Genomic DNA, 57671 nt, shown 5'->3' on the forward strand with positions numbered 1-57671 from the left:
AAGTATTTGCCTGATATGACTGATTAAAGCTGGAATCGTAATTATTTTTTTTAACAGGATCACTAAGTACACCATAAGCTTCGTTAATTTCCTGAAATACAGCTTTAGCCTGAGGAGTTGAGTTTTTGTCAGGATGAAATTGCAAGGCAAGTTTTCTGTATGCTTTTTTAATTTCATCCGCAGAAGCTTTGGATGAAAGATGTAAAACTTTGTAATAGTCCTTCAATTTCAACAAATTTACCTGTTTTTAATATTTTTCCTTTTGTGTAAATATTCTTCCATCTTCGGAAAAATTTTGGTCAAATAAAATATTAATTTAGGAAAATTAGAGAAGATTTTAATTAATGAATTACAAAAAAATAATTGCGTTTATTACATTGTGCTTTTGGCCAATGCTGCTTTTTGCCGAAGGAAAAAAAACTTTTTTTGTAGGACGTTCGCTGTATTTCTGGGTTTTATTAGGTGGGGGAGTCTATATATTTTACCTGTATCATATTAATAAAAATGAAAAGAAGGAATTTTTCAAAATCCCTTTTATCAGATCACTTTCAATGTCTCTGACATTGCTGCTGTTTTCTTTTTTGGCTATCAATTTTTTCATCAAAGAACCTGATATTATTAAAAGTCCGACTGAGACGTTTGATGAAGAGTATTTACCCGTAAAGGATTTAATTCAAAAAGAGGAGTTATATATTGGAAAACTAGAACAATCTTTTTTGGATCCAGATCTTAATTTTGAATGCATTCAAAATCATTTCAGAATACCTCATTCCTGGGAAGAAAATAACAGGTATTTAGAAAGAGACGATTATACTTTACTGAATTTTTTTTCTGACAGATTAAATTTTAGCGATTCTGCTTATGTAGATCAGGCAAGATTGTCTATAGGACTGTTCAAATATTTTTCAGACAGCCTCCCTTCCGCCTTATCTTATTTCAAAAGCGTAGTCAATAGAAGGCTGTCCTATCTGAATTATTATTCAGCTGTTACTTATTTGAAAATTGGTGATACTCTCCAGGCAAAGCAGCTTTTTAATAATGCTATCCATATCAATGATGTCTTTAACAGTGCAGCATTTGAAGAATATACTTTACTTCTGGAAAAGTATAACGATGAAGCAGGGTTAAAAGAATTGTTACATTCTTCCAAGACAGAACAGTTTGTACCATTTCAAATGGCTACAAAATTCTATTTTCTTAATGGAGATTATATAAAATATTATTTAAAAGTTCTTTCTCACTCATTTAAAGACTTTAAGTGGACAGGCTTTTTAGCTGCCTTAGGAATAATGCTGGTCTGGTTGTTTTATATTATCCGGATTGATATTTATGAAAAGGAAGACTGGTTTCCTTTGTTATTAACACTCTTGTATGGAATGACGTTTACATTCCTTGCATTCTTCTTTTATGATTTTTTCAGATACTATTTGCATTTTGACAGAAGTGGAAATTTCTGGAATGATTTATTGTATTGTATTTTTGGGATAGGTGCTATTGAAGAATTTGTCAAGATTATTCCTTTATTCTTACTTGTTGCTTTTTTTTCTGAGCACTTAAATGAGGCCTATGATTATATTCTATATGCATGTCTCAGCGCGTTGGGGTTTGCATTTGTTGAGAATATCCTGTATTTCGATGGTGACCTTGCCGGAATTGTGCAGGGCAGGGGCATGACATCAGTTCCATCTCACATGATTGCCTCATCAATAGTTGCCTATGGTTTTGTATTGAGTAAATACAGATTTAAAAAATTCCCTCTATGGCTCTCATTTCCGATGTTTTTCCTGCTTGGCAGCATGACACATGGGTTGTATGACTTCTGGATCTTTAAACAGGTTTTTCCGGTATTTCTTTTACACTTTGTGATTTCTGTTTCAGTGTGGATCATTATTATCAATAACTGCATGAACAATTCTCCATATTTCAATTATAAAATGAAATATCGTTCTGAAAACATGCAGACTTATATGGCTGTATCTTTAACTGCAATTTTTGTGCTTCAGTATGCCTTGGTGGCTTGGGAAAAGGGCCCCTCAATTGCTGGCCATTCTTTGACTACTGCCTTTATTATAGGAGGAATTTTTACTGTTTATTATACTGATAAATTAACCAATATGGACCTTGTAAAAGGTTATTGGAATACGATTTCAATTCATTCTGTAACAGATAAAAGGAGAAACAATGCATTTAACCTTCGCTTGTTTTTTGTAAGGCTGATTTCCGGAGATATTATTCCTCATCATTTTGTGGGTGACAAAGTCAGTCTTTCATGTGAAAAAAATAACCTCAAATTGCTTGCTCATTTTCCTCATCCAATCAATGGTGAAATAATTGACAGGCTTGTAGTTACATGTAAGGTTCCGGGAACTGGACGCTTGTTTAAAGATCCTTACTGGTTTAAATTAATAACTGAAGAAGCAATAAGCCCGGGCGCTGATCCTGAAACAATATTTTTATTCAGATTTTCTGATGACCAGCCTTCGTTTAGTGAAAATAAACCATTGTTAATTCATTTGTATTGTTTTAGAAATCATCATGTCAAAGATGATTTATTGCAAAAGGAAGATTTAAGGTCATTGGGAAAAGCAATGTTGAGGTTAAGGTCAGTTGAATGATTTTCTTTTTATTATAGTAAAACTAAGCATTATGGTGCATTTATCAGAGTTTTTTTCAAAACTGTTGAGTGGTTAACATATAAAGTATGAAGGTTCAAATACCAATTTTTCTTTTCATTTAACATGAAAATCCATTTTGTTTGGTTGGTTCTCCGGATGGATTTATTCATATACTCAATGCACTTCCTAGGTACAATAATGTCGGAAGAAGTATGAGTAAGTCTGTAATCAGCAACTAACATTGATTTTCTCTATTATATATATTAAAAATCAGGCTGTTATGTAATATCGAATTTAGGATTGAAGATAAAAATGGGTTAATAAAAAAAAGGAACCCTAAAGTGGTTCCTTTTTTATTTATTATAAGAATTTTACTTTAATAAGGTTACTTTACCTTCTTTTTTGTACGGCCCTCTGCTTTCAGGATCTTCCCCTTCATAGGTGATGATGTATGGATATGTTCCTATTGGCATTAACTGTCCTTTGTAATACCCATCCCAGGCTTGGTCTTTATCTCCGGTTTCAAATATAATCTCACCCCATCTGTTGAAAATCATCATCCTATAGTTGACTACATATTTTCCATATGCTCTGAATGTTTGATTTTCAGGTGTGTCTGATTTTCCAGGTGTGAAAACGTTTGGAACATCAAGACGAGGGTTGCAAAGGTCTCTGACCAATATGGTATCAGTTATTGAACAGTTTTCTTTATTGGTTATAAGTACAAAATATGTTCCAGGTAATGGTACCTCAATTTTACTTGTGTCTTTATTGGATACAGGATTTACTGATGTCCATTTGTAAATGTAGTTTGCATCGTAACCTGCATCCAGTGTGACTTTCGCGCCATATTCAGGACAAAGTTTGGTGAATTCAGGCAAGTGTGAAACAGGTAGAGCATTGAATAACACCTGAGCAGAATCATTGGTTGTACATTGACCTAAAGTTATTGAAACTACATACAGCGCTGACTCTTTTACATGAAGCGTATCTTTACTTACATGCATGTCAGTATTATTTTTAAACCATGCATAATCAGGAACAAACGGTGCAAATTTATCCATATTGGAAGGAGTTGCAACTAAAGTTACTGTCTGACCTGCGCATGAAACTGCATCAGAGATATTGATTACCGGTCTTTCAATCCCGATGACCATAACACTGTCAGTACTATTGCAACCAAGGATATCTGTAACAATTGCCCTGAAATAATTAGTGTCAGCAGCAACCGGTACATTAATAGAATTAAGATCTTTACCTTGTTCTCCTGTTATCCATGAATAGTCAACATTGTTTACATCAGAAACTATGGTGATTGGTAGAGTAGTTCCAATACATCCAAGAACCGGCTGCCTTGTCAGAGCAGGAGGGTTGGTTACATTGGTAGTCTTTTCTGTTGAACAGTTGCCATATTCGTAAACAACTTTAAATAAGCCATTACTTTGTGGAGCTATAGCAGATCTGTTTTCTCTATTCAGAATAATACCATCTCGGTACCACTGATATTGACCTGGAACAGCTGGCAATCCGGTTGCCAAGGAGTGAATGATCAAAGTGTCACTGTAGCAATAATGATCGAGCATGTCAAATTTCGAATTGTTGAAATCAAATACACCGACATTGATGCTATCTGACGCAGGACATCCTTTATAATCTTTAACAGTAAGAGTTATAGCTGAATCACTGGCAGCAGTTATACTAAAGACTGGATCAGTGCTGATAATGGTACCTGCATTGTTTTTCCATTCATAAGTAATGCCTGGGCTTGTTTTAGCCTCAAGAATTATAGTTGTTCCTCTACACACAAACTGGTCTCTACCAGCATCGGCAATTGGCAGAGGATCAATTTTCAATACTGTACTGTCTGATACAGCTGGACAAGCGCCATTGATAAATGAGGTAAGTTTCAGAACCACCTGTCCTTTATTATAGTCATTCAGAGTAGGGTAGTACTTAGCATTCAGATCTGCAGCATTGATGGCAAATACTCCTGTTCCTGAAGTAGACCATTTACCGCCGTTAGCATTTTTTATATCTCCGGCAAGCTGTGCTCCATCTTCTATGGCACAAACCATCGCAGTTCCTGCATTTACAATAGGAGATTTGTCCACGTAAAGTGTCATGGTATCCTGGCTGAATTTACATATTCCGTTACCTGTTGTGATAAATACAAGATCTACAGAACCAGATGATTTATCAGCATCTGAAGGATAATAAATTGCATTAGGTTTGTTAAAGTCATCAAATAAACCAGTACCAGATGTAAACCATGCGCCGCTGGTAGAGTTCTTATGTATTCCTTTCAGACTATAAGAATCCAGAATATTACAAGTTGTCTGATCAGGTCCTGCATTAGCCTCTGGTGCAGGAAGTATAGTAATTACCGAAGTATTTGAAGTTGAAGGGCAGCTTCCTTTTCCTGCAGCAGATAATGTTACTACTACCTTTCCGATCGCTTTATCAGCATCTGAAGGAGAATAGATTGACGTTACTTTATTGTTAGGATTAAATGTCCCTGTACCAGTACCTGTCCAGGTAACTCCATTATCAAACTGAGAAGTTCCTCTTAATACAAGTGTTACTATATCTGAACAATAGCTCTTATCCGTTCCTGCGTCCACAACAGGTGGTTGTATGATTTTTACCTGAGTTGTCTGCATCACAGGTGAACATGTTCCATTACCCGTTGAAGTTAACGTTAACCCTACAACACCGTTCTGTATATCAAGTTTTGATGGGAAATAGGTTGCATTGAGTGTTGCTGCATCGACTGCAAAAACACCAGAACCACTTGATTTCCATATGCCACCAGTTGCAATTGTAACATTACCATTTAAAGAAATAGCAGCTTGAGGCAGTCCGCATATGTCTGGGTATGATCCTGCAGTGACAACAGGGATAGGTGTCAAAGTTACACTCATGTCATCTGAAACAGAGCTACACTGGCCATTATTAGCAGTAGTTAATGTAAGTACTATATTCCCCGCTGCTTTATCAGCTAATGATGGAGTATAAGAAGCATTTAAGGTATTTATGTCAGGAGTAAATGTTCCAGTACCAGAAGTAGACCAAATTCCACCTCCGGCATTTGATACATAGCCTGATAATTTTACTGATCTTAGGTCTTTACATGTAATTATATCAGCTCCGGCATTTACGATAGCAGAAGGAGAAGGAATCACATTAATTACAATAAAGTCACTAACTGCATTACATAATCCGTTACCTGTTGAATTCAGGGTAAGTATTACACCTCCCGCCTCATTATCAGCTTGTGACGGAATATATGTAGTAGTTAAGGATGTTCCGTTTGTAAATGTACCGGTTCCTGTTGTTGACCATACTCCTCCTGTTGCATGGAGGACTGATCCCGAAAGGGTCGCATTTGCCTGACCTGCGCATATCGTCTGATCAGCTCCAGCATTTACAATAGGTTTCGGTGCAATATCTATAATAAGGTTATCAGTAACAGCATTACAAGTTCCATTGTCTGTAGAGACTATAGAAAGTGTTACAGAAGTTTGTCCTCTATCTGTTTCACCTAGATAATAAACTGTACCTAAAGAATTAGCACTTGGGGCAAAATATCCATCTCCATTACTGTTCCATCTTCCACCTGCTGCTATAGTTACAGATCCGGCAATATGAATGGTATCCTTATCAGCACAGATTGAGTGATCTAGTCCGGCATTAATAGTAGGTGCCGGAGTAAAGCTTAATACCAACTGGTCACTTACTACATTACAAAGAGGGTTACCTGCTGAAGCAAATGTTAATGTTACATTGCCGTTCGTTTTATCAGTAGAAGAAGGTGTATACACAGCATTTAGTGCATTTGCATCATCAAATGATCCGGATCCGGATGTCGTCCAGATGCCTGATGGAGCATTTATAACTTTCCCGGCTAATTGATAAGAATTAACATCGACACAGGCAGATTGATCCAGACCTGCATTAACTACAGGAATTGGAGTAATTAGTATGGAAAGGGTACTTGAGACTTCCTGACACAATCCATTATTGGTAGTTGTTAATATTAGATTTATAGCTCCAGCTGCTTTTTCTTCTGCAGTAGGAGTATAGGTTGTGCTCAGGTTGTTAGGATCTGCAAAAGATCCGCCTCCTGTGCTGCTCCATACTGAACCTAGGGCAACAGTTCTGGTTCCTGACAAAGTAATTGTAGTGTTATCAGCGCAAATTGTTTGGCTTGGACCTGCATTTACTGTAGGTGCAGGAGTAATTGTAACTATTTTACTTTCTGACACTGGAGTACATGTACCATTTCCAGTTGTAGTAAGTGTAAGGGTTACTCCCATATTATTAATATCATCAGCAGAAGGTATGTATGTAGCATTCAGGGTATTGTCATTAGGACTAAATTTACCGGTACCTGAAGTTGTCCAGTGTCCTCCAGAAGCAATCTGAACTGATCCGCTTAATACTACTCTACTTGCATCAGCACAGATGGTTTCATCATTTCCTGCATCTACAGTTGGAGCTGTGCCTATATTAATAACAAGGTCGTCAAACACTGTACTGCAATTGTCTGCTGGATTAGATGTTAAGCGTAGTGTAACACTTCCATTGATTATATCGACCGAAGAAGGAGTGTAACTGGTTGATACCAGGGCAGCATTTGCAAAAGAACCGTTTCCGGATACTGTACTCCATGAACCTCCCGTGGCACCGGTAACTATTCCACTTATATTAATGGCGCCAGAATTTGCACAAGAAGTGATATCACTACCTGCATCTACTGTCGGAGCTGGAGTAAAGGTAAGTGTCAAGGTATCAGCTTCAGGTCTACAAATATTGGTATTGATTGTTGTTGCATACAATCTTATAACACCAGTTGTAATATCCTGTGGTGATGCAGTATAAGTTGTAGATGCAGAGGATGAAGCAGAGAATGTTCCGTTACCTTCTGTTTTCCATATGATACCGTCTGCATCTGCATAAATTGCAGTAATATTTGCTACGGGATTGTTTTCACAAATGGACTGATCTGCTCCTACGTCTATTGAAGGGCCGCGTAATAAGTCGATTACTACCGTATCCTTACCTGCTATACAAGAACCCAGAGCTGCTCCGGTTAGTATCAACTCTACTTTTGTGCCTATTTCAGCTAAGGTTGGGGTATAAGTCGCACTCAATGAAGTTGAATCTGAGAATGTACCTAATCCACCAGACCAAGTTCCGTTACCTGAACCATTAAGCTGTACTGGTAATGCATTTGAACAGAATTGCTGATCCGGTCCTGCATCTACAGGTGTAATTTTAAAGCTTATGGTCATCTCATCTGTAACCGGTGTACAGAAACCATTTCCTGTTGAGGTAAGTGTCAGTTGAATTGTACTTCCATTTATATTTTCAGCAACAGATGGAACGTATGTCGCATTCAATGCTGTAGGATCCGGAACAAAAGATCCTGTTCCTGAGGTTGTCCATATTCCTCCTGTTGCTTTTTTAACTGATCCTGAAAGAGCTATACCAGGAGCTCCGGCACAAACCTGTACATCTGGTCCGGCATTCACTACTGCAAGAGGTGAAATATTAATTACAAGGTTGGCTGATACTGCTTTACAATTTCCAAATCCAGTGGTTGTAAGTGTCAGGTTTGCCCTACCATTAGCAATTTGATTTGCAGAAGGCATAAATGTCGCATTCAAATCTGTGTTTGAAGGACTAAATGTACCGTCACCTGATCCTGTAGACCAGATTCCACCAGTAGCACCGGTTGTTATGATTCCATTTAAAGGTACTCCTGTTGTAGTTGCACAAATATTGATTGTTGGGCCTACGTTAACAGTTGGAGCAGGAGTTATAGTAACAATCATTTCATCAGATACAACTGAACAATTGGCATTTCCAGTTGAGGTAAATGTTAGTGTTACGTTTCCATTAGAAATATCCTGAGTAGATGGTTTATAAACAGCATTCTTATCATTCACAGATGGAGAGAATGTACCTGTTCCTGATGAAGTCCATGTTCCACCAGTGGCGACTGTATAATCCCCGCTAAGATGTATATTCGAATTATTAGCACAAACCGTTTGATCAGGTCCTGCTGTTATTGTCGGAGCAGGAGTTATAGTTACATTTAACTGATCTGAAGTAGGATTACAAGCTCCGTTACCGGTTGTTGTTAGCGTTATTGCAAGTGCGCCACCGGCAATATCATCCGCAGATGGGATATAGGTTGCTAGCAGAGATGTGTTATCTGGTGAAAATGTTCCATCTCCTGAACTTGTCCACATAATACCTGTTGCAATTGTTTTAACCCCACTTAGAACTACATTTGAGTTATTTGCACAGAGCGACTGATCAGCTCCTGCATTTACTGTTGGTACAGGATTGATAGTATAAATCTTCTGATCTGAAACAGGTGAACATGCTCCGTTACCTGTAGAAGTTAAAGTAAGTACCAGGGATGTTCCTGAGAGATCAGCAACTGAAGGATTATAGATTGCATTAAGTGTATTATTGTCAGGAGTAAAGGTTCCGCTTCCGCTTGTGGTCCATCTAGCGCCAGTAGAATTTGCTACTTGACCTGATTGCTGCAGGAATTCTTTGTCTGCACAAATAGTTTCGTCAGGACCTGCATTTATTAATGGAGCCTTCTGTATAGTTACTCTCAGACTGTCTGAAACAGGGGTACAATTTCCATTTCCTGTTGTAGTAAGTGTCAATGTTACTTTTCCATTGATAGTGTCATTGGCTGAAGGTACATAGGTTGCAATAGCGCTGAATGCATTAGGACTAAATGTACCTGATCCGGAAGATTTCCATGAACCGCCAGTAGCAACAGATATTGTTCCGTTTAAAGGAGCTCCTGTGCCACTTGCGCAGATTGTCTGATCGGTTCCTGCTTCAATAGTAGGAGCAGGGGTAATAGTTATGTTTATAGAATCTGAAACAGCATTACAATCTCCATTGCCTGTAGAAGTAAGAATTAGTATAACAGAACCTGCTGTATTATCAGCTACAGAAGGTGTGTATGTCGCATTCAGACTGTTCGGGTTAGGTGAGAATGAACCACTTCCGCTTGTAGTCCATGTTGCTCCACTAGCTACAGTAACTACACCATTAAGTGAAATCTTAGAATTATTAGCGCATACGGTTCTGTCTGCTCCGGCACTAATTGTAGGTGCTGGGGTAATAGTAACTGTCAGCTGATCACTAACTGGTTTACATAACCCATTTCCTGATGAAATTAAAGTGAGTGTAACAGTTCCGCCTGAAATATCCAATGGAGATGGTATGTAGGATGCATTTAATGATACTGTATCAGGAGCAAAAGTTCCTGTTCCGCTTGATCTCCAATATCCTCCAGTGGCAATGGATACATTTCCCTGCAAGCTGATTTCTGCATTGTTTCCGCAAACAATCTTATCTGCACCTGCATTAACAGTTGGCGCAGGCGTTATTGTAATATTCATTGTATCTACAACAGCATTACAATTTCCATTTCCTGTTGTTGTTAATAATAATCTGACCATTCCGGAAGATCTGTCCGCTACAGAAGGAACATAAGTGGCATTTGGAGTAACCTGATTAGGGAAGAAAGCGCCACTTCCTGAACTTGTCCATTCAATGCCTGCCATACTTGTACCCGTAAATGTACCTGCAAGATTAACACCCATTAGGTCTTCACAAATGGTCTGATCCGGGCCTGCATTTACTGTTGGAGATGCTCCAACATTAATGGTCATTTGACTTGTCTTCGCTTTACACAGGCCGTTTCCGGTAGTAGTTAAAGTTAAGGTTACACTACCACTGCTTATTTCCGAAGCAGAAAGATTATAAGTAGCATTTAAAGCTGAATTGTTCGGCAGGAATATTCCAGTCCCCCCTGACCAGATTCCTCCTGATGCAATAGTTACAGATCCGGAAAGAGTAAGTGTTGCGTTATTAGCACACACATTTCTGTTGGTCCCTGCGTTGACTGTCGGTGCGGGTTTGATCACAACAGCAACGATATCTGAAACTGGAGAACAAGCACCTGCCGCATTGGTAGTAAGTGTGAATGCTACTATTCCTTTGCTTATATCTGCAGCAGAAGGGGTATAGGTTGTAGCTGGTGAACTTGAATTTGCAAACGAACCTGTTCCATCTGACGTCCAGGTGCTGCCAGTTGCAACTGTTATTATACCATTTAAATTGATTGCTGAAGTATCAGCACAGACTGTCTGATCCGGACCTGCATTTACAGTAGGGGTTGGATTCAGATTTATTATAAGCTGATCAGATGTACCATTACATATACCACTTCCTGTGCTGCTAAGTGTTAATGTCACTGCTGTACCTTTGTCTGCTTCAGATGGTATATATGATGCATTCAAAGTTGTAAAGGATGGAGAGAATGTACCGGTACCTGAAGTACTCCATCTTGCACCGGAAGTATTTGCTTTATAACCAGCTAACTGAACAGAGGCAACATCTGCGCACAAAGTTTGATCAGGCCCTGCTATTATTACAGGGGCAGGTGTAAATTGGATCGTTACATTATCTGTTACTGAAGCACAGGTAGGTGTGCTTGAAGAGGTCAGGGTTAAAGTGACAGACTTAGCTGCAGTGTCCGCTGATGACGGAATATACGATGCTAGTAATGTTGTAGCATTTGGGGTAAATGTGCCTGTTCCTGAAGTTGTCCAGGTAATTCCTGTGGCATTATTGGCAGTACCATTTAATTGAATTCCTGTTAGACTTGCACAAAGAGTTTGATCAGGACCTGCATTTATAGTTACTCTTGGTGATATTGTCAACTGCATTGTATCTCTGGTAGTTGAACAAATTCCAGTTCCGGTAGTGGATAATATTAGATATACAGATCCTGCGGTTCTGTCTGCTGTAGATGGTGTATAGGTCGCGTTTAATGTAGATGAGTTTGGAGTAAAGGTCCCTGTGCCGGTTGTCGTCCAGAAACCACCTGTAGCAGCGCTGTTGATAGTTCCGTTAAGAGTGTAACTGGATAAATTCCCACACATTACAAAGTCTGGGCCAGCATTGGCAATAGGAGCTGGAGGAATTGTAATTCTAACCTGATCAGAAACTACAGGACATGCCCCGCTTGCTATTGTTGTAAGAGTAAGGTTAACTGTACCGGAAGAAATTTCCGATGCTGATGGCATATAGGTTGCATTTGCAGAATTGGAATTAGGTGTAAATGTTCCGCTTCCTCCGGACCAGTTTGCTGCTGATCCCGAGCCTGCTAATCTAACAGGAAGGTCATTAGCACATATAACCTGATCAGGACCTGCATTTACAGTGGGAACAGTTGTAAAGGAAAGTACAACCTGATCCTTAATTTCTTTGCAAAGGCCATTACCTGTTGTTGTTAAAGTCAAAGTTACATTTCCAGCTGTTTTATCAGCTGCTGATGGAACATAACTTGCATTAAGAGTATTTGTATTTGGAGAGAATGTTCCAGTGCCGGAAGTAGTCCATGTGCCACCTGTTGATCCTGTAACATTGCCAGACAAAGCAACTGATGAAACCGCCCCGCATAGTACCTGATCAGCCCCAGCATTTACCGTAGGAGCTGGTGCTATTGAAATTATTATCTGATCTGAAACCGGATTACAAATACCATTTCCCGAAGTTGTTAGAGTAAGTGTAACGGAACCAGAATTTATTTCAGATACAGTTGGTTGATAAGTAGCATTTAATGAAGAATTGTTTGGTATAAATGTGCCCATCCCGCCAGACCATGTACCTCCTGTGGCCACTGTTACAGAACCTGATAAAGAAATTGCCGGGCTATCTGCACACACAGATTTGTCTGCTCCTGCATTTGCAGTAGGGGCAGGGGTGATATTTACAGAAACTTGATCAGAAACTGGAATACAATTTCCATTTCCCCTAGTAGTAAATGTAAGTGTTGCTGTTCCTGCAGTAATTTCGGCAGCAGAAGGAATATATCTGATATTTAATGAATCTATATTGGGAGTTATAATTCCGCTTCCGCCAGACCAAGTTCCTCCTGTGGCTATAGTTACTTTTCCACTCAGATTTACTGCAGGGTTATTAGCACAAACTGTCTGATTTGTACCAGCATCAATAGTTGGAGTTTTCGTTATTGTAACTACAACCTGATCCTGAACCTGATTACAATTTCCATTTCCGGTTGTTGATAATGTAAGCGTTACTGTTCCTGCTGCTATTTCACCCGCAGTAGGTGTATATTTTGTATTTAAAGTAGAAGCACTAGGAGAGAAGGTTCCAGCACCTCCTGACCAAATCGCTCCTCCGGCATTACTCACAGTACCGTTCAGATTTACAACTGAATTATTGGCACATACAGACTGGTCAGGTCCCGCATTTACAATAGGTGCAGGAGTGAAGTTTATGGTTACCTGATCTGAGTGTGAATTACATGTAGCCCTATTTGCAGTTAAAGTTAGTACTAAGGATCCTGAAGCAATTTCATTTGAAGTTGGAATATATGTGATATTTAAATCAGTAGCACTTGGTTGATATAAACCAGCACCTCCAGACCAAGTTGATGATGTGGCATCAGTGATAGTACCTGACAGGGCAATATTAGGATTGTTTTCGCAGACTGATTTATCAGACCCTGCATTTGCTACCGGAGATGGCTCCACTAATATAAGTGTAGAATTCGAAACCGCATTACAAATACCATTGCCAGTAGTTGTAAGTGTAAGGGAAATTAAACCACTTGAAACTTCACTCGCACATGGAATATAAGTAGCATTTAATGTAGCATCATTTGGAATATATGTTCCGCAACCTCCTGTCCATCTGCCACCTGTTGCTCCGGTTACAGATCCATTAAGAGTAATGTTTGGATTATTCGCACAAACAGTACTTCCTGGACCCGGAGTTGCAACTGGTGATGGGGTGAATGATACCTGCACCTGATCGGAAACAGAAGGACAGCCTGGGCGTGAAGCAGTAAGTGTTAATGTTACAGGACCTGCATTGGTCTCAGCTGTTGTGGCTGTATAGGTAGTTGTTAATGCATTGGCATTTGAAAATGTTCCAGCTCCTCCTGACCATGTATAGGTTAATGCATTTGTAGAAGTACCTGAAAGATTAGCGGTTGGATTGTTTTTACATACAGAAATATCGGCACCTGCATTTACAGTAAGTGCAGGTTGTATAATGACATTTACCTGATCGGTTACCGTTGCACAACCCACTTTAGTTGCTGTAAGTGTAAGTGTTACTGAACCCGATTTTTCTGAATTATGAGGTATATAAGTAGCATTTAAGGTTGAATTGTTCGGTGAAAACGTTCCTTTTCCACCGGACCAAGTTATACTTGTATAATTTGTAGCACTGGCTGCTAAGGTGGCAGATCCGCCTGAACAAATTGTCTGATCAGGACCTGCATTTACAGTAGGTGCCTGTTCTATAGTTACTATTTTAGTAACACTCTGTGTTGCAGGACAAACACCGTTACCGGTAGATGTTAGTGTTAAAGAAACATTCCCAGAGGTAATATCTGCTGTCGAAGGAATGTAAGTAGCGACAAGATTAGTTGCTGCCGGTGTGAATGTGCCTGTTCCTGAGCTAGTCCAAATTACCCCTGTTGCATTCTGTACTGACCCATTCAAAGCAACCTGAGGATTGTTAGAACATACTGTGACAGCTGGGCCTGCAATGACAGAAGGAATTGCCTGAAATCTTAGTGTTAATGTATCCCTTATGGCTGGACAGGCGCCATTACCCATAGAAACAAGAATGATCTTTACAGAACCTGCTGCCTTATCTGCTGCAGAAGGGGTATAAGTTCCATTCATATTGTTTACATCAGAAAATGTACCTGTACCAGTAGTGGTCCACATACCTCCTCCGGCATTTTGTACAAGTCCACTAAGAGTATAAGAACCAACAGATCCGCAGATTGTCGAGTCATTGGCATTTGAATCTGAAATTCTGGTGTCAGCATCTACAAAAATGCCCGGTGGCACCATATTGTCGGTTACATCTGAGGTTGAATCCGCATACCACCAAGTGTTGACTGTATTTCTGTTACCATAGTCTCTTGCAGTATTATCTGATCCATACCACGTCCATTGATGGCAAGGATTATTACATCCTGTAAGGTTCGTACTTCCATTAGCTGCTGGAATATTTCTGTCATCCCAATATAGTTTTATTGGAATTCCTGTTACAGGGCGGACCAGATTTACAATATACCCATTGGGGTTTCCCTCCACATCATATAAAGGAATGTGCGTAAGACCATTATAAAAGTCCGTTCGGGTTCTTATTGTTACAGCAGTTGTTACTCTGTTACCTAAACCATCTCTTCCATCCCATGGTATACAGGTTTGAGGCGGATTTACTACTGCAGAAATTGCCCGGTCTCTCGTTCCAGGCTGATGACCTGGAATTCCATTCAGATCGAGGAATATTTGGGCAAAACCTGGTTTGTCCACAAACACATTTAAACAAAAGTTTGTGGGAGGGCAACCTGAAACAGTAGTTGGGGCAGTAATTTTACCAAACTGACCAGTAGGAAAACAAGCTGGGTCAGGATCGTTAAGAAATACTTTGTATTTTGGATAAGTAGATGAACCTACTTTTGACTGTCTGTCTAAATCAGGATTACCGGTATTTCCGGTACCGGTCATGTTGGCGTTCAGTACGAACACATAAGGCTGCATACCATTAAAATTCAATGATGTAACAATCCCATCATCGGCATATATATACATCAGACCTTTGAATGCGTTAGTAAAGCTTTTGGTAGATAGCATCCAGGACTGAGACCAGATTCTCCCCTTTATGGGAACATTTGCAGCAGAGGCTACTGTAATATCAAACAGGTCAAATTCCCTTCTCGGATTTCCGTTAGGAAGTAAAAATTCAATATAATAATCTCCGGTTTGGGTGGCTGTAAAAGACATTGCATCATATCCGGCTGCACCTACAATGGCAGAAGGCCCAGCAACTGCACGGTTATATGTAGAAATAAATCCTGCCCCAGCACTTGGTACAGTAGTCTGAGGAACAACAATTACTCCACTGGAGTCTTTAATTCTGAATCTGACATCTCTGTTCGGCTGGTTAAAACCGAAATACACTTTTTCACCAACATTACAGATTCTTATATTTAATCTGCTGGTAGTCGGGCAACCATAAGTTGCAAAAGGTGACCATCCTGGATCAAGAACAACAAATCCATTATCCGTAGATGCAGGTCTTATCTCTTTGGTACCCTCCGAAAACCCCTGAGAAAAGAAGATAAACGAAAACAAGATCAATAGTGAGAATTTCATTCTCTTTCTGATCAATTTGTTCGATTTAGAATCTCCCGGAAACATTTTAGTAGTATTTTGTTTGACAATTTATAGATCCTTCAATATCCTCTTAAGTCATTTTAAATAATGTGTAATGAATAATTTACGACACAATTATTACTGCCTTTTACGAAAGTCAGAATCTATAGTTGTTTTGTCTAATAAAATAATTAATTAATCTAATTTATTTCAGGAAGGGAAAAGGTTAAAAAAATGTAAAAGAAAATTGTGTCCTAGTTACTTATATTTAGGACACAACTTTATATTTTTTTCTATTTCTTCGAATTTTTCAAGATTATAAAAATTTAAAACGTCAGTACATACATTGTAGTTTTGACTTGTGATTGAAAAGTTGTAGTTTTTTCCTTCAGGAAGGATCACGATATATTTACCAGTAGAACTGTTAGAATTGAAAATTCCAATTACTTCATTGTTTTTACTATCCAATACTTTTATAGTTGCATCCAAAGGCATTGATGTTAATGAGTCTGAAATGATTCCTTTTAAAACAACCAATTTAGCTGCCTCCTTATGAACCTCAGAGTAATAAATATCACGGTCTCCAAAGCCTTCTGGGCGTGTCGTGGAGAAGTAAATTTTTTTACCATCTGCAGTCCAGGAAAAATGCATATCATCGTGAGCCGTACTTATAGGGTAACCAATATTTTCCGGTTCACTCCAATTAAAGGTTGATAAATCAAATTTTGACATAAAGATGTCAAAACCTCCCATACTTTTATGTCCATTAGAGCTGAAATATAATGTTTTGCCATCATGATGAATAAAGGGGGCATCTTCATCATATGGCGAATTGATCACTCCTCCAAGGTTCATTGGAAGGGCCCACTGTCCATTAGGAAGTTTTTTAACAATATATAAATCAAGACCTCCAAAGCCACCAGGACGATTGCTTGAGAAAATCATAAACTTTTCATCAGCTGAAATACTTGCACTTGGTTCCCAGTTTTTAGTACAAATTTGAGAAGGCAGTTTTACTGGTTTAGTCCAGTGCATACCTTTTAGTTCACTTACATACAGGTTTCCCTGAGTGCTTAAACCAAAATATTCTTTTTCAGATTTATATAGTAAAAGTTTTTGTCCGTCTGCTGACAAAGAAATACTGGCATCATGAGCATGTGTATTGATACTGTCACCAATGCTTAAGGGTGTGCTCCAGCCAGTATCGGTTTTGTGTGAAATGTAAATATCTTCGAAATACTGACCATCTACTTTATCGATATTTCCACCAGTTGTAGTTGGCCTCCCGGAAGTGAAAATCAAGACACTTTCGTCAGCAGATAGAATAGGACCATGTTCGGGAAAAGGTGAGTTAATTGAACTTCCAAGGTTATTAATTGTAATGTCCAAAGGTTTAGCTATGAGTTCTTTACCATTATGGCACATCTCAATATCTCTATAAACCTCTTTTAAAAGAGCTTTATTACTTTTTTTCTTTGCTTTAACAAGAAGTGTCTTATAGATTTCATAATTGGCAAGAGCTTTATCAAATTCCAATTGTAAATGATATGCCTTCCCTGTATAATAATAAAGTCTGTCAGGATATTTAGATGGTTCTTTCAGACATTTCTCAAAATAGCTAAGCGCTTTTGCTTCTTCAACTTTATTAAGATAACAAACTCCTAAAGGATAGATGTATTTAGGGTTATTGGGAAGAAGACTATCAAGATAGTGATAAATAGGAAGAGCAAGATAAAACTGTTCATTCAACATTAGCTCTTTGGCATGCGCTTCTACTTCTTTATATTCTTCTCCAACATGATTAAATTGTCCGTTGGTAATAAAGGGGATCCATAAAAATAAATAAATGCTTAATCCCTGAATGTATTTTCGGCACTTCATTGCTTAAATTCCGATTGTTTTTTCTTTTAATACCTTAAATTTAACATAATTAACTTAATACTTTTCAAGTATTATATTTTTTTCGAGTTCTGTTGAGTAATTTGATCCTGAAAGATCAATATTTTCTGTAATTATGTGAAAATTAGCAGATTCGAATGTAATTCTATACTTTTTCCCTGTTTGTAGTACTGCAAGATACTTGCCTGTAGTGCTGTTAGTGGTTACGTTTGTAACTGTTTCGTTAGTTTCCGGGTCACTTATTCTGATTATTGCTTCTAACGGTTTCTGATCCTTGGCGTCTAAAATTTTTCCCTTTAAAATCAGAACACTATTGTTATTTTTCTTAATGGAAGCATAATAAATATCCTTGTCGCCATAACCTCCTGGCCTGACACTCGAGAAATATATTCTGGATCCATCGGCGGACCAGCTAAAATAAAGATCATCCTGAGCTGTGCTGATTGGGTAGCCTACATTTTCAGGAGATGACCACTGTTTTTTGGTCTCATCAAATCTTGCTATAAAAATATCGTAACCGCCCATTGATCGATGCCCTGTTGAACTAAAGTATAAAGTTTTCCCGTCAGGAGAAATAAATGGTGAATCTTCATCATAAGGTGTATTAATTACTGGACCAAGATTCCATGGCTCAGCCCATTCTCCGTTTGGAAGTTTTTTAATGCTGTAAATATCAGTACCTCCAAAGCCACCTTGTCTATTGCTTACAAAATACATGATCCTGTCATCGTCTGGTAAACTAGCAGAAGGCTCCCATCCAGGAGAATTGATTTTATCTGCCATCCGTTCTGCTTTCTGCCAATTGCCATTTTTTTGTTCAGATAAATATAAATCTCCAGAAGCAGAAGATAAAAGTTTATCTTTCCCATAACGATAAATAATCATCTTTTCTCCGTTGGGGTTAATACCTTTGCTGGCATCATGGCCTGTGGTATTCAGTTCTGGCATCTGTACTGCCGTCGTCCATCCATTAGCGGTCTTTTTAGATATGTAAATATCCTCAAAAAAAATCCCATCTTCAGTTTTTTGTCCGCCAGTTGTATTCGGTCTGTTAGAAGTGAAAATAACCTGCTCTTCGTCAGCCGTTACTACAGGGCCATAATCAGGATACGGAGAATTAATTTCCGGACCTAGATTAAAAACTTCAAGGGGGAGAGGATTTTTTATGAGTTCTTTCCCATTTCGACACATCTCAATTTGTCTATTGAGGTTAGCAATGATTGTAATTTTGTTTTTGTCACCTTCTTTATTCACAAATCCTTTATAGCGCTCATAATATTTGATAGCTTCATCAAACCTATGATTGAGATGATAAGCCCTTGCAGTATAATAGAGCAGAGCTTTTGGGTATAGTGCAGCCTTTTTTAATCCTGCTTCAAATATAGGAAGAGCTTTATCTTCCTTATTATTATAAATATAACAGACTCCAAGTTTATAGCCATAGTCCGGAGTATTTGGCTTAACAGAATCCAATTTATAGTATAAAGGCTCCGCCAGACTGTATTTTTCCAGCGAAAAATAACTGCTGGCTTGTTGTTCTAGTGTTTGTAGGTCTTTTCCAGATAAAGCTGGCTCATTTTTTTGAGCCATACCACTTGAAAGATAGCAGACAAAATAACTAAGAAGTAAAAACTCTTTAAAATAGAAATTCATTTGATAATATATAAATAAGCCCAAGAATTAAAAGCTTGGGCATGGCATACGACGCATCGGTTTTTTCTTCTTTAATTTTTTGGTGAATACATAAGTAAGATTAAATTCATGCGATCCTCCTGTTCTTGCTATGGCCAGTTTAGAAACTGTAAAGTCATAACTATAGCCAAACTTTAATCCGATACCTGTTTTAAATCCAAGGAATATTACAACTGACTCATTATTCTGGAATCTGTGTTCATATCTTTTAAAGGGTATACCTCTATACCATCCACCAGCTAGAAATTGATTGTAAACTCCATAAAGTCCTAAATCAAACTGATCAGATTTTCCCTGAGATTTATAATTGAAAGTTGGAGTAAGACTTATTTCATTGTCGTCATCTGAATAATATTTTTTCTTGTCATTGCTAAAGAGGAACTTATAACCTCCAAGAATCGCAAATTTAGCCGGTAGTCTGCTTATATCACCATAAAAGCTTTGGTTAGGAGTGTTTATGTGATGGGTTGAAAAGCCTAACCACAAGTTTTTTGAATAAAATACACCTCCTGCAGAGATGTCTGCAAATGATTTTCTTGGAACTCCTGCATAGTTGTTATTAGGGTCAAAGAAGCCCTGTTCATCATTAAACTGAATAGGAAATCTTAGGTCTGCATAGTCTATATACCGAGAAATCATTGCAAGTTGCAAACCCGGCCTGAAAACAAGCTGACTATTAATATGCAACTCATAGCTATATTGAAATCCAATTTCAGTAGAACTTATCGTATTGGACCCCTGCCAGTCTTTTAATGCATATACACCAAAACCACTATTGTATTTTGGTGAATAGGTATCGAATGAAGCAAATGATGTAATATATTTACCATCGAGCTTTGGCCACTGCAATCGCTGATGCACTGTAGCTCTTGGTTGATGCACACTTCCTGCAAATGCGGGGCTTATAAACAGGGGTACATTATAAAATTGACTAAACTGAATGTCCTGAGCCAACGCCCCTGTATATGTAAAAAATAAGAGGCTCAGCATAATGATGCTGAATGTTACCTTATTTCTCATATTGTATAATTTATTCATTCAATTTAATCTATTAATAAAAACTGAACTTCCCACTGTTCACTTTAGAGTCCTTGTATTTGTTGGTTTTATTTAAAGTATTCAGGTATTGGGCCTGAGAGTTCTTTCTCTTAGCTTCATATTTTTTGTATTTCCTGGATTCCTTTAAATCTTTATGCGCGCGAAGTGTGGGGTCTTCAACCTTTTCATAAGTTGATGCACTTGGATGGAATTTGTTAGAGCGATAATTGGCCCTTACTTTTTTGTCCGATTTTTTACTCTCAGAGGCTACCGCACCCGAGGAAGATGCTTTTTTATGGCTCATTTTATTTTTACCTCCTGTAATACAGGACGAAAGAGCCACGGTGATTACAATTAAAAGAGTATAAATTTTCCTCATAATTCCGGAATTTGTGTTCATCGAATTTATACGTTGCTTTATTGTGAAAGGATGAAAAAATAGAAATATTTTTGTACACAGGGTAGATTTTGCCTTCCTTTATATACTTTACTAGCTTTGATATATTTAAAAAAAATATAAAAAGTCCGATTATTTTGATTTTGTAGTATTTGCTTTTTCACAGTCTTATTTATTTAGTATATAGTTTTGTGCAAAAAACTGCAAGAGCCTATTAATGGATGTTAACCCTGAAAAATACTTATGAAGCTGCAATCTCCCGATGGACAATTAATTATAAATATTGAGGAATCGGAAACCGGGATAATTCTTTTATATGAATATCAAAGAAAGAGTTTTCTTAAATGTAGTCTTGGTGGATTTGATACTACTGAAGGTAAGATAGGTGAGCATTTAAAACTAAGAAGTATTGAACGTGTTTCATCAAGGGAGAATTATAATCTTTATTCTGGAAAATCCAGTAAAGCGATAGCCTCATACAATCAAATAATCCTGCATTGCCAGGATAGAATGGGTAGCAGATGCCTTATGGATATAGTTCTAAGGGCGTATAATGAAGGATTGGCTTTTTGCTATAGTTTTCCTCAAAGTGAAAACCATGAGCTTCACATTATAAATGAGAACAATTACTATACTCCGATTCCTTCTGATTTGACTTTGTGGCCGATGTATCTTGACTCCTTTACGACTAATTATGAGGAGATATATCAAAAGCAGAGCATTTCCGAATTGTTACCTGAGCGATTAATAGCTATGCCTTTATTAATTCAGAATGAAGAACTTGGCTTCGCTATTACTGAAGCCTCTCTCATTGATTATGCCGGAAGTTATCTGAAATGGGATGCAGAAGCAAAATCGATTTATAGTACATTGTCACATAGCTCTGATGATCTTATAGCTGTGAGAAAAACCGGGTCATTTCAAACTCCCTGGAGAGTTGTGGTGACCGGAAATCATGCCGGTAAATTAATAGAGTCAAACCTGTTATATCATTTGAGCACACCTTCAAAAGTTGCTAATGCTCAAGATTGGATAAAGCCCGGGAAATATGCATGGGACTGGTGGTCGAATGCCGTTGTAAAACAAGAAGGAATTTCAGGTGGGATGAATACAGATACAATCAAATATTATATTGATTTTGCTAGCTCCTTTAATCTTGAATACATGCTTATTGATGCCGGTTGGTATGGAAAGCATGATGATATAAAAGCAAATATTATCATGGCTATTCCGGAACTCAATCTTCCTGAAGTGATAGAATATGCAAAAGAAAAAAATATAGGCATCCTTTTGTGGCTAAACTGGAGGTGTGTAAAAAGACAAATGCATGAGGCCTTTCCCATATACAAGCAGTGGGGGATAAAGGGAATAAAAATGGACTATATGGATAGGGATGATCAGGAGATGGTTCGCTTTTATGTTAAAGTAACGGAGCTTGCCGCGGATAATTGTTTGCTGGTTAATATGCATGGAGCTCATAAGCCAAGCGGGGTGTCAAGAACTTACCCTAATTTACTTACATATGAAGGTGTAAGAGGAAATGAATATAATAAATGGTCTTACACAAAACCTTCTCATCATGTAACAATTCCTTATACAAGGATGCTTGCTGGGCCTATGGATTTTACTCCTGGTGCATTTCGTAATGTGTCTGCTGAACGTCATAAGTCGGTATGGGAGAAACCAATGGCCATTGGAACGAGATGTAGCCAACTCGCTATGTATGTTGTGTACGAAAGTGCTTTGCAAAGTTTATGCGACCATCCTGATGCTTATAACGGTCAAGAAGGTTCAGATTTTTTAAAAATTGTACCAACTTCATGGGATGAAACAATATTTCTGAAAGGTGAGGTAGGGCAATACATAGTATTGGCAAGAAAAAAAGGAAAGCAATGGTTTATAGGAGGGATGACCAATGAAGAGGAGCGATTTGTTGAAATAGACTTGTCTGTATTGGGAGGAAAATTATTCAATTATATTTTATATAAAGATATTCCGGAATCTAAAGTGAACCAGGAAAGACTTCATGTTGAAAAAGGGACGAATTTGAGTGGACCCTCCTTTATGATATGGATGGCACCTGGTGGAGGAATGGCGGGTGTTCTGAACGACATGGAAAGTCATTAATTCAATATTCATTTGAACTATATGTAAGTAACCTTTTTTGGGTTTTGATAAAATTAAAATACATTTGAAACAAATTTGAAAATCATGAAAAGGAATTCACTTTTAATAATTATAATTTTTGCGGTGTTGGGTGTTTTTGCTTATGCTGTAACTGAGCATCTGAAAGCAGAAGAATGCATGAAAGAAAAAGAAAGCACCCGTAGGACTTCTTTTGGTGTGATAAAGAGTTTAACAGAAGAAAATCAGTTATTAAGAGCTCAAAATGATTCACTTTGGATTGAGTTAAAAAATCTCACACAACATAAATAGCATTTATAAAAAGTTAAGCCCTCTTTGAAAAGGTTAGATCTAATCTGTTTGCCAGTTTCAGAATATAACTCCTCTTTGATAAAGTTCTAATCCATGGATCTGGAATGGATTTAAAACCATAATACAAACCAGCTAAACCACCTGTTATGGCTCCGGTAGAGCTTGTATTACCTCCGAGGTTTATTGATTTTTGTATAGCCCCCTTGTATGAATCAGTCTTTAATAAACACCAAAGAGAGGATTCCAATGAATCCATTACATATTCTCCAGATCTTAAATATTCAAAAGAATAATTTCGGATATCTGATTGAATGACCCTTTCGAAGTATCTAATTTCATTTAAGTCAAAATCTATACCATCCCATAGCTCTTTTATTTCATGCCTTGTTTGTTGATAAGCATCTGATTTTTCATGTCCATGTAGAATATGTTCTGCAACTTTCAAATAAATCATACAGCACATAGCAGCTCTGATATGGTTATGTGTTAGGGCTGAATTATCCCAAATAATATTAAACTGAACTCTGATAGGTTTATCTCTTATTACATATAGTAAGGGAAGAATTCTCATTAAAGAACCATTACTGTTATCAAAATCTGAAGTAGAAGAGAATATGCTTGTATCTGTATAAAGACTTTGATTCATTACCTTTTCAAGCCTGCATATTGCTTTAACAGTTGTATTGTTATGGTCAAAGACATATCCGTCAGAGCGTTTCAGAGATTTATTTTTCCATCCAATAAAATTAATTGCTGTAGTTTCAAGATCATAGCCATCAATAATCGATTCAGCCATGCAGAATGTTAGAGCGGTGCTGTGAGACCACATGCCCTGATGTTGACTATATACATTACATCCAGAAATATTTGAATCTGAATATTTCAGCATGTCATTTCTTTCAGATGATTCAAAGGGTAATCCAATTGCTTCTCCTATAGCAACTCCAAATAGTATGTCCTTAGCAGGTCCTTTCATATTCAGAAATAAACAAATTAGCCATTCTTCAGTCGCTAGTTTGAATAAGAATTTGATTTTATGTAATTTATATTGAAACTATGTTTTTTGCTTTTGGTTAATGTGCACTGGCCATTGTAATTATTTTTAGATACAATTGAATTAGTGCTGAATCGAACGGATTAGTGAATTTATTTGTAAAGCAATGTGTAAGTATATCTATATCTTAAAGTTTTGAAAGTCTTTACGTTAAATATTATGAGAATAGTGAAAAAATAATCACCTTGCATACTAATGGTGATACTATCCGCAAGATCACCGATAAATATTTACATTTATAAGTTCCAGGAAATCAGACAGATGTTAAACTAGGAACCTTCTTTAATATACGGAAGGCAACTTAGTAAATGTAAGCGGCGTATCAAGCTCTCTACAAAGTGTTTACGATAAAGGTACTTGCTACTTTTGAATATATTCCTCTGATAATTAAGTTGAATTAGTTTTTTTTCTAAATCTATTATTGCATGATTAAAACACTACGATGGATATTTGTGATCTTTTCTATCACATCTTATGCCCAGAAACCCACATTTACCGCCAATGATGTAGTAGAACCATATTCAGGTATTTTTGCATATGGAACAAACCCGGGTTATTACAGCGGATTTAATAATAATGCACCTACTGACAAATTGTTGTCGGATTTAATGGAAAAGGCTGGTTTATATTCTATGCGTCCCAAACTTAACGATAAGTTTGTTGAAGACTATGGAATAAATGTGAGACTAAATGAATTCAAGTATTATGTTGAAAACAAAAAGATGCACGATATTACCCTTTTTCTTGATGGTGATATTTTAGCAGCTCATCAGTCTACAGAAACTATAACCTGCTCTTCAAAAACCTTGCCTAGTAAGGTATTTAAGAATATGTACCTGCCAATATGGGATACAAGTGATCCTAATAAAACTCCTATCAATGAGAATAATTATTATGCATATTTTGTATACAAAGTTATTCAGACCTATGGTGACTATATCAAATTTGTTGAAGTATGGAATGAACCGGATTTTACTTACAGCGGACTTGGAGATAAGAACAAGGGGGAGGCAGGTAACTGGTTTGATAATGAGCCAAATCCTTGTGATCTGCCGAATCTGAATGCTTCAATCCCTCAGTATGTTCGCTTGTTAAGAATTACCTATGAAGTAGTAAAAGCCTTAAAGCCTTCTCTATATGTAACAACAGGTGGTATCGGATATGCCAGCTTTCTGGATGCTATGCTGAGGGTAACTGATAATCCTGATGGTGGTAAAGTTTCAGCAGAATATCCGTTAAAAGGAGGCGCTTATTTCGATGTATTAAGTTACCATTCATATCCACAATACAATCAGAGAATATGGAATACTTCAAAGGGTGATTTTGATTATTTCAGGCATTCTGATAAAGCTGTTCAGGCTATGTTGGATCAGAGAGCTAAACTTGATAATGTTCTTAATAAATTCGGATATAACGGAATTACTTATCCTGAGAAAATCTGGATTATTACTGAGACTAATATTCCAAGAAAGACCTACACAGATGCAACATGGATAGGTTCTCCGGAGGCGCAGCGTAATTTTGTTGTTAAAGCCTTTGTAAAAGCACAAATGAATCGGATTGTGCAACTTTATACTTATAAACTTGGTGATGATACTGACGAATCTGCAAGTACTTCACCAAAACAAGGCATGGATTTAATGGGAATGTATTATAATCTGAATAAAGCTACTCCGGCAACAGCTAAAATTACCCCTGCCGGGATTGCTACAAAGTCACTTACGTCACTAATACATGGTAGCGTTTATGATCCTGATAAAACAGCCGCACTTAATTTACCTGAAAAGGCAGACGGTGCAGCTTTTACAAAAGGAAATGATACTTATTATGTGTTATGGGCTAAGACATCAATTGACAGAAGCGAATCCGCAACCGTTCAATATACACTTCCAGGTACTCCCGCATCTGGAGCCATGTTATATAGCTGGGATTATTCTACAACTAACAAGGGACAAGCAGTTACCGGTACTTCAATAACATTAACAGGATCTCCAATTGTGTTAAAGGCAGACTTCACTTCAGTTGCATCCGGATTGAATTTAGCTGCATTAAAGGCTTCTGTCAAATTCTATCCTAATCCTGCTGATGATTCCTTAACAATTGAAAGTTCTAATGAGGTAGGATATCTTTCCGTAGACCTTTTAAAGGCAAACGGATCTTTGGTTCGTAAAATTGATATCGGACTTCAATTGCAAAAGACTTTAGATTTGTCTGATCTTCTTTCAGGTATATACTATCTGAAGTTTTCTAATGGTAAAACTACCTGGACAGAGAAGGTCATCGTAGAATAGTAGATTATAATTTAAAAAAAGCTCCACTATCAGTTTATAGTGGAGTTTTTTTTATGATTAATATAAAACAGGCTTTTAGAAGAAAAAATAGATCTTATCTGTTGCTGGCTGACCGAGGGATTTTATTCAATAGGAAAATTTGTTTTATCCTTTCTAGTCCAATGTCTCAGATCTTTACTTGTAATTCTGTTAATTAATTTACCTATTTTGCGATATTGTTTTATTTATATCCCATTATTAGTTAAGTGATTTTACTGGCGACCTTATGAATTTAATGAAAGCAATAATTTACTCAAAGTATGGGAATCCTGAAGTTCTTCAAATGAAAGATGTGGAGAAGCCTGTATTAGGTGATAATGAAGTGTTGGTAAAGATTTATGTTGCATCTGTAAATTCATGGGATTGGGATTTATTAAGAGGGAAGCCATATTTATACAGGTTAATATTCGGAGTGTTTAAGCCTAAACATAAGATCATCGGATGTGATATAGCCGGAAGGGTCGAATTGGTTGGAAAGAATGTTAAACATCTGAAAGCTGGAGATGCTGTGATGGGCGACATATCAGAATGTTGGGGTGGTTTTGCGGAATATGTTTGCGTTCCGGAAAGATTGCTTACATTAAAACCTTCTGAATTGTCATTTGAACATGCCGCCGCAATACCTCAGGCGGGAGTACTTGCCCTACAATCTCTTCAGAAAAGTATAACTGTTAAATCTGGTGATAAAGTATTAATTAATGGAGCTGGAGGAGGTGTAGGAACTTTTGCACTTCAGATTGCAAAATCACTGGGAGCAGAGGTTACCTGTGTAGATAGTTATCAAAAACTGGAAATGTTGTACAATCTAGGAGCAGATCACGTTATCGATTATAAACAGGAGGATTTTGCAGAAAAAGGTTCTCGTTATAATTTGATTATTGATGTTATAGCCAATCATTCAGTTTTTGCTTATAAGGAAGCTTTATTACCTAATGGACGCCTTGTTGTAATAGGAGGAACGATACCTTGTTTGTTACAAGTGGGCTTATTGGGCTCTTTACTTTCCTTTAATGATAATAGAAAACTGGGTATATTGATTCATGAGCCAAATGAAGGTTTAGATCTTTTGTTGGACATGATTAAAAAGGGAGATGTCAAACCAGTTATCGATTCCATCTATACTTTAAAGGATGTTCCTATAGCTTTGCAACGGTTAGGTGATGGTAAGGCAGTTGGTAAAATAGTAATAAAAGTAAGTGAATATAATGATGTCTGATTAATTATTATGCCTATTTTAGTTTTCTTAGATGATGGAAAGTTTACTAAAAATATTTTGCTGAAAAATTAAACCTTAAAATTTAATTATGAATAAAGAAACTCAGGAATACAATGATTCTTTGTTTGCAGACGACAAAGAGATCTGCGACCTTCTGGCCATGGAAATTAATCACAATTTAGCGGATGCTGAAAATAAAATATGGCACAGGCATCCTGTATGGTTTTTAAACGGTAATCCTATTGTAGGTTATAGTAAATTGAAAAATTGCGTTCGTTTATTGTTCTGGAGTGGACAATCTTTTGATGAAGAGGGACTGCAGGTGGAAGGAAGTTTTAAGGCAGCAGAAATCAGATACACATCTGTGGAGCAAGTCAATAAAAAAGACTTGAAACGCTGGCTTGAAAAATCAAAAGTTATACAATGGGATTATAAAAATCTTGTAAAACGAAAAGGCGTTCTGGAGCGGCTTATGTAATGATAAAAGCTAATGAAAGAAATTTATTCATGATTAATGATTTCTTTTTATTTTCTCAAATTCTGATAGAAAAAATGCTTCAAGTTCTTTCACAGCATATATATCCTCGAATATAAGAGTAGCATTAGTTCTTTATTTATGAGTAATCATCTCTCTTTTCTCTTTGCGATTCTCTAATTATATAACTTTATATATATTCATCAATTATGAAGGAATTCTGTCTTCTATCGTCCATCAAATACTTAAGGATCTGCTTATTATTCGTTTATTGACCAAAAGGAATTTGTTTCTGTTACAAGAGCTCTGCGATGTTCTTCCCTTAAAGTATTTAGGATAGACGGTCTTCGTAGGTTATCTAAAAACTGAACATCATAAATTTCTTCCACACTGTTTTCATAATGAATAAATCCAATTTGTTTTCCTGTAGGTAAATGAATAGCTGCAATACCGCAAGAGAGAGCTTCACGATTTATTGGTAAATCGCGGAAAGTACTAGAGTTTTGTCGTAATTTTGATAAGCCAAGAAATAGTATGTCGTCTTTTTTACACATGCCTCTTAAAAAACCGTTAAGTTTAGTTATGACTTCATATTTTCCTGCTGTGGTATCTACACATATTAATTCACTGGTAGCAGAGCATAAGGCATACAATTTTCCGTCATATATTCTTGGAGAATGAGGCATTGGCAAACCGCTTACTATAATTTCTTTAGACTCTACATCTATCACAACACCTCCGTTTTGAACCTTGGATCTCCAGCCTTTAGTTACATTGGTTGAACCTAAGGCAGTTACATACTTTGGTTTCCCTCTTTCCATTGCCATACCATTTAAATGACAGCGGTCGTCCGGTGTGAGATCTGTAATGAATGAAGGAATCCATTTGCTTTTAAAACTATACTCTTCATTGATTAAACTTAAACAGGAAAATCTTGTGTTCACTGCCCATAATCCTTCATTACCCCAGGCCATATCATGCAAGTCAATCTCTCCGGTATAGAATGTCGCTCTAGGAAGATAAAGCCCATCATAAGATCCTGGTTTGGCTCCATAATTTTTTGCCAGATCATTGGAGTTCGCTAACACCTGTACTTCATACTGTGTAGCAACAGCAAGTTTATTCTGATGTACAGCCAATCCCATAGCTTTATCATATTGTCGTGGGAGCTGAATTATTTCTTTATTATTTACAGAACTGATAAATATAAGTTTACCGGCCTGGTAGGTGGTTATTGCTAATGTGCCTCCCAGACTCCATAAAAGTTCCGGCATATTTGAAGAAATAGAGCAGGAGAAGGGTGGTAAAGAGTGTGTCTGCATTTGATTGTGATTTAACAGAAAAAGGATATAGGTAATCCTACATCCTTTTCTAAAATATTTAAATATTGGATAAACTATTCAATTACGAGCTTTTTCATTCCGGTTTTATCATCCTGAGTAAATTCAAGTATGTAAGTTCCTGTGGCCAGCCCTTCAATATTAATGATCTGATTATTTGTCTGATCTTGTTTTAAAACATGACCTGTTAAATCCATTATACGAACATTAACGTTTCCTTCCAGATTCATCATTACGTTTTCTTTTGCAGGGTTAGGATATAATTGAATAGAAGAGGAGAAGCCATTCTTGTCGGTAATTCCTGTTTCGGCTACATCTTCTATTGTAATGTTAAAAGATTTTTCAATGAATAATCCACCCTGGTCTGTTGAACGTACACGGATGCTATAGCTATCTTTTGTTTCAAAATCAGGACTTTCTTTGATTTGAAGTTCATCCCCGTTAATTACAAAAGACTCATTGTCCGTATCTCCAATTCCTGCTTCCAGGGTATAAGTGAAAGTGTTGTTGATGTTAACATCTTCAGTTGTAAATGTGCCAATGGTTGTATTTGCTGGAACATTTTCATTTACCGTGTTGCTACTAATTGTAATACCTGAAGGTGCTTTATTTGCCTCAAATCGCTGAGCATATATACCACTTCCGCTACCATCCTGACCTGCACTAGTCCATACAATGATAAAGTCATTGTCATTGTCAATTGCTACTGAGGGCGTGTTTTGTGAACCGGTCGTATAAGTATTAACTCTAAATTCATCTCCTTGGGCTATGCCGTCCGCATTGTAGCGCTGAGCATAAACTCCATTATCACTCCCATCTTGCGCATTGCTAGTCCAGGAAATGATAAATTCATTATTGTTCATAGCAACGGATGGAGTGGCTTGAGCGCCGGTAGTATAGGTATTAACCATGAATTCATCCCCCTGAGTGACTCCGTTTGCATTATATTTTTGAGCAAAAATACCATCACTATTTCCGTCCTGGCCACTGCTTTGCCATGCAATTACAAAATCTCCGTCCTGATCCATTGCTGCTGCAACAGATTTTTGCTGATTAGTGGTGTATGTATTTACTTGGAATTCTGATCCTTGTGGAACTCCATTTGCATTAAACCTTTGCCCATAAATTCCATAAGAGCTGCCATCCTGATCACTTTGCCATGCAATTACAAAATCTCCATCATTGTCCATTGCAATACTTGAAAAGCGCTGAACTCCGGCTGTCGTAGTATTTACGTGAATTTCACCAGTTTTAGCCGCTCCAGCTGCATCGAAGCATCGCGCATAGATTCCATAGGAAGGGTCTGTACCAGGGCTACTCCAGGTAACAACAAAATCTCCGTCGCTGTCCATGGCTACAGAGGGCATATATTGGTTACCTGTTGTATAAGTGTTTATCTGAAACTCAGATCCGAGAGCCTGACCAGCTGAGTTGAACCTTTGTCCAAATACTCCTCCCATATCTCCATCCTGACCACTGCTTGTCCAGACAATTACAAAATTTCCATTATCGTCCATGGCTATTACCGGATAGTTTTGTCTGTTATCAGTGTATGTGTTTACTCTGAACTCTGCTCCCTGTGCCACTCCCATAGCGTTATATCTTTGGGCATATATACCATATTCCGTAGGGGTATCCTGACCTCTGCTTGCCCATGTCACAACAAAGTCCCCATCGCTATCCATTGCTGTTCTCGGGGACATTTGCACACCGGTGGTGTATGTATTTACTCTAAATTCAGAACCCGCAGGAAGGGTCTGGGATAATGATTCTGTAGTTGCCAAGCCAACACCGGCAGTAGCTGCAAATGCCAGAGCTCCATATTTTAAATTATTTTCGATTCTTGATAACTGCAATTTTAACTTTTTCAGTCTTATTAGTAGTTTGAATTGCTTTTGCTTGCTAAGTTCTTTGAATCTTCCTGAAGAAAAATTTTTCCTTAGTCGTTGTAGCAGCTTATTGTACAAAGCCATTACTCGATTGTAGTGATAAATAAGTAAAGGTTTTTTCATGTAATGCTAAAAAGTAAATTGAACTTTGCAAGATAATAAAGAAGCATTACTTTTTTGAACATTGATTATGGTTTTCAAAAAAGTAAGGCTGAAGACCTGAAACGAAATTGGCTTATAATTAATGGATTGTGGTTTTGGTGGTTATGATAATCGCAGTAAAAATGATCTTAATTCTTTAAGAAATATTGATTAAATAATTTTATAAAAATTATAGGGGTATTACCAGTCTGTTACCAGTAAATTTCTTGCTGCTTTTTCACTACATTTCTGATATTTAGAATATGCCAACGCTGCCCTTGTCCTTATATTTTCATTCGATTCATTATTGATATATCCGGTTATAGCATCGTGTATGGTATAAGCTTCAGGACACATGAATCCTGTTGTCCATACCAATGGGTTTACCTTTGCTGATTTTAAATGGTTGGAATAATAATTTTTGCTAATGCAAGCTAAGATGATGACATCTCTCGTTTTGTCGTCAGTATTTTTAAAAGCTTCGGATAATTGAAAATCCATAAGTCCATTATGTCCTATATAAGCCGTTAATTCTGCATTTCCTGAGATTCCGATTATCTTATTATTGATCTTTACGGTATCTTTCAACTGACCAGAACTGCTTCGGAGAAAGTCAATGGTACATTGTTTTATATTTCTGCCATCGTAGGCATCTGCTATCAGATAGTACTTTTTGGTAGTATGCTTAAAAATTAGTCTTTCCATTATTATGGAATTTACTTTTTGGCTTTTTAATAATTTCCATTCATTACTTTTTTTGAAGTAGGTGCTAGTCCCATAAGCACAACCCCAGTATAAATTATTATTAAGATCCTGTCCATTGCCGGTTTTAGCGGGTACTGGAACTATTCCCTGATATTTATTATCACAAAGAGCTACGAAGATATGAATAGCCTTAAAAGTCGTATCAATTTGAGGGTTTGGGTTTTGTTTATGAGCATCCTGGGAATAACAGAATAAACCTTTATAAAATATGATGATGGTCAAAATTAATGATTTCATGGGAGGCTATTTATATTGGGCTATATAGGTTGTTGAACATTGAAATATGCCGCATGGTTTTCTTCAAACATAATAGCTAAAGCAAAGCCGATGATAACAAATCCTGAGGTTGTTAGAAGAATTTTGTAATTGAATTTTATTACTTCCCACATTTAACTGATGTTAAATAGAAAATTATCTTCAGTCTTTCAATGAAATGAAGCCTAAGTGAAATTCGTCCATAAGTTAATTTGGGTGAATTTCATTTAGATAAATTTATTTAATTTTTAGAAATTAAATAAAAGATATTGAAATAACATCACTAACCGGGATTAGTATTTCGGGATATTAAAACCTCTTCTGAATAGAAATTTCAGCAAAGAAGGGCAGGGTGGGATTGTCTTTAAAGTTTTCTCCGAAATGTTTACCTATTGTTAGAAAAGCGCTCCAGGATTTAAAAGTATATTGACCCCGTAAACCAAATTTGAAGGTTCCTCCGGATGTTCCGTACCAGCCGTCTCTTATTTCAGGGTAATATTCTTTAAGCTTTTCATTTTTGATATATGTGGAGATGTTCTTATCATAGCAAGTGATTGCAAGCAATCCCCAATTGGGTTTCAGGTAACCAAAATTGACGGATAAATCAGCTGCTGTATTATACAACAGTGCTAAAGGCGATTCATATCTTCTTACAACAAATGAAGGTTTAATAGTAAAGGAGAAGTGATCATTATGCCATACTTCTGCCTGGATGGTGAGTTTTCCTTTCCAGTCATCTATAATTTGCTTGCCAAAAGGGAGTGTAAATTCACCGCCTAATACTACTGGTGTTACTTTGTTCTTCAGGAGATAGCCATAGGAGGCTCCGAAATAGGAACTATAGTCAGCACCAAAGTATAAAGAAGCAAGATGCTTTTTATTATCTGTTAAGGCTCTCCAGTTCACGTCCTGTGCCCATGTTGAATTTACAAGTACAGAAAACAATACTGCTATGAATAATTTTAATCTTTTCATTTTACTTGGTTTAAATAGTTTTTCACTTTTGGATAAAGGTCTTCCCAGCCAAAGTAAAGCATCTCATGGCCGCAATTGAGTACTAATTGTATGTCTTTATTAGGATATGGGGCAGATACTTTTTCAGCCCAGCTAAGTCCATAAGCTTTATTGCGCTCACTATACAGAAAGAGAATCTTAGGAGCAAACTGATTCAGATTTCCTGTAAAGTCAAAACTGTTCCTTTCAGCATTATCTATCAATGATTCAAATGCAACAGCCCCGTTTCTCCAGAAAGGATAAGGACCTGCATTGCCAATGGTATTACCCGGTGCATTTTCATAGTTCGAAAAGAAACATGCTTTATAATCAAGGACTTCCTGTTCTGAACGACCTGATATTATCTGCTCCGGGAAAATGGCATCGTTAAGTGCCTCTGAGAAAAATTTTATCTTATTGGACCTGCTAAGGTATTCTTCTGTTTGAGGCCAGGTTAATCCGCCTGGCTCTGCTAATATGACTCCGCTGATTCTTTGAGGGTTTTGACTAATATAGGCGGTAGCCAACATTGCTCCCCATGAATGACCTAAGAGATAGACTTTTTGTGAAGGGGAAATCTGAAAATGATTTATCAGACAGTGTAAATCATCAATAAATATTTGAACCGCATTCGCCTGTTCATATTGAGATTTATCCTCTCTTTTAGAAAGACCGGAACCTCTTTGGTCATAAAGCACTACATAAAACCCTTCATTGGCAAATAGTTTGGCATTCAACATAGAACGATAATCACCACCGGGTCCCCCATGAATGATTATAAGTAATGGATCAGACGGATTACCGTGGCTTTCAACATGAAGCAATGTTCCGTTGATCTCCAGCGAAGGAAGGTTGGTATCCTGATCTACCGTAAGGGGAACCAGAGCACCGGGCTTAGCAAGATCTTCTTTTTTGCATGCACTTAAATGCATACAGATTAAAGCCATAAAAATAATTTTACGCATAACAGAGTTTATTTGCCGTAAAGAAAATCAAATGTGAGTTCTCTGTCGTTCGTCCTTACAAGGACGCACATGGTTTAAGCGTTCGCCTGTGATTGTTTGTTGTAAATGAGCTTATTAAGATTGAATCAGTTCGGATGGAGTTTTCCCAGTGTAGATTTTAAAGTACTTATTGAATGTGGTTTTTGAATTAAACCCACAATCGTAAGCCAATGCAAGAAAAGTATATTTTTTATTTTCGGGTAGAGATGAGAGACGTAAAAATTCTTTTACCCGATATATATTGATATAATGATAGAAGGTATTGCCTGTTTTAGAATTGATTACCTGAGATAATTGATTGGGATGAATGTTTAACTTTTGAGATAAGTCGTTTAAAGTTAATTCACTGTTTTTAAATGGTTTTTCCGTATTCATTAAATGCTCAAGTTTTTCTAAAATTTCATAAACTTCATTTACTTCAAGACGGGATTTGGCATATTTTATTTTTTCTGAAGTCTTATTAGTTAACTCTGGTTTCTTTTTTATATCCAGATTACTTGATTCCATCTCTAGATAGGAGAATACGGGGGCCTGATTAATTCCAAAGAATCCTATAAAAAGAACAAAGATCACAACTCCGCTATAAATAATATGATCATCAAAAAACAAAACGAGTAGCCATATGACCCCAAGTCCGATGGATAAATATTCGAGCCATAACAACATTTTCTTATCAATATTAGACTGATGTTCCTGGATATCCTGTTTGTGTTTTTGAATTTTGATAATACTAACAATGGAATAAGAAAATCCTGAAATAAGGAAGCCAATAAGTTGAATGACTGAATACCATTCAAACCCTTTACCTTCATTATTAAATACCTCAACTTTTGCCTCAGGTGACAGGGTATAAAAAGGAATAGCAAGAATAAACAGTAAAACAAAGGGAATAAAATGGAGTAAAAATACAGGTTTTGAGAGCACTTTCTTTCCTGTTAATTCTGACGTATAGCTGTACAAAAATAGTCCGTTCAGAATAGGCAGGGGAAGGGAAAGTCCAAGAGTATGTGGATATTTGTAGATGAACCCTGTTAAATGGGTGTAAAATGAAATTAATTGTATTGATATTAAGGTAATCCAACCGATTAAGATGTAATCTGAATTTTGTTTTCCCTTCTTAAGTAATAATAGGACAAGAAGGAAAGCTGCTATTATAATTCCTGAATAAAAAAACATTGTTGACGACATCCTTCAGAAGTATTATTTGTTTTCTTCAAACCACTTTACGATTACAGATGTGTTTCGTTCTGGTATAACATGATAGCTCTTTTTAAGTCAACATCGACATTACCTTCAATCCGAAGGAAATATTGCAACTGCCAGGCTTGTGTCTTTTCTGCTTGCTTACTTGTTACAGCTTCCCATGGGGGATATACCCGGATTCCTCTTTTTCCATCTTTATTATTTCCGGATATTATTCCTTTCTCCAATAAGATTGATTTGGGAAATATAAACTGCCCTAAGTGATTGTCTTTTCTACTACTGATAACAATTAAATCAAAGTCATCAGAAAAATCATATGGCTGTATCGGCCCATTGTCTATCCTTTTCCATAAAGTAACAAATTGTCCGCTTTTTGTCGGAGTTGTTTTTCCTACTCTGAATATGATTTGTTTTTTATTAATATTTAAATGGCTGGCACCGTATTCAGCACTTTCAGGTTCAGCCATAGGAGCGGTGCATTCGAAATCACAATGGTCATAAACTTGTTCTTTGGCAATATAGAAATCTTCGGGTATATGATTTGATTTAATGTTAATATTCATCAGGGCATGTTTCTTTCTGATGTAAATGTAACTGATTAAGTATAAAAAATATTAATTCTGAAAGAGAAGATACAATATTATCACTCTACAATTTCATTACTGTACAGTTTTTCTTTACTTATCTTGAAATTTTACATTAAATTTGAAGTTTGAAAAAAGCCTCAATAGAAGAATTATTTAACTGGAAAAGAGAGATTCATGAAGAAATTAATATTATTTATCCTTGCATTTTTATTGGTTTGTGTGAATTTCATTTTGCCATATGTAAGTTTTGATCATGGCATCAATCAAAGGAATTCACTGATCTACTTAATAATAAATGAAGATTACAGAGAGGAAACACTTATTGCTTTAACTGCTTTTTACCCTTTAGTTTCCGTAATTCTTTATTTGATCTTTAAGGACATTTCAGGTTTAATATATGGTAAGATTTTGTTATTTATTTGGGGAGTTGCAGGAATACTCTCTGCAATTTTACTATGGTTAATTATGAATCTCCATCTGGATGTAAAAATTGTTTCTTATAATTTTTCCTATTACTCAATCCTGATAGCTCAAGTTGGCATTTCTCTTATTACTATCATTTTTGCTTTATTGCCAAAGAAAGTACTTAAGCCTTCTCAACTGTCTGTCTGAGATTGGGAAGTATGTTTACGAGTTAAAGGTTAATGGCCTGAAGCAAATAGTTTGCTTGAAATTTTCCTTTCTTAAAATACAAAAGCTCAGGAGTTAGTATTTCCCGAGCTTTGTAAAATTTTAATTTGTATTTGCTCAAACTTTTATCGCTTTCCATCTCCCTTTATTAAAGTAATACCAGGAAAGCAGGGCTATTAGGGCTTGTGCTGCTGGAACTGCAATGATTGCTCCATAGGATTTCATATCTAATCCTTTTGCGAGAAAATAAGCCAAGGGGATCTGAAATACCCAGAAGCAAATAATGTTAATAACAGTTGGCATTTTGGTATCTCCTGCACCGTTCAGGGCTGATGTCATAACCATTCCTATTCCGTAGAAAATATATCCGCCACCAATTATCTGCAGAGATTCTACCCCATATTTTATAACTTGTTCATCTGTTGAAAAGAATCTAACAATTGGTTCGGAAAAGAATAAGAACAGAATCATAACCAAACCTGTGAAGATGCTGTTATATTTTGTTGCAATCAGTACGCTTTGTTCTGCTCTTTCAAATTCCTTAGCTCCCAGATTTTGCCCGACAAGGGTAGCTGCAGCATTGCTTAGTCCCCATGCAGGTAATATAAAGAACACAAAATTACGGAAAGCTATCTGATATCCTGCAGATGCAGCCGTACCATCTAATTCAGCCACAAGCCTGGTGATGACAATCCAGCTTCCGCTTGCTACAAGAAATTGGAATGTGGCAGGCCATGCAACATTGGTTAATGATTTTATAATTTCCTTATCAAAATCAAAATGTTCTTTGCAAAACTTAATTATTCCACTGCCCTTTAAAAGATGGTATACTTGATACAGTACTCCACTACTTCTTCCTATCACCGTAGCAATAGCAGCCCCCTTTAATCCCCAGAAATGTATCAGGAGAGGGCATAGGACGATGTTTGTAAGACTGGCAATCCACAAACTTTTCATGGCCATGGATGCATCACCGGCTCCCCTGAATATTCCATTGATAAGGAATAGTAACATAATGGCAAGGCTTCCTCCCAGCATGATCTGGGTGAATATGGCACCTTCTGCAACTACATCTTTATCAGCTCCCATGAGTGCCAGTATTTCACTTGCATAAAAAATGCCTGCTATAGTAATAGGGATTGTAATTATTGTAGAAATCAGTATTGACTGTGCGCCAGCATGTGCAGCGGCACGAGGGTTCTTTTCGCCGATTCTTCTGGCGACGATGGCAGTTGCAGCGGTACTCAGACCGATTGCCAATGAGTAAATAAGGGTAATAAAGGATTCTGTTAGGCCGACCGTTGCTATCGCATTTTTACCAAGTTTACTTACAAAGAACATATCTACCACTGCAAATACGCTTTCCAGACTGAGCTCAAGTATCATTGGTATAGCCAATAAAACAACAGCTTTGGAAATATTGCCGGAAGTAAAGTCCTGGTGTTCTCCGTTTAAAGATTGCTTTATGATTGCAAATACTTTGCGGGAGTTATATAATGTAATCATTATTAAAATTCTATCAATTAATTATAATCCATCAGAATGGTTCATAGCAAAGCATGACATTCCCGGATTTAAAAGTTTTGGCTGATTTAAGATTTAGATTAAGTTTGCTACTGATTCCTTCAAATAATCTTTTGCCATTACCTAAAACAAGAGGATTTACCATTATTCTGTATTCATCTATCAGATTATGCTTAATAAATGTAAGCGCAAGATCTGAACTTCCGAAAATAGCCATGTCCTTTCCCTGTTCTTTTTTCAGGTTCGTCACAACTTCATTGATGTTCTCATTTATGATTCTGGAATTTTGCCAGTTTGTAGTTTTTAACTTTTTTGAGAATACAATTTTTGATAGATTGTTCATTCTCTCTGCCACTATAGGATCATTCTTAATTGCATCGTGAGTAGGCCAATAGCTTGCCATCAGTTCATAAGTAATTCTTCCGAAAAGCAATATGTCAAGGCTTTTAAGAAGGTCAATAGCATATTCATTGAATTCCTCATCCACATTGTGCCAGTCTATTTCTTTATTAGGACCTTCATATAAGCCATCGACAGAAATCATCATTTGAAATATCAGTTTTCTCATAGCTGTAATATTTATTTTTCCAAATATTCTTTTAGTGATTTTCCTATAATGTAATTCCATCCATGTTCAAAGTTTTCCCTTGCGAAATCAGAAACATCTTCCGGAAAAGTTTCCAGCCCTTCATGAGTCAGTTTTACCTTTGTATTTTCTCCTTCTTCAGAGAATTGGAATGTTACAACTGTATAGCCATTGTAGCCATCGTAGGTCCAGCTATAAGACAGTTTTTTTTCTGAAGATACTTCTATAACCTTGCATACATGAGTGTATTGATGGGCAGGATCCTTTCCTCCTTTAAACCTGAATTCAAAACCAGGTTCAGGCTTAAAGTCAGGAAGGGTAAAGTACCAGTGCTTCATTTCATCCTTTTCTGTTAAAGCTTTCCAAACCTTCTGGATTGGTGCTTTAATAACTTTTTCTATTTCCAATGGGTGAGTCATAAGCTTTTTTTGATTTACTTAAATCATTGGCTGTTCATGCTATTTCAATCAGGTAAAACTTCCGCATTGCATCCAAGTTTACTGAGGAAGTTTATAAGTAAATCAATATTAAACTCACTTTCGCTTTTTACCCGAAGGATATTTTCTTCATCATCAAGGTCAAAATTTGCCTGATATCCGTCAAAATTTTGGTGGATCAGGCTGACTAAAATATCTGCCATGACCTGATCACATATATTAGTTTTAAATACTTCTATCATCTCTTTTTCAATTTGATTTGGCTTTCTGATGATCCTTGAGAGATTAATAGATTATTCTAGTTATCCTGCGGATTATTTCATAGCCAAAATCGGTTCATAATTTTTTCTATATGCATAAGCAAGGAACAGGTTTGCCAATACAACTATAATTGCAACAGGAAGTCCTTCCGGAGCTATAAATAAGTGGCAAAAAAGAATATTCACTGATACAGGGAATAGTATTACTGTCGCCAATGGCACAAAGAACCCTGTGATTAATGCCAAGCCGCATACCAGTTCAACTATTTTTATTAGATGGAAAAGGTATCCTGAAGCAGCCATGCCATCAGTAAATGTTTTAAGCGGTCCGGCAGGAATTTCCGGTTGTTCTACAAGGTTAAATAACACTACTGCCCCTGAAACGGCCATTAAAAGTCCAAGGAGAATACGTACGGTGATTGTTGCTATTTTCATAATTGTTAATTGGTATAAGTTTGGTTAAATGTATTTCTGTTTTATTTTATTTATTGTTTTCGTAATCGTAATTAACCATCCAGTGTATTCCGAATTTGTCTGTAAACATGCCGAAATAAGCACCCCAGAATGCTTTTTCAAGGGGCATTGTAACTTTTCCTCCCTCAGATAAACCATTGAATAATCGTCTTGCTTCCTCTTCACTTTCTGCAACTATAGCAACCGAGAAGTTATTACCTTGTACAACAGGATCTCCTCCGAATACTTCTGGACTATCACTTCCCATAAGGATGCTGTTTTTCCCAATTGGTAAGGTCATATGCATAATCTGCTCTTTAGCGCTTTCAGGAAAGGGATGTTCTGAAGGGACATCCTTGAATCGCATTATAGCAGGGAAATCCCCTCCAAAGACAGATTTATAAAAATTGAATGCATTTTCACATGTCCCATTAAAGGTCAGATAAGAATGTATAGCAGACATATATATTGGTTTTTATAATTATCAGGTTGAGCTTGCAACTTAAATTATTTAAATAAAACTTATATCATACACTCAATTAATTTTATTAATATAAGTTTCTTAATACAAATTTATGTTGCTTCGCTTAAAATAACAGGGTGCAAATTTGCCAATAAAAGGGTTATTTACGACATGGAGAAATGATAAAAAAGAATTACTGTGATGGTTAAAATGTTGTATCCTACAGTTTTATGTTTTGTTTTTTTTTAGATTGGCTGCAAGGATAATTGAGTTATCTTTAGTGGTTAGAAATTCTATTTAACTATTTTAATGTATCTGGCATGGGTATACTCTTTATATTCTTCGGGCTTTTTGTCTTTTCAGCTCGTAGGATTATAAAAATTACAATGACTGGGATCTCAATATGAGGTTCAGGTTTATTGTAGCTAAAAGAAATTTGAATTGAATATGTAGAGAATTGTTACGGGACATAATACTAAAAATAATTAAACTAAAATTTGAGAGGCAATTAGTTTGCCATGATATTGATAAAATAATTAAAAAAAGTAAAGGTAAAGGTAGTCTCATGGAAACAACCTTTACCTTTTTAGGTACAGTTTTTATTTAAATTATTTAATGATAACCGGAATTTCTATATTCTCCCAGAGTAAAGAAAAGCCTGTTGGAGTTATTTTATATGTAAGTCGTTCGTTAGGGCTTGTTTTACGAACTTTTACTTTTGACCTAAGTGCATCCTGCTTTTCATCATATTTATAAGCTCCCCATTGATTGCTTATTTTATTGAAGATTACTGTCCAGTCGCCTTTTTCTGAAGGAATAACAAAAAAAGAGTAACTTCCCGCAGGAAGAGTTTTTCCATCTATGGTAAGATTCTGATCTGTATTAAAAACAGTAGCTTCATTGGCACCGGCTCTCCATACCTGATCATATGGAACAAGACTTCCCCAAACCTTTCTGCCTTTAACGGAAGGACTGCTATATTTAATGGAAACATTAGCTTTACCAATTTTTCCGCTCACGCTGTCAAGAGGGCTTACACGGTTTTCGGGCTTTTGAGCAAATACGTTGCTGGAAAATAATATTCCGAAGTAAATAAAGGATAAAACTTTTAATAACTGATTCATTTTCATTCTTACAAGTTGTTTAAATTTTTATTCTTTTAAAGAAGCAATTTAAAACAATATAATTCAAGAAATGTTTTAGGGATTTTTTTAACATACTCACTAAACCAACTGTTCCTTTGAATCTATTCGAAGCTGATGAGTATTAAATACATTAGAATATGCTTTTACACTTCTTGTTAAAAATACGCTTCCACCTATAATACTGTCACGTCCAATAACAGTATTGCCTCCGAGAATGGTTGTTCGCGCATAGATAATTACATTGTCTTCAACAGTTGGATGTCGTTTTATATTTGATAACTGTTTGCTTACCTGAAGGGCTCCGAGGGTTACGCCCTGATATATGCTTACGTTATTACCAATAACAGCTGTTGAACCTATAACAATTCCAGTCCCATGATCTATAAAAAAAGGCACTCCAATGGTTGCATTCGGATGGATATCTATACCTGTTTTCCCATGAGCCAGTTCTGTAAGAACTCTTGGTAAAACCGGTATTCCCAATAAAGATAGTTTATTGGCTATTCTGTATACCGCAATGGCATAAAATCCTGGATAAGTAACAACCACCTCATTTACACTGGTAGCAGCAGGATCACTTTCAAAAATTTTAATTGCATCCCTACGGAGGTTATTGTAAATCGTTTCCAGATCATCATAGAAAGTGGTAACTGAATGCTCTATATCATAATCCTTTGGGTCAAGATAGCTGAGCAGCATATTTTCCAAGTCAATTTGATTTTTCTTAAGAATACCCTCATAGGTAGAATACCTGTTAAGTCTGTTGTTAGGAAATAGAAATTCTATTAAATCTGAAAGCCAGGCTGAAGCGCCCTGGATTGAAGGTGAGGCTTCCCATTCTGCTTTATGGGTTTTATTCAGGAGTTCAAGAAATGAATGTACTTTAGTATTTTTCATCACTTTCTAATTTCTGCTAAAAAAAAAGAATAACCTTGAAGGTGTAGGAAAAAAAAACTGCACAGCTTTTCCATAGAAAAGTGCGCAGATTTTGTTATTTATTCCGTCTTTATCTAAAGGATAGTGGTTTGGCACTACGGAGTTTATGTAGTGTTGCAACCAAAATATCAATTTCTCCGCAGGTGTTATAGAAAGCCAGAGAGGGTCTTACTGTTGCTTCAACTCCAAATCTTCTAAGGATAGGTTGAGCACAATGGTGTCCTGATCTTACGGCTATTCCTTCCTGGTTTAATGCTTTACCTACCTCTTCAGTACGGTATCCTTCTAAAACAAAAGAAAGTACACTTGCTTTATCCTGTGCAGTTCCAATAAGTCTTAATCCTGGAATTTCTTTCAGTAGACGGGTAGCATAAACTAGAAGGTGATGTTCATATTGATAAATAAGATCCATTCCAATCCTATTTACATAGTCAATAGCCGCTCCCAATCCTACTGCATCAGCAATGTTACCTGTTCCTGCTTCAAATCTTGCGGGTGCATTATGATAAGTGGTATGTTCAAAAGTTACATCCATGATCATGTTTCCTCCGCCTTGCCAAGGCTGTGTATCATTTAGTAAGGCTTGTTTACCATAAACTACACCTATTCCCGTAGGGCCATATACTTTATGGCCAGAAAAAACGAACCAGTCGCAGTTTAGGGCCTGCACATCAACTTTCATGTGAGAAACAGACTGTGCGCCATCTACTAATACTTTAGCACCTGCCAGATGTGCCATTTCTACAATCTGCTTAGCTGGTGTAACAGTACCAAGCGCATTGGACACCTGAGTAAATGAAACCAATTTTGTTTTAGGTCCAAGTAATTTGGCGTATTCACTCAAGATTACCTGTCCGTCTTCGTCTACAGGAATTACTTTGAGTTTAAGTCCTTTTCTCTCTGCTAGCTGTTGCCATGGTACTATGTTGGCGTGATGCTCCAGGTGACTTACTATAATTTCATCACCGGAATTTAAATTCTGCTCACCCCAGCTTTTGGCAACAAGATTAATAGCTTCTGTGGCTCCTCTTACAAAGATAATTTCATCAGGTGAAAAGGCGTTGAGAAAGGATTGTACCTTTTGACGGGCAGCTTCATAGGCATCTGTAGCACGAGCTGCAAGCTCATGAGCAGCTCTGTGAATATTTGAGTTCTCGTGCTGATAGAAATAAGCTATTCTGTCAATTACAGACTGTGGCTTTTGTGTTGTAGCTGCGTTATCCAGCCATATCAGAGGTTTTCCGTTTACCTTCTCCTTTAAAATCGGAAAGTCTTGCCGTACAAGGTTTATATCAAAAGGAGGGCTTACCAGACCTGTAATACCTTTATTCGGATGAGTATAGTTTTCTGAGTTTTTAGCAAAAGGCAATGGCTCATTTATTGAAATAAAATAATAGGAGTTATTGCTTATTCCGGAAAATTCCGTTGGCAACTGTTGTTTAGGAAGAGATAATTGCAATCCTTGTAAAGCTTCTTTTAGTTCTGATTCAAAAGGTTGCTCCTGTTCATATGGTAAGAGGTTTAGAGCAACCTTAGGGTCAGGATTCCTATTCATTTGAAAAGGATAAGAAGATTTACCTGCTGAATTATTTGACTGAACAGGATTAGTATGACTTTCTGTTTCTTGCCTTGATAAAGAAGGAGATATTCCGCTCCCCGCAACTGATTTAGGACTCAAACCATTGCCTAATAAATATGGGTCAGGAGTATTATTAAATGACTGCTGAAGATCTATCGGGGCAGTTTTATCAACTGCAGTCGGAGATATTCCGCTTCCCGCTACAGATTTCGGAACTCCTGTTTTTTCAGGAAAATGAGGATCCGGAAGACTAGTCTGTGGATTAGTCAAATCAAAAGGATTATCCTTAGGAGTTAAAGGATCCTTAGCATGAAGCGATTGGAGAAAATCATTAGCGAAATCTCCCGGCAATGCGGAGAAGAATTTATTAGCAAGTTTCTCTAAACTGCGTTCGTCTGGAAATAGATTTGGATTAGTAGTTGTACTCATAATAGTTTCCGATTTCTACATCATCAAGTACTGCAATAGCATCATCTACCAATACAGCTAATGAGCAATAAAGAGAAACCAGATAAGATGCTATGGCTTTATCATTTATTCCCATAAATCTTACAGAAAGACCAGGCGTCTGTTCTCCCGGAAGGTTTGGCTGATAAAGACCTACCACTCCCTGACGACTTTCTCCTGTTCTGATCAGTAGTATTTTGGTTTTACCATTTTCAATCGGAACCTTGTTTGATGGGATAAGTGGAATTCCTCTCCAGGTTATAAACTGCGATCCGAAAAGAGATACTGTAGGAGGTGGAACACCTCTTCTTGTACACTCCCGGCCAAAAGCTGCAATAGCTAATGGATGAAGCAGAAAGAATCCAGGTTCTTTCCATACTTTCGTAATTAGTTCATCCAGGTCATCAGGAGTTGGTGCTCCTTTGCGTGGCGTTATTCTCTGGCAAGGAGCAATGCTGCTCAGAAGACCATACTCTTTATTGTTGATCAGCTCGCTTTCCTGTCTTTCTTTTATGGTTTCAATTGCTAATCTTAGCTGTTCACTGATCTGATTGTATGGTCTGCTATAAAGATCAGAAACACGAGTATGTATGTCTAATACAGTATTAACAGCGCTTAAAAGATATTCTCTCGGATCTTCTATATAGTCAACAAAAGTTGAAGGAAGTTCCCGCTCATCTCTAGCTGAGCAGTCGACCTGTACGCTGTTAGCATCTTTTACTTTGTTGACTCTGTAAATACCAGACTCTACCGGTATCCAGTTCAGCAAGTGAGTTAACCAGCGTGGAGTGATGGTTGATAGTTGTGGCACAGTGCGTGTGGCAATAGCCAACTGCCTGGCCGCCACATCGCCTAATGCGGTTTGTGGAATTTTTTCCTCAGACATGAAAGTATATTTTTAAATCAAACAAAATTGATCAGAATCCACAATAAGCCATAAAAATCTAGACAATGATTATAATTAGACCATTGAAGACTTATTGGGTAATAATGTTATATCATTTGGCCGGATGATATTTCAAAAGTAGATGTTTATCAGAAATATCCAAAATATATCTGGATATCCTACCAGTATGAAAAGCCTACTATATTGATCTATTATTTAGATTAATTGTAGTATAGTTTGGGTTTTTGTTTTATGTCTTCAGTTAAGAGGAAGGATTTTTGTTTCTTAGAATAGTTATAATTTTAAATGAGGGTAGGACAGTTTTGAATTTTTTCATTTTATCGAAGACCCCAATTATTTCAAACTTTATTTTCATTGTTGAACACGGACAGATTATAGTCTAGTTTAAAATTTCTTTTTAAATAAGAAAGGAGATGAGGGGGATTGCAATTGCTTTTATACAGTTTAATTTTGATTGATTTATTAGAATGATAGTTTTTAATTATCGTTTAGCTCAATTGTAATAATAGTATGTCTGAAATTTAATTAGATGTTCTGAAGAAATAGTAAATGCAGCTATCCTGGAAATTCCGATTCAAATACTAATAAATTTGAGTTTTAACTTTAGTTCAGTATTAATAGAATACTATCAGGTATTTGTCAAATTGGACATGAATAAAAAATTGTGTAAAAACGATTTTTTGTAAAAAGAGGTTCATTCAAGGGAAGAAGGATAACGATTAAAAATTTGTTGATTTTTTTTTATAAAAATCCTTTTCAGTACTTATAAATTTCATACATTTGAAGTGGCAAGCCCGTGCTGTTGACCATTAAATGCTCACGGATATATAAAAAAATCGTTTATCTGCACTTGAAAAAGTCACATAACATTTTTTCCAACATAGAAATATGAGCGTGTCGACAGTCTGATATGGGCTTGTCTTTTTTTATTTTAATTGATTGTAAATTCTACCTCTTTCATCGCTCCTTAATTAATAGAAAAAAGTATATAGCTTGTCTAATTTTTTGTTCCTCTGATTATATTTTAAATATAACCTCATTTAAAAGCTAAATTTTATTTTTCTTCCTTTTATAATGCTTATGAATGAACCTTTAAAATGAACAGGCTGTCTTCTTAAAATGAAAAATTATGCACAAAACCAGGAGATGGCCGTCTTATTAAGAAATTTTAATCAAATTCTAATTTTATACACACATCAACTGTTTATTTTTCGAAGTTATAATTCTAGATAAAAGTATCCTTTTTGCTTATTGGTTTTTCCTAATGATATAAATCACAAGTGGATGAAACTCAATAAAGGCATCTTTACAAGCAATTAATTATATAGTAAATGGCTGCAAAATCAATTCTTTATATAGAGGACGATGAATTAGACGTAATCTGTTTTGAAAGGGCATTATTAAAGTTTAATATCCCTATAGTATTCTATACTGCCTATAATGGAATTGAAGCTTTTGAATTGCTTGAAGGAAAAAATAAAATTTCAATTCCGGATATCATTGTATTGGATTTGTCCATGCCTAAAATGAATGGTTTTGAGTTTTTAAAAAGAATGAGGAAAAACAGTAAGTATGACTTAGTCAGAATATTTATTATGACTACTTCAAATGATGACAAAGACAGAATTGAGGCGGAGTATTTTAATATTGATGGATATATTATCAAGCCTTTAAATTTTAATGAGAACACCAAAAGAAACTCATCTATGGACAATTTCATGCATTTTCAGATCAATAAAATGCTTGGAAAAGATATTTCCAGATTACAAGATTAAACGGGTAATGTAATCGTTACCGAAGTGCCTTTGCTTATGACAGATTTAATTATTAAAGTTCCACCATGGAGTTTAATAATTTTATCTGTAAGAGATAACCCTATTCCAAAGCCACTTGCTGAAAGGGTTCTGCGACTTCTGTAAAATGGTTTGAGAATTTTTGTGAGTTCATCTTTATCTATTCCAGATCCTTCATCGCTTATACTAAAGCTTATATGGGCAGGTTCTTTAGAAAAAATTTTTAGATTTACGTCTTTGTCAGAATATTTAAATCCATTATCGATAACATTTATCATAGCTACTCTTATAAGATCTTCATTTCCTGTAATTTCAATGTCACTCAGATCTTTACTTATATGATTTTCTATTAAGAGTGATCTGGAAAATTTTCTTTTTAATACTTCCTCTTCAAGTCTATCCAATAAGTATCTTAAATTGACTTTTTCAGAAATCATAATTTGTTTATCAGCCTGAATTAACTCCAAAAGCTTATTTGATAATTCTGTGAGACTGAGAGATTCTTCCAGTAATGATTGCAACGTTTCTTTATATTCTTCAGTAGAGCGATCTTTAAGCAAAGCAACTTCAATTTCTCCTGTAATAGATGTCAGAGGGGTTCTCAGTTCGTGAGAGGCATGAGCTATGAATTTATTTTGCTGTTCAAATGTATCTTCAATTCTGTCAAACATCTGATTAAAGGAATTGGCAAGTTGGGCAATTTCATCTCGTCCTTTTCGCTCCGTTAATCTGAGGCCTGCATGTCCTTCCTTAATATTATCGACTTCATGAATAATGTCTGAAATAGGAGATAAGGCCCTTGATGAAAAAAATCGTCCTGTAAAAAAAATAATTATTAGTCCAAACAAGTTTCCTGCTGCTAAAGCAATAGCGAGAAAGTTAGTAGCTTTGTGGCCTTCCATGTCAATAGCTGAGGCAGTTATGACATAAGTGCTTTTATAGTCAAGACCTACAAACTGCCTGTCTTCTATCCTGAAGGAATATTTTTTTTCATCTCTGATCTTTTGAAGTTTTTCGTCAGGAATTTTAAACCTTATTGTATCATCTCTATATACCAGGTTGTTATTTTTATCATAGATCCTCACATACTCTTCATGAAGCGACTGAAGGTAATTTCGTCTGAGTTTTTTTAATAACTCAGCATTTATTTCATCTACTTCAATTAGAATTTTAGCGGTATTTAAAGCTTTTTCTCTTAGTCGCTTTCTGAAAGTGAATTCTCTGTATTGGCAGAACGCGTAATATATACAGATACTGAATAAAATAAGAATACAAAAGACAATCCCTGTAAACTGTAAAGTAAGTTTGTTTCTTATTTTCATTTTAATCTTCTTCTTTAAGTATATATCCCAACCCGATAAGGGTGTGAATTAACTTGGGAGAATAATCTCTGTCTACTTTTTTGCGAAGATAATTAATATAAACGTCTATAATATTGGTGCCAGTGTCAAAGTTGAGATCCCATACGTTTTCTGCAATATCTGCTCTGGACAATACTTTACCTTTGTTCTTTATCATAAATTCCAGCAATCCGTATTCTTTGGCAGTAAGGTCAATTCTTTTGCCACCTCTGATTACAGATTTGGTATCAAGGTCAAGTTCGAGATTAGCTATTCTGAATATCCTGTCATTAGGAAGTGGCGGCCTTCTTGTTAAGGCCCTGACTCTTGCAAGCAGTTCTCTGAATTGAAAAGGTTTTAGGAGATAATCATCTGCACCGGAATCTAGTCCGTTAACCTTATCATCAATGGTACCAAGAGCTGTAAGCATGAGGATAGGTGTGGATTTTTGTGCTCTTATTTTAGTACAGACTTCAATGCCATTTATATCAGGTAGATTTATATCCAATATTATTAACTGATATTCATAAGAAAAAGCTAAATCAACTCCTTCTTCACCTGTTAATGCAAGATCTGCAGTATAATTACTGTCTTCCAGTCCTCTTTTAAGTAATGAACCTACCTTTTTCTCGTCTTCGATAATAAGAATTTTCATTAAAACAATTTTTGTGTTTTTTCTGCAATATCAGACAGGATAGTCCTTATACCTGAATTGACTCCCTGAATATATTGTGGAAGTGTATATTTGGCTGCTGATAAAGATGAACCAATTTTTATAGTATAAGCATGTTCAGGCATTTCTTTGAACATATCTTCATCTGTCCAGTCGTCTCCGGCAGCCAGGATAAAGTCAAAAGGTGCCTTTAGGTATTTTTTTACTGCTCTGCCTTTATTGATCAAAGCACTTTTTATTTCCACTACTTTATTACCTTCAAGAACAGACAATCCCATATTGGTAGTAAGATACTGAAGATAATCCAGAAGTTCTTTTTTTCTGGCATTTGAAAGATCATCATCTGCTTTTCTGTAATGCCAGACTAGTGAGTGGTCTTTTTCTTCTACAAAAGACCCTGGAGTTTTTTCAACAAATAAATTAAGGATCGTAGATAACTCTTTTTTCCAATCATCATTAAGCTGGAACATCATTTTCCAATTATTATCTCTTCTCATCCACAATCCATGTTCAGCTATAATATCCATATCAAAATGACCAAACCACTCGCTCAGTGTTGCTTTGTTCCTTCCCGAGATAATTACGACTTTAAGATTTTGGGTAGCACAGAGCCTGCTCATAATTTCATAAAGATCTTTGTCCGGTTTGGCATGTTCCGGCCTGTTCTGAAAGGAAACAAGTGTACCATCATAATCAAGAAACAATATTCTCTTTTTGGAAGAATTAAAATCTGAAATGACCTTGTGTTTAAGTTCTGGTGTAAGCCTCTTCATAGCAAGTTCCTCTTGTTTCTGGACAATCTCTTCCATGGATTTAAGAAATATTGTTGTCCATTTTGAAACATCATACTTGGCCAGAAGGTATTGCATTTCAGACATTCTTCTTTTTTGTTCATCAAGAGGCATGCATAATGCTGTTTTTATCGCATTGGCACATTCTTCTACATTATAAGGATTGATTATCAATGCATCCGAAAGCTCTTTGGCTGCACCTGCCATTTCACTAAGAATCAAAACACCACTTTCATCATTCCGGCTAGCTACATATTCTTTACACACGAGGTTCATTCCATCCCTTAAGGGGGTTATTAATGCGACATCGCTTAACTTATAAAATGCTGAAAGGGATTGCAGGGGATATGATCTGTAAAAATAAAGGACTGGAGTCCAGTTAACAGTACGATATTTAGAAGTAATATTGCCGACCATCTCATCTATTTCCATTTTAAGATTCTTATAAAGCTGAACCTTTTCTCTTGATGGTACAACAATCATTAGCAGTGAGACTTTCTCTCTGAACTCAGGATTTTTTTCAAGAAAAATATCAAATGCCTTAAGTCGTTCGGGAATTCCCTTGGTATAATCGAGTCTGTCAATTGAAAGTATAATCTTAACATCCTGAAACTGTTTTCTATGCAAGCCAACCTGCCTTTCAGTTGATTTTAGCATAGACATTTCTCTGTATTTGTAATAATCGATACCTAATGGAAAAGCATCTACCTTGAAAATTCGTTCTTCAGCTCTTACAGTTCCCATTTTATTTTCCATTCCTAATATCCTTTGGATAGAAGTGAGGAAATGTTTTACATCATCATGAGTGTGAAAGCCAACAAGATCAGCTCCGGTAACCCCCTCAAGGATTTGTTCTCTCCATGGGAGTATTCTGAAGATTTCATAAGATGGGAAGGGGATATGCTGAAAATAGGCTATTTTAGCTTTGGGTAATTTTTTTCTGATAAGTCCTGGTAATAACAATAAGTGATAATCATGGATCCAGATGAGATCGTCTTCTCCCGCATGTTTAAGGACTTCTTCGCAAAATATTTCGTTGACTTTCTGATAGACTTCCCATTGATCTTCATGGCAGGATGTATAGGTGGGAAAAGAATGAAACAATGGCCATAGTGTAGTATTGCTAAATCCCTCATAAAATTGGTTTACATCTTCCTCATTAAGAAAAATAGGGATAAGTCTTTGTTTCTCAAGGTTTAATTTAATTTCTTCAATATTGTCATGAAATCCATCAAGGGCGAAACCTGCCCAGCCTATCCATACTGAGTTCATGTCCTTGCTGGCACCGGCAAGTCCCGTAGCTAGTCCTCCGGGACTAGGTGTAAAGACTACCTTGTTGTCTTTTCTGCTTAAGGTTACAGGAAGACGATTTGAAACAATAATTGTTTTTTCCATAATCTGCAAGAATTAACCCTAATAATAGTTCTTAGGTTTCTACAGGGAATTAAAATACAATTAGAATTACATCGATTTGGGAATTATTAAAAGTGCAGAACTAAAAGTAAAACAGTCCATTCCGATAAGAGATGAAGAAATGGACTGTAAGCATTGAATTATTAAACTTGCTTCTGATATTGTACTTCAGCAGTAAGAAAAACCTCATCACTTACGAGAAAACCCCCTGTTTCAAGAGTAGCATTCCAGTTGATACCCCAGTCCTTTCTGTTAATTTTGCCTGTAACCGTAAAACCTGCCTTTGTATTTCCCCATGGATCTTTAGCTACTCCACCAAACTCTACATTAAGTTTAACAGGTTTGACAATTCCGGCAATTGATAGATCTCCCTCTAGTGTTGATCCATCAAACTTTTTCCCTGTGAAAATTAATTTAGGATGTTTTTCTGCATTAAAGAAATCTGCCGATTTTAAGTGACCGTCTCTTTGTTCATTTCCAGTATCGATAGAAGAAAGATCTGCAGAAAATTCAATTTTTGCACCTTTAAAATCATCGTTCTGAGTTTCAACTTCAGATGAGAAAGACTTAAAGTGTCCTTTCACATTGTTGATCATAAGGTGTTTTACCTTAAACCCTATTTCGCTATGCGCTGGGTCTAGAATCCATTTTGCCATATTATATTTTTTAAAAGTTTTATTTTGAAAGTTTAACAGATGTCATTGATATAGACCCAAGCTCAGTTTTATCATTAAAAAGAACAGGGGTTTCCTCATTCTTTTTTAAGCCTAAGGCATAAAGCAATGGCATATAATGTTCAGGACTTGGCACAGCCAGCTGCACTTCTTTCCCTAGCTGATGATAGTTAACGAGGGATTTGTGATTGTTTTCCAATATCAGTTTTTTTACCTTTTCATTTGCTTCAATTGCCCAGTCAAAACCTCCCTTGGTATTCCAGTCGGCCCGATGTAAATTATGGACTATGTTACCGCTTCCCATAATAAGTATTCCTTTTTGCCTTAAAACCGAAAGCTCCTTTGCCAATTCATAATGCCATAAGGGATCTTTAGTATAATCCATACTCATTTGAATGACTGGGATATTGGCTCCGGGGTACAAATGAGTAATCACACTCCAGCTCCCGTGATCCAATCCCCAGTTGTGATCTAACTCAACTGAAGTTTTTCTTACAATTCCTTTTACTTCATTAGCCAGTTCAGGACTTCCCGGAGCCGGGTATTGATACTCATGTAATTCTCTTGGAAAACCACCGAAATCATGAATGGTTTTAGGTTTTGTCATTGCAGTTACAAAAGTACCCTTTGTTTCCCAGTGGGCAGATATACAAAGAATAGCTTTGGGAGTTGGTAGACTTTTTCCAGTCTCTTGCCATCCCTTAGAAAATTCATTCTGTTGCAATGCGTTCATGGGACTTCCATGACCCAGAAATAAAACAGGCATGGTTTCCGTGGATTCAAATTCCGAAGTGAATTTATTGAGTTCTTTAAGATTCACAGCTCCTCCAGCGAATGGCATTAATGCTAATATTTTTAAGAAATCTGTCCTGTTCATAATATTTGAAATTATGGTAGGAAAAAAAAGAGGGCTGATTCTATTTGTCAGCCCTCTTTTTGTTTCTGCTTATTTTGCAGCTACCAGGTCGACATTTAATTCGAAATCATCATTGATTGCCTTGTCACCAAGGTTATCAAAGAAACTTCCTGAGCCATATTTGATATCATATTTAGTTCTGTTAACAACAATCTTCGCGTTTGCTTTGATTTGTTTTCCAACAGTCTGGATAGTAGCAGGGAATTCAATTTCGTTAGTGATACCTTTGATAGTAAGTTTTCCTTTAACGTTGTACTGATCCTTACCAGTAGAAGTAATTTTAGTAATTACAAAATTTGATTTAGGAAATTTTGCAGTTGAGAAGAAATCGTCAGATTTCAAGTGTCCTATGAATTTTTCATTATAGGCTGGATCAGCAACGTCTGTACAAGTCATAGATGCCATGTCGATAGTGAAAGAACCACCTGTGAAATTTTTACCGTCAGAGATAAGTTTACCATCTGCAATGTTAATACCGCCAGTGTGTTCACCAGTTACTTTTTTACCAAGCCATACAACTTTGCTTTGTTTTGCATCAACTTTGTACTCTGTTGTTCCTGCAGTGAAAGCCATTGCTAAAAAGGCGAAAATTACTGCAACAAAAAGACCATTACGTTTCATAGTTTTGATTTTAGATTTTAGGTTTATTTTAGTTTTAATAATTATTTATTTTTTTTCAATGATTTACTAACACAAAGTTATATCATTTGAATATTTATTTCCATTGACCTGGATTAAGAAAATGCATTGATTCAGATCAATTTTATGTTATCAGAAAACTATCCGCTTTTCGGAAAAAAGATCTTAAAGTATCCTGATTCTGGAATATTATTTCTTCTGCACAATTGTATAAGAATGAGCATCATTCCCTCAAGCGTCCTGCTTGCACTCAGATTTCCCGACAGTTGAGGCACCATGCCTGAATCCTTTGCCAGTGAAGCAACAGTAGCAACAGCTGTTTCGTCATCTCCTGCTATAAAACAATCTGCATTCGATATATTTTTAAAATCCCTAGGAAAGATCGTATTATATGCCTTCACAACTTTTGAATAGGGAAGATAGTTCTGTAACTCTTCAGCTGCGCTTGAGAGTGGAGAGGTCAGTAATTTGCTCTTATCTTCATTCATCGGATTTATAAGGCTTATAACGATTTTTCCAGTTACCACATCCTTTATATAATCTGCAATTTCCTGCTGTACTTCATAAGATACTGCCGGAATGATTACATCAGCTTCCCAGGAACCTTCATGAATACAATTCAATATTTCAATATCAGCATTGGGTAATTCTGCCAAAATACTATCATACGTCTTATGACATTTTTCAGAATCCTTATCCATTAACAGAATATGATGTCCGCTGGCTGCAAGGCTTTTGGACAATGCCGAGCCCATTGCTCCTCCGGCTCCGATAACTGCAATGGTCTTTTTCATCCGTTCTTGTTTGAATTATTTAAATTTATAACACAAAGATAGGGCATATTGGTGGTTCGAGACATTGACCTGCATCAAGAAAAAGCATTGATTAAAGTCATAGAATTTCAGGAATTGGAGGCCTGCTTTTTCCTTATTCTGCTGATTGTTTCAGGCTTTATTCCAAGAAAGGATGCAATCATATGTTGAGGTACCCGCTGTACCAGATCCGGATATGTTTTCAACATACGCATATATTTCTCCTCTGCGGTATTAGTAATGGTAGAAAGCAATCTCTTGTGCATAGCAACAAAACTAGCCTGAATCAATATCCTGAAGTATCGTTCAAACTTTGGAATTTGTTCAAATAGTTTATCCTGAGATGGTTTGTCCAGTAATAGTATTTCAGTATCCTCCAGCGCATCTATATTATATATAGCTTCTTCACAGGTAAGAAAACTGTTCATATCAGTAATCCACCAGTCTTCGGGAGCAAATTGAATTATATGTTCTTCACCTTTTTCATCTACTGAATAGGACCTTAATAATCCTTTGTTAACAAAAGCAACATATTCTGATATATCTCCGGCCTGCAACAGATATTGCTTTTTTCTAAGCTTTTTAGGAATAAAGAGAGTCTTACAGAAGGCTTTATCTTCTTCTGTAATCTCTATTTTCCGTTCTATATTTTTAAATAATAAATCAAACATTGCATTAAATTGTCGGGTAGATAATCTCCACCGAAGCCGCAAAAAAGCAAAAAAAACCTTATTTTCTAAATTTATTATATAAAGGCTACCCAATAAGATTTTTTTTATTGATAATCAATAGTTTGCATAAGTGTTCAGGACCAAAACTCTGACTTTCATTCTCTATTTCATGTAATTTGTTTTAAAAAATAATTATAAAAGACTTTACTTTGTTCCAAAATGGAAAGGTTGATATTTGTGTGTGTGTTCATTATTATGATGAACAATGCCTTCTTAAGTTCTGCTCAGAATAAGGATAGTGTATCTGTAAAGGATTCATCAGGATTATCTTTCTGGGGTTTTGCGGACATCTTTTATGGCTATAATTTTAATCAGCCTCCTTCCCGAATAGATGGAGAGCTCGTTACAGGCAATAGTTTTCTTTATTCTCACAACAGACATAATGAATTTAACCTTAATAACGGCATTGTCGGAGTGGATTATTTTAAAGATAAGGTAAGGGGGATCCTTGCGCTTCAGGCTGGTACTTATGTAGAATACAACTATGCCAACGAGCCTGCAATGCTCAAATATGTTTATGAGGCTTACGCGGGTTATCAGCCAATAAGAAATTTATGGATAGATGCAGGGATATTTACTTCTCATATCGGATCTGAAAGTGCTATTTCTTCTGAAAACCTTACCTTATCAAGATCGATGATGGCAGAAAATACACCTTACTATGAGACTGGAGTCAGGGCATCATATGACATCAATAATAAGTTAAAGATCAATGGTCTTATTTTAAACGGGTGGCAGAATATAACTGATCATAATAAAAACAAAGCCCTGGGAACTCAGATTCAATTCAAACCAACAGAGCATTTGCTTTTGAATTACAGCACTTTTTTAGGTAAGGAAGCAGGAGCATATGAACCAACTGCAGGAATTCCAAATACGGATTCATTATCTGCACGAAGATTCTTCAACAACTTTTATTGTCGCGCCCAACTGTCTAAATTCACATTGTTATGTTCTTTTGACATTGGATTTCAAAAGAAAAGAAAAGCCTCAGGCAATTATCTGTGGTTTAATCCAAATATAATTTTAAATTATTCAATTACTGATAGAACCAGCGCAGTTGTCAGATGCGAATATTATAATGATAAGAATGGTGTTATAATTTATACGGGAACTAAGAATGGTTTTCAAACATTTGCAGGTTCTGTAGGGCTTAATATCAGGCTTGCAGAAAATTTATTATGGAGAATAGAGGGTAAGGTATTTGAATCAAAGGATAAAGTATTTCTTAATAAAGATAATCAGTCAGATAAAAGTGTATTGGTATTATCATCTGTTGCTATAAAATTTTAGAAGTTTAAGCATGCTTATCAGTATTGGTTTAAATGAGTTCCTGATACATTGATCAATCTATGCTAAAAAGAATATTAAAGATAAATTATATTTAGGATTAGTGTTTTAAATCCCGTCATTAAGGTATTGAATAGGGCAATTTATAATACGTTCCATTATATTAGTTTTGTTACCTTTCTCCTTGATTAGAAAAGTAACCAAAAGAATAAAGGGCTGTGAGGAATTTACTAAAATTCCTCAGGCACCGTCCGATAAGCAAACGAGAACTAATGCATTAACTCAAATTATATTTTGCAGATATCATTCTAGCTTATATTTTCCTATGTATCTGACTACATCCCCTCCAATATAAAGAAAGCCTTTATGCTCTTTTACTGCGCCTGCTTCAGATAAAATTACTCCTTTCGTATCGTATAGGGTTTCTAAGATTTTACCATCAGCTGAAATATTCATGATCATTCCAAATTTATCTGCTTTTGGTTGAATTATTTGTGGAAGGCAATAAACGAGTTTTTTCATATTTATTTTAGGATGAATTTTATCTAAAGCTTCATTACGTTTGGTGGTAAAGCCAAGCCAATATGTGCCATCTTCTCTGATGGAAATGCCATTGGGAAAGCCTGGTAAATTATCAATAAAAATGTCTG

General features: G+C 36.3%; 42 protein-coding genes (2 of these 42 running past the window's edge). 9 read left to right on the plus strand and 33 right to left on the minus strand.

All coding sequences use genetic code 11. From position 1 onward, the window contains the following. Nucleotides 1–235 carry the start of a J domain-containing protein gene (locus tag MYP_RS14940; RefSeq protein ID WP_231570055.1) on the minus strand. It extends 566 nt beyond the left edge of the window, so 235 of the gene's 801 nt are visible here — the first part of the coding sequence; it begins with the start codon at nt 233–235; its stop codon lies off the left edge, out of view. 109 nt (nt 236–344) lie between these two features. Between MYP_RS14940 and MYP_RS14945 the strand changes: the two genes are divergently transcribed. Further along, on the plus strand, nt 345–2615 hold the full coding sequence (locus MYP_RS14945) for a PrsW family intramembrane metalloprotease (RefSeq protein WP_045464908.1): 2271 nt from the start codon (nt 345–347) through the stop codon (nt 2613–2615). Between the two features lie 371 nt (nt 2616–2986). On the opposite strand, the gene MYP_RS14955 is transcribed toward MYP_RS14945, so the two are convergent. The 5 genes from MYP_RS14955 to MYP_RS14975 form a co-directional block, all read right to left on the minus strand. After that, entirely contained in the window at nt 2987–15913 is a 12927-nt protein-coding gene (locus tag MYP_RS14955) for a gliding motility-associated C-terminal domain-containing protein (RefSeq protein ID WP_052430236.1), read from the minus strand. 213 nt (nt 15914–16126) lie between these two features. Beyond that, nucleotides 16127–17749: a PD40 domain-containing protein gene (locus tag MYP_RS14960; protein ID WP_052430237.1), complete on the minus strand. Its 1623-nt coding sequence runs from the start codon at nt 17747–17749 to the stop codon at nt 16127–16129. 54 nt (nt 17750–17803) lie between these two features. Continuing rightward, nucleotides 17804–19420 (minus strand): PD40 domain-containing protein, encoded by a 1617-nt coding sequence (locus tag MYP_RS14965; protein ID WP_052430238.1) that lies wholly within the window; start codon nt 19418–19420, stop codon nt 17804–17806. Between the two features lie 27 nt (nt 19421–19447). Next, complete coding sequence (locus MYP_RS14970) at nt 19448–20479, minus strand: PorP/SprF family type IX secretion system membrane protein (protein ID WP_045465500.1); 1032 nt, start codon at nt 20477–20479, stop codon at nt 19448–19450. Nucleotides 20480–20510: 31 nt separating this feature from the next. After that, nucleotides 20511–20876, minus strand: a complete 366-nt coding sequence (locus MYP_RS14975; protein WP_156140652.1) for a hypothetical protein — start codon at nt 20874–20876, stop codon at nt 20511–20513. 261 nt (nt 20877–21137) lie between these two features. Between MYP_RS14975 and MYP_RS14980 the strand changes: the two genes are divergently transcribed. Further along, a complete protein-coding gene (locus MYP_RS14980; protein WP_052430239.1) occupies nt 21138–23021 on the plus strand; it encodes a glycoside hydrolase family 97 protein in 1884 nt (627 codons plus the stop codon). Between the two features lie 84 nt (nt 23022–23105). Next, a complete protein-coding gene (locus tag MYP_RS14985; RefSeq protein ID WP_045464914.1) occupies nt 23106–23330 on the plus strand; it encodes a hypothetical protein in 225 nt (74 codons plus the stop codon). 13 nt (nt 23331–23343) lie between these two features. Here the strand turns inward: MYP_RS14985 and MYP_RS14990 are convergent, their stop codons facing one another. Beyond that, a complete protein-coding gene (locus MYP_RS14990) occupies nt 23344–24306 on the minus strand; it encodes an ADP-ribosylglycohydrolase family protein (protein ID WP_045464915.1) in 963 nt (320 codons plus the stop codon). Between the two features lie 503 nt (nt 24307–24809). Between MYP_RS14990 and MYP_RS14995 the strand changes: the two genes are divergently transcribed. From MYP_RS14995 to MYP_RS15005, 3 genes are all read left to right on the plus strand, one after another. Then, nucleotides 24810–26675 carry a T9SS type A sorting domain-containing protein gene (locus tag MYP_RS14995; protein ID WP_045464917.1) on the plus strand — a complete coding sequence of 622 codons (1866 nt, stop codon included), beginning with the start codon at nt 24810–24812 and terminating at the stop codon, nt 26673–26675. A 274-nt stretch (nt 26676–26949) separates the two neighbouring features. Next, a complete protein-coding gene (locus MYP_RS15000; RefSeq protein ID WP_045464919.1) occupies nt 26950–27930 on the plus strand; it encodes an NAD(P)-dependent alcohol dehydrogenase in 981 nt (326 codons plus the stop codon). Nucleotides 27931–28018: 88 nt separating this feature from the next. Next, nucleotides 28019–28408, plus strand: coding sequence for a DUF1801 domain-containing protein (locus MYP_RS15005; protein ID WP_045464921.1), 390 nt, complete (start codon nt 28019–28021; stop codon nt 28406–28408). A 257-nt stretch (nt 28409–28665) separates the two neighbouring features. Here the strand turns inward: MYP_RS15005 and MYP_RS15010 are convergent, their stop codons facing one another. The 7 genes from MYP_RS15010 to MYP_RS15040 all read right to left on the minus strand — a co-directional run bounded on the left by MYP_RS15010 (nt 28666) and on the right by MYP_RS15040 (nt 36558). After that, a complete protein-coding gene (locus MYP_RS15010) occupies nt 28666–29727 on the minus strand; it encodes a TIGR03032 family protein (RefSeq protein ID WP_045464923.1) in 1062 nt (353 codons plus the stop codon). A 74-nt stretch (nt 29728–29801) separates the two neighbouring features. After that, on the minus strand, nt 29802–31757 hold the full coding sequence (locus tag MYP_RS15015) for a T9SS type A sorting domain-containing protein (protein WP_081990537.1): 1956 nt from the start codon (nt 31755–31757) through the stop codon (nt 29802–29804). Between the two features lie 219 nt (nt 31758–31976). Then, nucleotides 31977–32777 (minus strand): hypothetical protein, encoded by an 801-nt coding sequence (locus MYP_RS15020; RefSeq protein ID WP_045464927.1) that lies wholly within the window; start codon nt 32775–32777, stop codon nt 31977–31979. A 327-nt stretch (nt 32778–33104) separates the two neighbouring features. Further along, complete coding sequence (locus MYP_RS15025; protein WP_045464929.1) at nt 33105–33770, minus strand: hypothetical protein; 666 nt, start codon at nt 33768–33770, stop codon at nt 33105–33107. Continuing rightward, nucleotides 33767–34753: an alpha/beta hydrolase gene (locus MYP_RS15030; protein ID WP_052430240.1), complete on the minus strand. Its 987-nt coding sequence runs from the start codon at nt 34751–34753 to the stop codon at nt 33767–33769. Before MYP_RS15030 ends, MYP_RS15025 begins: the two co-directional genes overlap by 4 nt. 114 nt (nt 34754–34867) lie before the next feature. Next, nucleotides 34868–35752, minus strand: coding sequence for a helix-turn-helix domain-containing protein (locus MYP_RS15035; RefSeq protein WP_197060092.1), 885 nt, complete (start codon nt 35750–35752; stop codon nt 34868–34870). A 269-nt stretch (nt 35753–36021) separates the two neighbouring features. After that, entirely contained in the window at nt 36022–36558 is a 537-nt protein-coding gene (locus MYP_RS15040; RefSeq protein WP_045464936.1) for a MepB family protein, read from the minus strand. A 198-nt stretch (nt 36559–36756) separates the two neighbouring features. On the opposite strand from MYP_RS15040, the gene MYP_RS15045 reads away from it, so the two are divergent. Beyond that, nucleotides 36757–37194 carry a hypothetical protein gene (locus MYP_RS15045; RefSeq protein WP_045464938.1) on the plus strand — a complete coding sequence of 146 codons (438 nt, stop codon included), beginning with the start codon at nt 36757–36759 and terminating at the stop codon, nt 37192–37194. Nucleotides 37195–37329: 135 nt separating this feature from the next. Here MYP_RS15045 and MYP_RS15050 read toward each other — a convergent pair whose 3' ends face one another. The 10 genes from MYP_RS15050 to MYP_RS15095 all read right to left on the minus strand — a co-directional run bounded on the left by MYP_RS15050 (nt 37330) and on the right by MYP_RS15095 (nt 45928). Continuing rightward, entirely contained in the window at nt 37330–38718 is a 1389-nt protein-coding gene (locus MYP_RS15050) for an MATE family efflux transporter (RefSeq protein WP_045464940.1), read from the minus strand. Nucleotides 38719–38749: 31 nt separating this feature from the next. Next, nucleotides 38750–39304 carry a dihydrofolate reductase family protein gene (locus MYP_RS15055; protein ID WP_045465505.1) on the minus strand — a complete coding sequence of 185 codons (555 nt, stop codon included), beginning with the start codon at nt 39302–39304 and terminating at the stop codon, nt 38750–38752. 11 nt (nt 39305–39315) lie between these two features. Further along, nucleotides 39316–39741, minus strand: coding sequence for an SRPBCC family protein (locus MYP_RS15060; protein ID WP_045464942.1), 426 nt, complete (start codon nt 39739–39741; stop codon nt 39316–39318). Nucleotides 39742–39785: 44 nt separating this feature from the next. Then, nucleotides 39786–40001, minus strand: a complete 216-nt coding sequence (locus MYP_RS15065) for a hypothetical protein (protein WP_045464944.1) — start codon at nt 39999–40001, stop codon at nt 39786–39788. A gap of 72 nt (nt 40002–40073) precedes the next feature. Further along, the gene (locus tag MYP_RS15070; RefSeq protein WP_045464947.1) at nt 40074–40454 is read right to left on the minus strand and encodes a DoxX family membrane protein; all 381 of its coding nucleotides are present in this window, start codon (nt 40452–40454) and stop codon (nt 40074–40076) included. Nucleotides 40455–40500: 46 nt separating this feature from the next. Next, entirely contained in the window at nt 40501–40935 is a 435-nt protein-coding gene (locus MYP_RS15075; RefSeq protein WP_045464949.1) for a VOC family protein, read from the minus strand. Nucleotides 40936–41543: 608 nt separating this feature from the next. Then, nucleotides 41544–42059, minus strand: coding sequence for a DUF2911 domain-containing protein (locus tag MYP_RS15080; protein WP_045465508.1), 516 nt, complete (start codon nt 42057–42059; stop codon nt 41544–41546). 99 nt (nt 42060–42158) lie between these two features. Then, nucleotides 42159–42977, minus strand: a complete 819-nt coding sequence (locus tag MYP_RS15085; RefSeq protein WP_045464951.1) for a serine O-acetyltransferase — start codon at nt 42975–42977, stop codon at nt 42159–42161. A gap of 109 nt (nt 42978–43086) precedes the next feature. Beyond that, complete coding sequence (locus MYP_RS26780) at nt 43087–45024, minus strand: family 2A encapsulin nanocompartment cargo protein cysteine desulfurase (RefSeq protein WP_045464953.1); 1938 nt, start codon at nt 45022–45024, stop codon at nt 43087–43089. Continuing rightward, nucleotides 45008–45928 carry a family 2A encapsulin nanocompartment shell protein gene (locus MYP_RS15095; protein WP_045464955.1) on the minus strand — a complete coding sequence of 307 codons (921 nt, stop codon included), beginning with the start codon at nt 45926–45928 and terminating at the stop codon, nt 45008–45010. The genes MYP_RS26780 and MYP_RS15095 overlap by 17 nt, the downstream gene beginning before the upstream one ends. Nucleotides 45929–47280: 1352 nt before the next feature. Between MYP_RS15095 and MYP_RS15100 the strand changes: the two genes are divergently transcribed. After that, the gene (locus MYP_RS15100; protein ID WP_045464957.1) at nt 47281–47724 is read left to right on the plus strand and encodes a response regulator; all 444 of its coding nucleotides are present in this window, start codon (nt 47281–47283) and stop codon (nt 47722–47724) included. Here MYP_RS15100 and MYP_RS15105 read toward each other — a convergent pair. The 8 genes from MYP_RS15105 to MYP_RS15140 all read right to left on the minus strand — a co-directional run bounded on the left by MYP_RS15105 (nt 47721) and on the right by MYP_RS15140 (nt 55671). Further along, on the minus strand, nt 47721–49064 hold the full coding sequence (locus tag MYP_RS15105) for a sensor histidine kinase (protein ID WP_045464959.1): 1344 nt from the start codon (nt 49062–49064) through the stop codon (nt 47721–47723). The two genes, MYP_RS15100 and MYP_RS15105, sit on opposite strands and share 4 nt — an antisense overlap. A 1-nt stretch (nt 49065) precedes the next feature. Continuing rightward, entirely contained in the window at nt 49066–49737 is a 672-nt protein-coding gene (locus tag MYP_RS15110) for a response regulator transcription factor (protein ID WP_045464961.1), read from the minus strand. Beyond that, nucleotides 49737–51941: a bifunctional alpha,alpha-trehalose-phosphate synthase (UDP-forming)/trehalose-phosphatase gene (locus MYP_RS15115; protein ID WP_045464962.1), complete on the minus strand. Its 2205-nt coding sequence runs from the start codon at nt 51939–51941 to the stop codon at nt 49737–49739. The genes MYP_RS15110 and MYP_RS15115 overlap by 1 nt, the downstream gene beginning before the upstream one ends. Nucleotides 51942–52102: 161 nt before the next feature. Further along, nucleotides 52103–52615 (minus strand): YceI family protein, encoded by a 513-nt coding sequence (locus MYP_RS15120; RefSeq protein WP_045464963.1) that lies wholly within the window; start codon nt 52613–52615, stop codon nt 52103–52105. A 19-nt stretch (nt 52616–52634) separates the two neighbouring features. Continuing rightward, nucleotides 52635–53510: a 4,5-DOPA dioxygenase extradiol gene (gene ygiD, locus MYP_RS15125; RefSeq protein ID WP_197060094.1), complete on the minus strand. Its 876-nt coding sequence runs from the start codon at nt 53508–53510 to the stop codon at nt 52635–52637. Nucleotides 53511–53579: 69 nt separating this feature from the next. Next, nucleotides 53580–54170, minus strand: coding sequence for a YceI family protein (locus MYP_RS15130; RefSeq protein WP_045464964.1), 591 nt, complete (start codon nt 54168–54170; stop codon nt 53580–53582). Between the two features lie 158 nt (nt 54171–54328). Next, nucleotides 54329–54982: an NADPH-dependent F420 reductase gene (locus tag MYP_RS15135; RefSeq protein ID WP_045464966.1), complete on the minus strand. Its 654-nt coding sequence runs from the start codon at nt 54980–54982 to the stop codon at nt 54329–54331. Between the two features lie 107 nt (nt 54983–55089). Further along, nucleotides 55090–55671, minus strand: a complete 582-nt coding sequence (locus tag MYP_RS15140; protein WP_045464968.1) for a Crp/Fnr family transcriptional regulator — start codon at nt 55669–55671, stop codon at nt 55090–55092. A 219-nt stretch (nt 55672–55890) separates the two neighbouring features. On the opposite strand from MYP_RS15140, the gene MYP_RS15145 reads away from it, so the two are divergent. Next, entirely contained in the window at nt 55891–57024 is a 1134-nt protein-coding gene (locus MYP_RS15145; RefSeq protein ID WP_045464970.1) for a porin, read from the plus strand. Nucleotides 57025–57324: 300 nt separating this feature from the next. On the opposite strand, the gene MYP_RS15150 is transcribed toward MYP_RS15145, so the two are convergent. Beyond that, nucleotides 57325–57671, minus strand: partial view of an SMP-30/gluconolactonase/LRE family protein gene (locus tag MYP_RS15150; protein ID WP_045464972.1) — the 3' end only. 727 nt of this gene lie beyond the right edge of the window; 347 of the gene's 1074 nt are visible here — the last part of the coding sequence; the start codon falls outside the window, past its right edge; the stop codon is at nt 57325–57327.

It is taken from the genome of Sporocytophaga myxococcoides (genome assembly GCF_000775915.1).
Classification (GTDB): Bacteria; Bacteroidota; Bacteroidia; order Cytophagales; family Cytophagaceae; genus Sporocytophaga; species Sporocytophaga myxococcoides_A.

Excerpts from the sequence above, each read along its gene's own strand:
- MYP_RS14945 (WP_045464908.1), top strand. The coding sequence starts at position 345 with ATGAATTACAAAAAAATAATTGCGTTTATTACATTGTGCTTTTGGCCA.
- MYP_RS14955 (WP_052430236.1), bottom strand. The coding sequence starts at position 15,913 with ATGTTTCCGGGAGATTCTAAATCGAACAAATTGATCAGAAAGAGAATG.
- MYP_RS14960 (WP_052430237.1), bottom strand. The coding sequence starts at position 17,749 with ATGAAGTGCCGAAAATACATTCAGGGATTAAGCATTTATTTATTTTTA.
- MYP_RS14965 (WP_052430238.1), bottom strand. The coding sequence starts at position 19,420 with ATGAATTTCTATTTTAAAGAGTTTTTACTTCTTAGTTATTTTGTCTGC.
- MYP_RS14970 (WP_045465500.1), bottom strand. The coding sequence starts at position 20,479 with ATGAGAAATAAGGTAACATTCAGCATCATTATGCTGAGCCTCTTATTT.
- MYP_RS14975 (WP_156140652.1), bottom strand. The coding sequence starts at position 20,876 with ATGAGGAAAATTTATACTCTTTTAATTGTAATCACCGTGGCTCTTTCG.
- MYP_RS14980 (WP_052430239.1), top strand. The coding sequence starts at position 21,138 with ATGAAGCTGCAATCTCCCGATGGACAATTAATTATAAATATTGAGGAA.
- MYP_RS14985 (WP_045464914.1), top strand. The coding sequence starts at position 23,106 with ATGAAAAGGAATTCACTTTTAATAATTATAATTTTTGCGGTGTTGGGT.
- MYP_RS14990 (WP_045464915.1), bottom strand. The coding sequence starts at position 24,306 with ATGAAAGGACCTGCTAAGGACATACTATTTGGAGTTGCTATAGGAGAA.
- MYP_RS14995 (WP_045464917.1), top strand. The coding sequence starts at position 24,810 with ATGATTAAAACACTACGATGGATATTTGTGATCTTTTCTATCACATCT.
- MYP_RS15000 (WP_045464919.1), top strand. The coding sequence starts at position 26,950 with ATGAAAGCAATAATTTACTCAAAGTATGGGAATCCTGAAGTTCTTCAA.
- MYP_RS15005 (WP_045464921.1), top strand. The coding sequence starts at position 28,019 with ATGAATAAAGAAACTCAGGAATACAATGATTCTTTGTTTGCAGACGAC.
- MYP_RS15010 (WP_045464923.1), bottom strand. The coding sequence starts at position 29,727 with ATGCAGACACACTCTTTACCACCCTTCTCCTGCTCTATTTCTTCAAAT.
- MYP_RS15015 (WP_081990537.1), bottom strand. The coding sequence starts at position 31,757 with ATGAAAAAACCTTTACTTATTTATCACTACAATCGAGTAATGGCTTTG.
- MYP_RS15020 (WP_045464927.1), bottom strand. The coding sequence starts at position 32,777 with ATGAAATCATTAATTTTGACCATCATCATATTTTATAAAGGTTTATTC.
- MYP_RS15025 (WP_045464929.1), bottom strand. The coding sequence starts at position 33,770 with ATGAAAAGATTAAAATTATTCATAGCAGTATTGTTTTCTGTACTTGTA.
- MYP_RS15030 (WP_052430240.1), bottom strand. The coding sequence starts at position 34,753 with ATGCGTAAAATTATTTTTATGGCTTTAATCTGTATGCATTTAAGTGCA.
- MYP_RS15040 (WP_045464936.1), bottom strand. The coding sequence starts at position 36,558 with ATGAATATTAACATTAAATCAAATCATATACCCGAAGATTTCTATATT.
- MYP_RS15045 (WP_045464938.1), top strand. The coding sequence starts at position 36,757 with ATGAAGAAATTAATATTATTTATCCTTGCATTTTTATTGGTTTGTGTG.
- MYP_RS15050 (WP_045464940.1), bottom strand. The coding sequence starts at position 38,718 with ATGATTACATTATATAACTCCCGCAAAGTATTTGCAATCATAAAGCAA.
- MYP_RS15055 (WP_045465505.1), bottom strand. The coding sequence starts at position 39,304 with ATGAGAAAACTGATATTTCAAATGATGATTTCTGTCGATGGCTTATAT.
- MYP_RS15060 (WP_045464942.1), bottom strand. The coding sequence starts at position 39,741 with ATGACTCACCCATTGGAAATAGAAAAAGTTATTAAAGCACCAATCCAG.
- MYP_RS15065 (WP_045464944.1), bottom strand. The coding sequence starts at position 40,001 with ATGATAGAAGTATTTAAAACTAATATATGTGATCAGGTCATGGCAGAT.
- MYP_RS15070 (WP_045464947.1), bottom strand. The coding sequence starts at position 40,454 with ATGAAAATAGCAACAATCACCGTACGTATTCTCCTTGGACTTTTAATG.
- MYP_RS15075 (WP_045464949.1), bottom strand. The coding sequence starts at position 40,935 with ATGTCTGCTATACATTCTTATCTGACCTTTAATGGGACATGTGAAAAT.
- MYP_RS15080 (WP_045465508.1), bottom strand. The coding sequence starts at position 42,059 with ATGAATCAGTTATTAAAAGTTTTATCCTTTATTTACTTCGGAATATTA.
- MYP_RS15085 (WP_045464951.1), bottom strand. The coding sequence starts at position 42,977 with ATGAAAAATACTAAAGTACATTCATTTCTTGAACTCCTGAATAAAACC.
- MYP_RS26780 (WP_045464953.1), bottom strand. The coding sequence starts at position 45,024 with ATGAGTACAACTACTAATCCAAATCTATTTCCAGACGAACGCAGTTTA.
- MYP_RS15095 (WP_045464955.1), bottom strand. The coding sequence starts at position 45,928 with ATGTCTGAGGAAAAAATTCCACAAACCGCATTAGGCGATGTGGCGGCC.
- MYP_RS15100 (WP_045464957.1), top strand. The coding sequence starts at position 47,281 with ATGGCTGCAAAATCAATTCTTTATATAGAGGACGATGAATTAGACGTA.
- MYP_RS15105 (WP_045464959.1), bottom strand. The coding sequence starts at position 49,064 with ATGAAAATAAGAAACAAACTTACTTTACAGTTTACAGGGATTGTCTTT.
- MYP_RS15110 (WP_045464961.1), bottom strand. The coding sequence starts at position 49,737 with ATGAAAATTCTTATTATCGAAGACGAGAAAAAGGTAGGTTCATTACTT.
- MYP_RS15115 (WP_045464962.1), bottom strand. The coding sequence starts at position 51,941 with ATGGAAAAAACAATTATTGTTTCAAATCGTCTTCCTGTAACCTTAAGC.
- MYP_RS15120 (WP_045464963.1), bottom strand. The coding sequence starts at position 52,615 with ATGGCAAAATGGATTCTAGACCCAGCGCATAGCGAAATAGGGTTTAAG.
- ygiD (WP_197060094.1), bottom strand. The coding sequence starts at position 53,510 with ATGAACAGGACAGATTTCTTAAAAATATTAGCATTAATGCCATTCGCT.
- MYP_RS15130 (WP_045464964.1), bottom strand. The coding sequence starts at position 54,170 with ATGAAACGTAATGGTCTTTTTGTTGCAGTAATTTTCGCCTTTTTAGCA.
- MYP_RS15135 (WP_045464966.1), bottom strand. The coding sequence starts at position 54,982 with ATGAAAAAGACCATTGCAGTTATCGGAGCCGGAGGAGCAATGGGCTCG.
- MYP_RS15140 (WP_045464968.1), bottom strand. The coding sequence starts at position 55,671 with ATGTTTGATTTATTATTTAAAAATATAGAACGGAAAATAGAGATTACA.
- MYP_RS15145 (WP_045464970.1), top strand. The coding sequence starts at position 55,891 with ATGGAAAGGTTGATATTTGTGTGTGTGTTCATTATTATGATGAACAAT.